This is a genomic window from Luteibacter sp. KNZ12-1A, assembly GCF_056755675.1.
The window spans coordinates 1-55718 of sequence record NZ_JBPGXU010000014.1 but is presented as its reverse complement, the minus strand read 5'-3'; the positions used below and the strand labels follow the sequence as shown (position 1 = coordinate 55718).

Annotated in this window: 54 protein-coding genes, 1 pseudogene and 1 riboswitch; of the genes and pseudogenes, 22 read left to right on the top strand and 33 right to left on the bottom strand. The window is 67.2% G+C overall.

The features are described from left to right. Positions 1-98: 98 nt before the first annotated feature. Positions 99-1913: a DNA helicase RecQ gene (recQ, locus tag ACR9ZJ_RS05425; RefSeq protein WP_481287098.1), complete on the bottom strand. Its 1815-nt coding sequence runs from the start codon at positions 1911-1913 to the stop codon at positions 99-101. A 180-nt stretch (positions 1914-2093) separates the two neighbouring features. On the opposite strand from recQ, the gene ACR9ZJ_RS05420 reads away from it, so the two are divergent. Next, positions 2094-2384: a hypothetical protein gene (locus ACR9ZJ_RS05420; protein WP_481287097.1), complete on the top strand. Its 291-nt coding sequence runs from the start codon at positions 2094-2096 to the stop codon at positions 2382-2384. Between the two features lie 13 nt (positions 2385-2397). Here ACR9ZJ_RS05420 and ACR9ZJ_RS05415 read toward each other — a convergent pair whose 3' ends face one another. Then, entirely contained in the window at positions 2398-2757 is a 360-nt protein-coding gene (locus ACR9ZJ_RS05415; protein ID WP_481279509.1) for an MGMT family protein, read from the bottom strand. A 75-nt stretch (positions 2758-2832) separates the two neighbouring features. Here ACR9ZJ_RS05415 and ACR9ZJ_RS05410 point away from each other — a divergent pair, with 75 nt between their 5' ends. Beyond that, positions 2833-3237, top strand: a complete 405-nt coding sequence (locus ACR9ZJ_RS05410) for a hypothetical protein (RefSeq protein WP_481287096.1) — start codon at positions 2833-2835, stop codon at positions 3235-3237. Between the two features lie 3 nt (positions 3238-3240). Here the strand turns inward: ACR9ZJ_RS05410 and ACR9ZJ_RS05405 are convergent, their stop codons facing one another. Together ACR9ZJ_RS05405 and ACR9ZJ_RS05400 are read right to left on the bottom strand one after the other, a co-directional pair. Further along, on the bottom strand, positions 3241-4365 hold the full coding sequence (locus tag ACR9ZJ_RS05405) for an inorganic phosphate transporter (RefSeq protein ID WP_481287095.1): 1125 nt from the start codon (positions 4363-4365) through the stop codon (positions 3241-3243). A 13-nt stretch (positions 4366-4378) separates the two neighbouring features. Further along, positions 4379-5008 (bottom strand): DUF47 domain-containing protein, encoded by a 630-nt coding sequence (locus ACR9ZJ_RS05400; RefSeq protein ID WP_306849739.1) that lies wholly within the window; start codon positions 5006-5008, stop codon positions 4379-4381. A 126-nt stretch (positions 5009-5134) separates the two neighbouring features. On the opposite strand from ACR9ZJ_RS05400, the gene ACR9ZJ_RS05395 reads away from it, so the two are divergent. The 7 genes from ACR9ZJ_RS05395 to ACR9ZJ_RS05365 all read left to right on the top strand — a co-directional run bounded on the left by ACR9ZJ_RS05395 (position 5135) and on the right by ACR9ZJ_RS05365 (position 13544). After that, positions 5135-6454, top strand: a complete 1320-nt coding sequence (locus ACR9ZJ_RS05395) for a hemolysin family protein (protein ID WP_481279506.1) — start codon at positions 5135-5137, stop codon at positions 6452-6454. Positions 6455-6509: 55 nt separating this feature from the next. Further along, complete coding sequence (locus ACR9ZJ_RS05390; protein WP_426285446.1) at positions 6510-7118, top strand: exopolysaccharide biosynthesis protein; 609 nt, start codon at positions 6510-6512, stop codon at positions 7116-7118. A 78-nt stretch (positions 7119-7196) separates the two neighbouring features. Next, entirely contained in the window at positions 7197-8510 is a 1314-nt protein-coding gene (locus tag ACR9ZJ_RS05385; RefSeq protein ID WP_481287094.1) for an APC family permease, read from the top strand. Between the two features lie 47 nt (positions 8511-8557). Beyond that, complete coding sequence (locus ACR9ZJ_RS05380; RefSeq protein WP_306849734.1) at positions 8558-9109, top strand: (2Fe-2S)-binding protein; 552 nt, start codon at positions 8558-8560, stop codon at positions 9107-9109. Then, positions 9106-11382, top strand: a complete 2277-nt coding sequence (locus ACR9ZJ_RS05375) for a xanthine dehydrogenase family protein molybdopterin-binding subunit (protein ID WP_481287093.1) — start codon at positions 9106-9108, stop codon at positions 11380-11382. The genes ACR9ZJ_RS05380 and ACR9ZJ_RS05375 overlap by 4 nt, the downstream gene beginning before the upstream one ends. A gap of 30 nt (positions 11383-11412) precedes the next feature. After that, positions 11413-12177, top strand: coding sequence for a class I SAM-dependent methyltransferase (locus ACR9ZJ_RS05370; protein WP_481279503.1), 765 nt, complete (start codon positions 11413-11415; stop codon positions 12175-12177). Positions 12178-12260: 83 nt separating this feature from the next. Further along, complete coding sequence (locus ACR9ZJ_RS05365) at positions 12261-13544, top strand: polyhydroxyalkanoate depolymerase (RefSeq protein WP_306849731.1); 1284 nt, start codon at positions 12261-12263, stop codon at positions 13542-13544. A gap of 230 nt (positions 13545-13774) precedes the next feature. On the opposite strand, the gene ACR9ZJ_RS05360 is transcribed toward ACR9ZJ_RS05365, so the two are convergent. Both ACR9ZJ_RS05360 and ACR9ZJ_RS05355 read right to left on the bottom strand, forming a co-directional pair. After that, a complete protein-coding gene (locus tag ACR9ZJ_RS05360) occupies positions 13775-14878 on the bottom strand; it encodes an SLC13 family permease (protein WP_481279502.1) in 1104 nt (367 codons plus the stop codon). A 52-nt stretch (positions 14879-14930) separates the two neighbouring features. After that, complete coding sequence (locus ACR9ZJ_RS05355; RefSeq protein WP_481279501.1) at positions 14931-15704, bottom strand: DUF4097 family beta strand repeat-containing protein; 774 nt, start codon at positions 15702-15704, stop codon at positions 14931-14933. Positions 15705-15869: 165 nt separating this feature from the next. Here ACR9ZJ_RS05355 and ACR9ZJ_RS05350 point away from each other — a divergent pair, with 165 nt between their 5' ends. Further along, positions 15870-16403, top strand: a complete 534-nt coding sequence (locus ACR9ZJ_RS05350; RefSeq protein ID WP_481287092.1) for a hypothetical protein — start codon at positions 15870-15872, stop codon at positions 16401-16403. Positions 16404-16867: 464 nt separating this feature from the next. On the opposite strand, the gene mazG is transcribed toward ACR9ZJ_RS05350, so the two are convergent. The 5 genes from mazG to gspN are packed head-to-tail and all read right to left on the bottom strand — an operon-like array spanning position 16868 to position 20583. Next, positions 16868-17659: a nucleoside triphosphate pyrophosphohydrolase gene (mazG, locus tag ACR9ZJ_RS05345; RefSeq protein ID WP_481279499.1), complete on the bottom strand. Its 792-nt coding sequence runs from the start codon at positions 17657-17659 to the stop codon at positions 16868-16870. Further along, a complete protein-coding gene (gene cysQ, locus ACR9ZJ_RS05340; RefSeq protein WP_481279498.1) occupies positions 17656-18474 on the bottom strand; it encodes a 3'(2'),5'-bisphosphate nucleotidase CysQ in 819 nt (272 codons plus the stop codon). Before cysQ ends, mazG begins: the two co-directional genes overlap by 4 nt. Continuing rightward, positions 18471-19028, bottom strand: coding sequence for an ADP compounds hydrolase NudE (gene nudE / locus ACR9ZJ_RS05335; protein WP_426285456.1), 558 nt, complete (start codon positions 19026-19028; stop codon positions 18471-18473). Before nudE ends, cysQ begins: the two co-directional genes overlap by 4 nt. Beyond that, a complete protein-coding gene (locus tag ACR9ZJ_RS05330) occupies positions 19025-19813 on the bottom strand; it encodes an inositol monophosphatase family protein (protein WP_481279497.1) in 789 nt (262 codons plus the stop codon). The genes nudE and ACR9ZJ_RS05330 overlap by 4 nt, the downstream gene beginning before the upstream one ends. Continuing rightward, positions 19810-20583: a type II secretion system protein N gene (gspN, locus tag ACR9ZJ_RS05325; RefSeq protein ID WP_481287091.1), complete on the bottom strand. Its 774-nt coding sequence runs from the start codon at positions 20581-20583 to the stop codon at positions 19810-19812. Before gspN ends, ACR9ZJ_RS05330 begins: the two co-directional genes overlap by 4 nt. Positions 20584-20639: 56 nt before the next feature. Here gspN and ACR9ZJ_RS05320 point away from each other — a divergent pair, with 56 nt between their 5' ends. Continuing rightward, entirely contained in the window at positions 20640-22010 is a 1371-nt protein-coding gene (locus tag ACR9ZJ_RS05320; RefSeq protein ID WP_481287090.1) for an adenosylmethionine--8-amino-7-oxononanoate transaminase, read from the top strand. Here the strand turns inward: ACR9ZJ_RS05320 and ACR9ZJ_RS05315 are convergent. Beyond that, on the bottom strand, positions 22007-22633 hold the full coding sequence (locus tag ACR9ZJ_RS05315; protein ID WP_481287089.1) for a DsbA family protein: 627 nt from the start codon (positions 22631-22633) through the stop codon (positions 22007-22009). The two genes, ACR9ZJ_RS05320 and ACR9ZJ_RS05315, sit on opposite strands and share 4 nt — an antisense overlap. An 81-nt stretch (positions 22634-22714) precedes the next feature. On the opposite strand from ACR9ZJ_RS05315, the gene ACR9ZJ_RS05310 reads away from it, so the two are divergent. Continuing rightward, positions 22715-23449 (top strand): 16S rRNA (uracil(1498)-N(3))-methyltransferase, encoded by a 735-nt coding sequence (locus tag ACR9ZJ_RS05310; protein WP_481279493.1) that lies wholly within the window; start codon positions 22715-22717, stop codon positions 23447-23449. On the opposite strand, the gene ACR9ZJ_RS05305 is transcribed toward ACR9ZJ_RS05310, so the two are convergent. From ACR9ZJ_RS05305 to glyA, 12 genes are all read right to left on the bottom strand, one after another. After that, the gene (locus tag ACR9ZJ_RS05305; RefSeq protein WP_481287088.1) at positions 23434-24417 is read right to left on the bottom strand and encodes a potassium channel beta subunit family protein; all 984 of its coding nucleotides are present in this window, start codon (positions 24415-24417) and stop codon (positions 23434-23436) included. The genes ACR9ZJ_RS05310 and ACR9ZJ_RS05305 overlap by 16 nt on opposite strands. 9 nt (positions 24418-24426) lie before the next feature. Beyond that, the gene (locus ACR9ZJ_RS05300; RefSeq protein WP_481279491.1) at positions 24427-24927 is read right to left on the bottom strand and encodes a phosphatidylglycerophosphatase A family protein; all 501 of its coding nucleotides are present in this window, start codon (positions 24925-24927) and stop codon (positions 24427-24429) included. After that, positions 24924-25877 carry a thiamine-phosphate kinase gene (thiL, locus tag ACR9ZJ_RS05295; RefSeq protein ID WP_481279490.1) on the bottom strand — a complete coding sequence of 318 codons (954 nt, stop codon included), beginning with the start codon at positions 25875-25877 and terminating at the stop codon, positions 24924-24926. The genes ACR9ZJ_RS05300 and thiL overlap by 4 nt, the downstream gene beginning before the upstream one ends. A 45-nt stretch (positions 25878-25922) precedes the next feature. Continuing rightward, positions 25923-26372, bottom strand: coding sequence for a transcription antitermination factor NusB (nusB, locus tag ACR9ZJ_RS05290; RefSeq protein WP_306849703.1), 450 nt, complete (start codon positions 26370-26372; stop codon positions 25923-25925). Continuing rightward, positions 26369-26836 carry a 6,7-dimethyl-8-ribityllumazine synthase gene (gene ribH / locus ACR9ZJ_RS05285; RefSeq protein ID WP_306849701.1) on the bottom strand — a complete coding sequence of 156 codons (468 nt, stop codon included), beginning with the start codon at positions 26834-26836 and terminating at the stop codon, positions 26369-26371. Before ribH ends, nusB begins: the two co-directional genes overlap by 4 nt. Before the next feature lie 45 nt (positions 26837-26881). Further along, positions 26882-27814: a muramoyltetrapeptide carboxypeptidase gene (gene ldcA, locus ACR9ZJ_RS05280; protein WP_481279489.1), complete on the bottom strand. Its 933-nt coding sequence runs from the start codon at positions 27812-27814 to the stop codon at positions 26882-26884. A 69-nt stretch (positions 27815-27883) separates the two neighbouring features. Further along, a complete protein-coding gene (gene ribBA, locus ACR9ZJ_RS05275) occupies positions 27884-28975 on the bottom strand; it encodes a bifunctional 3,4-dihydroxy-2-butanone-4-phosphate synthase/GTP cyclohydrolase II (protein WP_481279488.1) in 1092 nt (363 codons plus the stop codon). Between the two features lie 13 nt (positions 28976-28988). Next, entirely contained in the window at positions 28989-29630 is a 642-nt protein-coding gene (locus ACR9ZJ_RS05270) for a riboflavin synthase (RefSeq protein WP_481287087.1), read from the bottom strand. 125 nt (positions 29631-29755) lie between these two features. Continuing rightward, positions 29756-29904, bottom strand: a riboswitch (FMN riboswitch). A gap of 345 nt (positions 29905-30249) precedes the next feature. After that, entirely contained in the window at positions 30250-31236 is a 987-nt protein-coding gene (locus ACR9ZJ_RS05265; protein ID WP_481287099.1) for a Gfo/Idh/MocA family protein, read from the bottom strand. Next, positions 31233-32363 (bottom strand): bifunctional diaminohydroxyphosphoribosylaminopyrimidine deaminase/5-amino-6-(5-phosphoribosylamino)uracil reductase RibD, encoded by a 1131-nt coding sequence (gene ribD, locus ACR9ZJ_RS05260; RefSeq protein ID WP_481287086.1) that lies wholly within the window; start codon positions 32361-32363, stop codon positions 31233-31235. The genes ACR9ZJ_RS05265 and ribD overlap by 4 nt, the downstream gene beginning before the upstream one ends. After that, positions 32363-32878, bottom strand: coding sequence for a transcriptional regulator NrdR (nrdR, locus tag ACR9ZJ_RS05255; RefSeq protein WP_306849690.1), 516 nt, complete (start codon positions 32876-32878; stop codon positions 32363-32365). Before nrdR ends, ribD begins: the two co-directional genes overlap by 1 nt. 3 nt (positions 32879-32881) lie before the next feature. Next, positions 32882-34138: a serine hydroxymethyltransferase gene (gene glyA, locus ACR9ZJ_RS05250; protein ID WP_481279485.1), complete on the bottom strand. Its 1257-nt coding sequence runs from the start codon at positions 34136-34138 to the stop codon at positions 32882-32884. Between the two features lie 240 nt (positions 34139-34378). On the opposite strand from glyA, the gene ACR9ZJ_RS05245 reads away from it, so the two are divergent. From ACR9ZJ_RS05245 to ACR9ZJ_RS05220, 6 genes are all read left to right on the top strand, one after another. Beyond that, a complete protein-coding gene (locus tag ACR9ZJ_RS05245) occupies positions 34379-35455 on the top strand; it encodes a hypothetical protein (RefSeq protein ID WP_481287085.1) in 1077 nt (358 codons plus the stop codon). A gap of 154 nt (positions 35456-35609) precedes the next feature. Beyond that, on the top strand, positions 35610-36734 hold the full coding sequence (locus tag ACR9ZJ_RS05240; protein WP_481287084.1) for a hypothetical protein: 1125 nt from the start codon (positions 35610-35612) through the stop codon (positions 36732-36734). Between the two features lie 168 nt (positions 36735-36902). After that, positions 36903-37967, top strand: a complete 1065-nt coding sequence (locus ACR9ZJ_RS05235; RefSeq protein ID WP_481287083.1) for a hypothetical protein — start codon at positions 36903-36905, stop codon at positions 37965-37967. A gap of 155 nt (positions 37968-38122) precedes the next feature. Continuing rightward, positions 38123-39781 (top strand): energy-dependent translational throttle protein EttA, encoded by a 1659-nt coding sequence (gene ettA, locus ACR9ZJ_RS05230; RefSeq protein WP_306849679.1) that lies wholly within the window; start codon positions 38123-38125, stop codon positions 39779-39781. Positions 39782-40001: 220 nt separating this feature from the next. After that, the gene (pyrF, locus tag ACR9ZJ_RS05225) at positions 40002-40814 is read left to right on the top strand and encodes an orotidine-5'-phosphate decarboxylase (RefSeq protein WP_481287082.1); all 813 of its coding nucleotides are present in this window, start codon (positions 40002-40004) and stop codon (positions 40812-40814) included. A 122-nt stretch (positions 40815-40936) separates the two neighbouring features. After that, positions 40937-41320 carry a hypothetical protein gene (locus ACR9ZJ_RS05220; RefSeq protein WP_029213475.1) on the top strand — a complete coding sequence of 128 codons (384 nt, stop codon included), beginning with the start codon at positions 40937-40939 and terminating at the stop codon, positions 41318-41320. A gap of 12 nt (positions 41321-41332) precedes the next feature. Here the strand turns inward: ACR9ZJ_RS05220 and def are convergent, their stop codons facing one another. Beyond that, positions 41333-41869, bottom strand: a complete 537-nt coding sequence (gene def / locus ACR9ZJ_RS05215; protein ID WP_481279480.1) for a peptide deformylase — start codon at positions 41867-41869, stop codon at positions 41333-41335. 195 nt (positions 41870-42064) lie between these two features. Between def and ACR9ZJ_RS05210 the strand changes: the two genes are divergently transcribed. Both ACR9ZJ_RS05210 and ACR9ZJ_RS05205 read left to right on the top strand, forming a co-directional pair. Beyond that, a complete protein-coding gene (locus ACR9ZJ_RS05210; RefSeq protein WP_481279479.1) occupies positions 42065-44140 on the top strand; it encodes a carbon starvation CstA family protein in 2076 nt (691 codons plus the stop codon). 10 nt (positions 44141-44150) lie between these two features. After that, positions 44151-44357 (top strand): YbdD/YjiX family protein, encoded by a 207-nt coding sequence (locus ACR9ZJ_RS05205; RefSeq protein WP_481279478.1) that lies wholly within the window; start codon positions 44151-44153, stop codon positions 44355-44357. Positions 44358-44365: 8 nt separating this feature from the next. On the opposite strand, the gene ACR9ZJ_RS05200 is transcribed toward ACR9ZJ_RS05205, so the two are convergent. Continuing rightward, complete coding sequence (locus ACR9ZJ_RS05200) at positions 44366-45073, bottom strand: FadR/GntR family transcriptional regulator (RefSeq protein WP_481279477.1); 708 nt, start codon at positions 45071-45073, stop codon at positions 44366-44368. Between the two features lie 134 nt (positions 45074-45207). On the opposite strand from ACR9ZJ_RS05200, the gene ACR9ZJ_RS05195 reads away from it, so the two are divergent. Further along, on the top strand, positions 45208-46347 hold the full coding sequence (locus ACR9ZJ_RS05195) for an aldose epimerase family protein (protein ID WP_481279476.1): 1140 nt from the start codon (positions 45208-45210) through the stop codon (positions 46345-46347). A gap of 13 nt (positions 46348-46360) precedes the next feature. Here ACR9ZJ_RS05195 and ACR9ZJ_RS05190 read toward each other — a convergent pair whose 3' ends face one another. The 6 genes from ACR9ZJ_RS05190 to ACR9ZJ_RS05165 all read right to left on the bottom strand — a co-directional run bounded on the left by ACR9ZJ_RS05190 (position 46361) and on the right by ACR9ZJ_RS05165 (position 54223). After that, positions 46361-47263 (bottom strand): DMT family transporter, encoded by a 903-nt coding sequence (locus ACR9ZJ_RS05190; RefSeq protein ID WP_481279475.1) that lies wholly within the window; start codon positions 47261-47263, stop codon positions 46361-46363. Beyond that, positions 47260-48114: a glycosyltransferase family 2 protein gene (locus ACR9ZJ_RS05185; protein WP_481287081.1), complete on the bottom strand. Its 855-nt coding sequence runs from the start codon at positions 48112-48114 to the stop codon at positions 47260-47262. The genes ACR9ZJ_RS05190 and ACR9ZJ_RS05185 overlap by 4 nt, the downstream gene beginning before the upstream one ends. 16 nt (positions 48115-48130) lie before the next feature. Next, the gene (gene purL, locus ACR9ZJ_RS05180; protein ID WP_481287080.1) at positions 48131-51994 is read right to left on the bottom strand and encodes a phosphoribosylformylglycinamidine synthase; all 3864 of its coding nucleotides are present in this window, start codon (positions 51992-51994) and stop codon (positions 48131-48133) included. 89 nt (positions 51995-52083) lie between these two features. Beyond that, positions 52084-52839 carry a DsbC family protein gene (locus tag ACR9ZJ_RS05175; RefSeq protein WP_481279472.1) on the bottom strand — a complete coding sequence of 252 codons (756 nt, stop codon included), beginning with the start codon at positions 52837-52839 and terminating at the stop codon, positions 52084-52086. An 87-nt stretch (positions 52840-52926) separates the two neighbouring features. Continuing rightward, positions 52927-53853: a site-specific tyrosine recombinase XerD gene (xerD, locus tag ACR9ZJ_RS05170; RefSeq protein ID WP_481287079.1), complete on the bottom strand. Its 927-nt coding sequence runs from the start codon at positions 53851-53853 to the stop codon at positions 52927-52929. Between the two features lie 52 nt (positions 53854-53905). Next, on the bottom strand, positions 53906-54223 hold the full coding sequence (locus ACR9ZJ_RS05165; RefSeq protein ID WP_481279470.1) for a hypothetical protein: 318 nt from the start codon (positions 54221-54223) through the stop codon (positions 53906-53908). Between the two features lie 144 nt (positions 54224-54367). Between ACR9ZJ_RS05165 and ACR9ZJ_RS05160 the strand changes: the two genes are divergently transcribed. After that, the gene (locus ACR9ZJ_RS05160) at positions 54368-54856 is read left to right on the top strand and encodes an RDD family protein (RefSeq protein WP_481279469.1); all 489 of its coding nucleotides are present in this window, start codon (positions 54368-54370) and stop codon (positions 54854-54856) included. Here ACR9ZJ_RS05160 and ACR9ZJ_RS05155 read toward each other — a convergent pair. After that, positions 54849-55718, bottom strand: a pseudogene (locus ACR9ZJ_RS05155) (hypothetical protein); the annotation flags it as partial. The gene ACR9ZJ_RS05160 and the pseudogene ACR9ZJ_RS05155 overlap by 8 nt on opposite strands.

The following is a 55718-nucleotide window of genomic DNA, read 5'->3' as shown; positions in this document are numbered from 1 at the left end:
CGGGTGGGAGCGGACCCTGTCGGCGATCCCGCGTAAGCGGGCGGGGTTTCGGAAAGCACCCATCGCCGACTGGGTCGGCTCCCACCTGAAAGCTGCCGTCAACCCGCCGCCGTGAGCACTGCGAGGAAATCCTTGCCGTAGCGCTTGAGCTTGTTCTCGCCCACGCCACTGATCGAGGCCAGTTCCTCTTCGTTTCCCGGCAACGCGCGGAGCATGGCCAGCAACGTGGCATCGTGGAAGATCACGTAGGCCGGAACGCCGTGCTGCCTGGCCAGCTCGGCGCGTACGCGCCGCAGTTCTTCCCAGAGCGGCTGTTCGATCGCCTCGATACCGAGCGAACCGCCCGGCACGCTAGCCGGCGACCGCGTACCGCGGCGTCCCTTCGCCGGCCGCGCGTCCTCGCGCAACCACACCCGGCGCTCGCCTTTCAGCACCGGCCCACTGGTGGACGACAGGCGCAAGGTGCCGAAGCCCTCGGGATCCGCCTCGATCCATCCGGCCGCGAGCAACTGGCGAAACACCGAACGCCATTGCGTGGCATCCATGTCGGCACCGATGCCGAACACGGTGAGTTTGTCGTGGCCGAGTTCGCGCACGCGTTCGCCCGCTTCACCGCGCAGGATGTCGATGAGGTGCCCGGCGCCATAACGCTGTCCACTGCGGTAGATGCACGACATCGCTTTCTGCGCCGCCAGCGTGGCATCCCATGTCTTCGGCGGCACCAGGCAGTTGTCGCAGTTGCCGCAGGGCTCGGGATAGGTTTCGGCGAACGCTTCCAGCAACAGCTGTCGGCGGCAGCGCGTCGCCTCCGCATAGCCGAGCAACGAGTCGAGTTTCAAGCGCTCGATGCGCTTGCGGTCGTCGCCCGCTTCCGATTGCGAGATCATCTGGCTCATGGTGACGACGTCGCCCAGGCCGTAGACCATCCAGGCCTCGGCGGGGAGGCCGTCGCGGCCGGCACGCCCGGTTTCCTGGTAGTAACCCTCCATGCTGCGCGGCAGGTCGAGGTGGGCCACGAAGCGCACGTCGGGCTTGTCGATACCCATGCCGAAGGCGACGGTGGCGACCATCACCACGCCTTCCTCGCGAAGGAAGCGTTGCTGGTGCCGGGTTCGTGTCTCCGTGTCGAGACCGGCGTGGTAGGGCAAGGACTCGACGCCGGCCTCCATCAGCCATGCGGCGGTCTCGTCCACCTTGCGCCGGCTCAGGCAATAGACGATGCCGGCCTCGCCGCGGTGCGCGTCGAGGAAATCGAGCAGTTGCCGGCGTGCGTTCTGCCGCGGCGCCACGCGATAGCGAATGTTCGGACGGTCGAAACTCGAAACGAAGCGGCGCGCGTCGTGCAGGCCCAGCCGCTCGACGATTTCCTCGCGGGTACGCTCGTCGGCGGTCGCGGTGAGGGCGATGCGCGGCACGTCGGGGAATCGTTCGTGGAGGATCGCGAGCCCACGGTACTCGGGCCGGAAATCGTGTCCCCACTGAGAGACGCAATGGGCTTCGTCGATGGCGAACAGCGCGATGGGAATGCGCTCGAGCAGGCCGAGGAAACGCCCCGTGAGCAGGCGTTCGGGTGCCACGTAGAGCATGTCGAGTTCGCCGGCCAGGAGCAGTTCCTCGACCTCGCGCTGGGTCGCCGCGTCGAGGCTGGAATTGAGGTATCGCGCTTTCACGCCCGCTTCGGTCAGGGCATCGACCTGGTCCTGCATCAGGGCGATCAGCGGCGAGACGACGATTCCCGTGCCGTGGCGCATGAGGGCCGGAATCTGGAAGCAAAGCGACTTGCCCCCGCCCGTGGGCATGAGCACGAGCGCATCGCCTCCAGCGGCGACCTCGTCGACGATGGCCTGTTGCTGGCCGCGGAATCCGGGATAGCCGAATACGGAATGGAGAAGATCGAGGGCCTGGGACTGCATCCGTCCATGCTAACAAACCGGCACGACGTGCCGGCATAAGACGACAGCTGAACGGGATGTAGGCCTACACCGATTTGGGACGAAGGGTTGTTTTCTTTCCTTGCGAATCGGCAGGTAATGGGGCCGGGCATGCCGCCCCGCGACTCCATAGCGTTTCACGTCCTCAAGAGGGGGGATGTCATGAAGAAAGCGCTCGTTCCCGCAAGCCTGCTTGCAGGCGCCCTGCTTGTCGCCGCCTTGCCCACGTTCGCCGGGGGAGGCCGCATCGGCTTCCATGGCGCCATCGTCGAACCATCCTGCCCGGCAGGCGAGGGCAAGCTCGATTGTCCGGCGCGTCGCCAGGGCGACGCCATCATCCGCGTGCTCGATGCGCGCCAGGCGCGAGCCGACGCCAGGCTGTCGTTGTTCGACTACGCCCTGCGCCGCGATCCGTCACGGCCATGGCAGCTGGTCGAGGTCACCTACCGCTGATTCCGCGGACGGGTCATCCCCAGATGGCACGATCGAGGTCATGATCCAGGCCGAAGGCGCTCATGGGCACGCGTCCGTCCTTCACGACCACCCCTTCGGCCTTCAACCGCCGGCACTGTTCGCGATAGCTCCGCGTGCCGGCGGGAATCCCGATCTTGCCGTCGGCACGCAACACGCGATGCCATGGCAGATCGGGACGATTGGGCGCATCGCCGAGCACCCGGCCGATCAGACGGGCGCGTCCGGGATACCCGGCGCGAGCCGCGATGGCGCTGTAGCTGGCCACGCGGCCACGGGGAATGGCCGCGACCGCATCGATGATCCGCCGCGCCCGCTCCATGCGGGCCTCCTCATCGTCGAGTACATCGCTCATGGTCGTTTCGTGCATGTCCGGAACCTCCGTTGAGCGTACCATCGGAAGCCCTCGACGACGGACCAGCAGGCAGTCATGCGGCATTTCGAAGCGATTCGCTCCCACCTGGGCGGCATCCACAAGCTCCGCCAGAACGAGCCCTACATCATCAGCTTCGACCTCGAGCTGCCCGACGGGCGGCACCAGGGCATCTACCTCGCCGAACTCGAGGACGCCGACGGCCAGCGTTTCCTGCGCCTGTCGACGCCGATCGGTCCCCTGACCGGCGTGGATGCGCGGCGCTGCCTGCGCTTCAATTGGGAGCAGCGCACCGGATACCTGGCCGAAGCCGATCTCGACGGCTCGCCCTATCTGCACCTGTGCGAGAACCGCCCGTACGACTACCTGGACGAGCGCGAACTGGCCCGGCTGATCGAGGAACTGGGTGCCATCGGCGACCAGCTCGAGCAGGTCGTCAATGGCGAGGCCGACGCGCTGTAGGCCTTAGAACAGCAGGTGGCCCAGCTTGACCAGGCCGTAGCCGAGTCCTGCCGTGATGGGCAGGGTGAGGATCCATGCCCAGACCATGCGCTCGACCACCGACCAGCGGATGGCGTTGAAGCGCTTGGCCGCGCCCACGCCCATGATCGACGCGGAGACGTTGTGGGTGGTCGACACCGGGACGCCGAGCATCGAGGCGGTGAGGATCACCGCCGCGGAGCTGCCTTCGGCGGCGAAACCGTTGATGGGATGCAGCTTCACCATCTTGTGGCCGAGCGTCTTGATGATGCGCCAGCCGCCACCGGCGGTACCCCCAGCCATGGTCAGCGCGCAGACCACCTTCACCCAGACGGGAATCGGGAAGCCGCCGGCCGCGGCCGGGTCGTGCGGGATGCGCAGGAAATGTAAGAACGCGGGCAGGTGGTCGAACTGGCCGGCCGCCGTCGCGCCAGCCAGGGCCAGGGCGATGATGCCCATGCTCTTCTGCGCGTCGTTCATGCCATGGGACAAGCCCATGGCGCTGGCCGAGACGATCTGCGCCTTGCCGAAGAAGCTGTTCACGAAGGGCGTGCGGCCGAAGCGATGCAACCGGCCCTTGCGGCTGGAGAGGAAGCCCAGCAACGCATAGAGGCCCCCCATGATGGCAAATCCGATCACGAAGCCGAGGAAGGGCGAAACGATCATCGGCACGATGACCTTGGGCACCACGCCCTTGCCGAGCCACCAGTGCGCGCCACCCTGCCACCAGATGATCGAATGGAAGTTATCGCCGGCCGCGGCCAGCGCGGCACCGCACAGGCCACCGACCAGGGCGTGGCTGGAACTGGAAGGCAGGCCCAGCCACCAGGTGATCAGGTTCCAGATGGTGGCGCCGAGCAACGCGCTGATCAGCAGGTGCGAACCGACCTCGACCACGCCCGTGTCGATCAGGCCCGAGGCGATCGTCGCCGCCACCGCCGTGCCCCAGAGGGCGCCCGCCAGGTTGGTGACGGCGGCCAGCAGGACCGCCTGGCCTGGCGTGAGTACCTTGGTCGCGACCACGGTGGCGATGGAATTCGCCGTGTCGTGGAAGCCGTTGATATAGGTGAACGCGAGGGCGATCAGGACGACCGCGATGACCATGCTCATGGGCCGCCCGCCGTCAGGAGTTCTTGAGCACGATCGAATACACGACGTTGCCGACGTCCCGGCACTTGTCGACGGCCTTCTCGACCAGTTCGAAGAGGTCCTTGGCGAGGATGGCCCGGAGCGGATCGGAAGCTTCGGCGTAGAGGGTGCGATAGGGGTCGAGCAGCAGGCGGTCGGCCTCGGACTCCAGCGCCTGGAGCTGGTCGCGGAGCTTCTTCACCGGGTCGATCTTCAGGCCGTGGCGGAGCTGGCCGATCATCGCCACCACCACGTCGGCGGATCGCTCCAGCAGCGCCGCACGCTGGCTGAAATCGATGCCCTGCAGGCGCTCGGCGACGATCACGTAGCGTTCGGCGAACTTCTCGATGGTCTTGGGGATCTTGTACAGCGCCGAGTTCAGGGCCTCGATGTCCTCGCGATCCAGGGCGGTGACGAAGGTGTTCACCAGTTCCTCGCCGATCTGGCCGTGCAAGGCCTTCTCGCGGGCCCGCGCGGTGCTGAAGGCGGCCATCACCGGGGTACGGTCGGTCTGGGTGACCAGCTCGTGCATGGCCCGGGCGCTTTCCCGCGCGGCCTCCGCACTGGCTTCGAGCAGCCCATAGAACTTGTCGCCCTTACCGAAGATCGTCTGGAGTGAAAACATGGCGTCGCCTGGGGAACCTTGGGGATTTATGACGCTAATGTTACCGGACTGGGCCTAGCGGTGCCGTGGGCTTTCGCCGACGAACCTCCACGACCCGGCACGGCCCATCTGCTATATAAGCCCCCGATGCTCTCCGAACTCCTGCTGGTCCTCGTCCTGTCCCTCGGCAACGGCTTCTTCGCCCTGTCCGAGATGTCCGTCGTCGCGTCGCGCAAGAGCCGGCTCAAGCAACTGGCCAGGGACAGCCGGCGCGCCCGGGTGGCCCTGCAGCTGGCCGAATCGCCGGAGCGCTTCCTCTCCACGGTCCAGGTCGGCATGACCCTGATCATCCTGGTCACGGGTGCCGTGGCCGGCGACAGCCTGGGCGAGAAGTTCGCCGAACTGCTGCACGGCGGCGGGCCGCTCTGGCTGGAACCGTACGTGCGCGTGGTCGGCTGGCTGCTCGGTTTCCTGCTGATGTCCCTGGTCCAGATCGTCATCGGCGAACTCGTGCCCAAGCGCGCGGCCCTCTCCGCCCCCGAGCGCATCGCCTGCCAGATCGCCATGCCGATGCTGGTGATTTCGCGCATCACCCTGCCGATGGTCTGGCTGCTCAACCATCTGTCCACCGGCATCCTCCGCGTGCTCCGCCTGCACCGGACCAGCGCCAGCGCCGCCACGGAAGAGGAAATCCGCCTGCTCGTGGCGGAAAGCGCCGAGCAAGGCATCCTCGACAGCGACGAGCGCAACATGGTGAACCGCGTGCTGCGCCTGGGTGACCGCACGGTGGACTCGGTGATGACCCCGCGCATGAAGATCGCCTGGCTGGATGTCGCGGCCTCGCGAGAGGACAACCTGGAGGTACTGCGGGAGACGCAGTTCTCGCGCTACCCCGTCTACCGTCGTGACGAAAGCGAAGTGGTCGGCACGGTCGAGGTGAAGTCGCTCATCGGCTCACTCGAACGCGGCCAGGTCGATCTCTTCGCCCGCGTCGCCCGACCGCTGTTCGTACCGGCCACCGCCCGCGCCCTCGACCTGCTCGAAGCCTTCCGCGACGCCGACACCCAGCTCGCGCTGGCGGTGGACGAATACGGCGACATCGAAGGCCTGGTCACCTTGAACGACCTGCTCACCGCCGTGGTCGGCGCCACCGCCCCCGCGGCCGACGACGCCGGGCAGGCGGGGCCCATCGTGCGCCGCGACGATGGTAGCTGGCTGCTCGACGGCTCGCTGCCCGCCGACGACCTGCGCGAACTGCTCCAGCTGGACCGCCTGCCCAACGAGGAAGAACACGACTTCCGCACGGTGGCCGGCATGATCACCACGCAGTTCGGCCACATCCCCCAGGCTGGCGAATCCTTCACCTGGCAGGGCAACCGCTTCGAAGTGGTCGACATGGACGGTGCCCGCATCGACAAGGTGTTGGTCAGCACGGTGGGTGCCGAGGAGCCCGTTGCAGGCGAATGACGAAGGCGCGGTAACGTAAAGCGGCGGTTCAAGCGTCGACCGCGACAGTCGTTGCATGACCCCGACCGAACCGCGCGAAGACAAGACCGCCGCCCTGCTGAGGGCGGCGCTCATGTCCACCCCGGGCGAACGGATCACCATCGAGCAATTGCTCGAGCCACTCAGGCGCCGCGCCTTCGGCTTCCTCCTGCTCTTGCTCGCGATACCGAATTTCATCCCGGTGCCGCTGGGCATCGGCGGCATCATGGGCGTGCTCGTGGTCGCGCTCGGCCTGGAAATGCTGATCGGGCTGGAACATCCGTGGATTCCGGGCTTCCTTCGCCGGCGCACGATGTCGCGCGAGGGCCTGCTGCGTTTCCTCGACCGCATCGCGCCCATGACGCGCCGGCTGGAAAAAATCTGCCAGCCACGCCTGCAACGCCTCACGCAGCGCCCGTTCACCTTCGTCTCCGGCGCCATCATGATCCTCATCGGCATCCTGCTGGCCTTGCCGATTCCGTTCACCAACTACGTATTCGGCGGCATGCTGATCGCCTTCGCCTTCGCGCTGGTGGAACGCGACGGCGTGCTGCTGATCGTGGTCTGGGCCACGACGGTGGCGATCGTGATCGCCTCGGCCACCTTCAGCCGGGCCCTGGCCGATCTTTTCCGCCACATGTTCTAGGCGACGGGCGGCGCGCGGGCTTGCGGGAGCCGTGCCGCGCGGGCGATCCTGCGCGCTTTACCCAGGCGACGACGATCCATGGAAAATCCCGGCTACGCCCGCCGCCTCACCCTCATGGACGCCGCGCTCATCGTCGTGGGCGGGATCATCGGTGGCGGCATCTTCCTCAATCCCGGCATCGTCGCGCAGCGCACCGGCTCCGGCTGGGTGCTGCTGGGACTCTGGGTCGCCGGTGGCCTGCTGACCCTGATCGGCTGCCTCTGCTACGCCGAACTGGGCGCGCGGCGGCCGGAGGCGGGCGGCAGCTATGTGTACCTGCGCGAGGCCTTCGGGCGGCTGGCCGGATTCCTGTTCGGATGGACCATGCTGCTGGTGATCTACAGCGGCAGCAGCGCGGCCGTGGCGACCATCTTCGGCAGCTACGCCACATCCGTGTTCGGCCTTTCGCCCGGCCTGATCAAACCGCTCGCCATCGGCGCGCTCGTCTTCGTCACGGGGCTCAACCTCTTTGGCATCCGCTTCGGCGCCCAGGTACAGAACGTCTTCGCGATACTGAAGCTCACCGCCATCGTCGTGCTGGTGGTCACCGGCGTCGCTTTCGCGGGAGCCGGCACCACCCAGGCGCTGGGGGCGAGCCCGACCCAGGTGACCGGCAGCCTCGCCGGTGCCCTGCTGCCGGTATTGTTCGCCTTCTCCGGCTTCAGCTACCTCAACAACCTCGCCGGCGAAGTCCGCGATCCGCAGCGCACGCTGCCGCGAGCGTTGATCGTGGGCATGCTGGTGGTGATCGCCGCCTACGTGCTGACCAACTACGCCTACCTCGCCGTGCTCGGCCACGACGGGCTCGCGGCCAGCCAGGCACCGGCAGCCGATGTGATGAGCCGCGTGTTCGGCACCGCCGGCGCGAAGCTGATCGCCATCGGCATCGCCATCTCCACGCTCGGTTTCTGCAACATCACCCTCGTCGCCGGCGCCCGCGTCCTCCAGGTGATGGGCCAGGACGGCCTTTTCTTCTCCAGCGTGGCCAGGCTGCACCCGCGCTATCGCACTCCGAACATCGCGCTGATGATGCTTTCGGCGTGGGCCATCGTGCTCGTCTGGATCGCCAACTACGGGCAGCTGCTGGATTTCGCCGCGTTCGGCGACTGGGCCGCCTACGCGGTCACCATCGCCACGCTGTTCTGGTACCGGCGGCATGCCCAGGGCCGGCCCGCGTTCGCCACGCCCGCCTATCCCTTGCTACCGCTGGTCTTCCTCGCCACCGTGATCGGCGTGGTCGTGGCGTACGCCTGGGACAAGCCACTCAGTGCCGGCGTGGTCTGCCTCGTGGTGCTGTCGGGACTGCCCGTCTACGCGGTGTGGCGACGGCTGTTCAGTAAAGTCGCTCGCTGAACCATGGCACGGATGCCACAATGACCCGGTTCAGTTGAGGAAAGCCGATGGCACAGCAAGGTCCGACGTCTCCCGTACCCGTTCCGCCCAAGCAGGACGCCCGTCAGCCGGCGCCCAAGCCGGTACGTGAAGGCATCGACCTCATCGTCAACGACAAGCGCTACCGGCACACGGGCGACAAGACCATGCCCCTGCTCTGGTACCTGCGCGACGTGCTGCGCCTGACCGGCGCGAAGTATGGCTGCGACCAGGGCGATTGCGGCTTCTGCACGGTCATCGTCGACGGCAAGGCCGTGGCCTCCTGCCAGACGAAGATGGAAAAGATGTCCGGCAAGCGGGTGACCACGGTCGAGGGCCTGTCCGCCGCGGACGGCACGCTGCACCCCGTGCAGCAGGCCTGGATCGACGAGGACGCCATCATGTGCGGGTTCTGCCAGCCCGGCCAGATCATGGCCGCGGTGGACCTGCTCTCGCGGCAGAAGAATCCCTCCGACGCGGATATAGACAAGATCGGCAACCTCTGCCGTTGCGGCAGCTATGGGCGCATCCGCAAGGCGATCAAGCGCGCCGCCGGCGCGATGAAGGACCCGAAGGCATGAGTGGCGAGGTCCGACTTTCCCGCCGCCGGTTCCTCAAGTACGCCGCCGGCACTGCCGGGGCGCTGGTCATCGGCGTCGGCACCGCGGAGGCCCTGGATCGCCCGCCGCCGCTCGGCCTGCTCGGCGACGCCTGGGCCCAGGTCGGCCCTTACCTGCGCATCGCCGCCGACGGCCGCATCTACATCGGCGTGCGCGATCCCGACAACGGCGAAGGCACGGCCACGTCGCTGGCGCGGATCATCGCCGAGGAACTCGACGCCGACTGGTCGCGCGTGATCGTGGAGCCGCTCGGCCTCGGCGTCACCCAGGGCAACGGCGAACCGAAATTCACCTACGGCCGCCAGCGCAGCGGCGACGCCACCAGCATTCCCGCCGCCTGGGCCGACCTGCGCCAGGCCGGCGCGCTCGGTCGCTGGCTACTCCTGCAGGCGGCCGCGCGCCGCCTAGGCGTCCCGGCGGAACAGCTTCGTGGCGAAAGCGGCATGGTCGTCGCCGCCGACGGACGGCGGATTTCCTATGCCGACCTGGCCTCGGCCGCGGCCGGCATCGACGCGCCGTCGACACCCCCGCCGGTGAAGCAGGCCGAGCGTTACCACCTGATCGGCCAACCCGCCGGGGACATCGACGCGCGCGCCGTCGTCACCGGCACGCTGCGCTATGCCTTCGATGAAAGCATCGGCGATCCCGTGATCGTCGTGCTGGCGCGGTGCCCCTACCCCGGCGGCTCGCTCGACACGGCCGATCGCGACGCGGCGAAGAAGGTCGAGGGCGTCTTCGACGTCATCGAGATCACGCCCGAGCAAGGCCAGCAGCCCGGCCTCGCCGCGCAGGCACCCGCCCTGGCGGTGCTCGCGCGCGACACCTGGTCGGCCTTGTCCGGTCGCGCCGCGTTGAAGGCGACCTGGAAACCCGGAGGCACCACCGAACAGTCGAGCACCACGCTCGAGCAGAAGGCGCTCGACCTGTTCGGGGACGATGCCGCCGCGCCGACCACCGTGCGCAACGACGGCGATATCGCCGCCGCGCGCAAGAAGGCCGCGCGCGCGCTCGAAGCCACGTATTTCCAGCCCTGGGTCGCGCACGCCACGGCGGAAACCCCCAATTGCGTCGTCCGCCTCGACCCGGACACCAGCGTGACGGTGATCGCCGCCACGCAGTCGCCACGCCAGGCGTACACGGTCGTGCAACGCATGACCGGGTTCCGTCCCGAGCAGATCGACATCCAGGTGCCGCGTGGCGGTGGCGGTTTCGGCCGCCGGCTGGAGCAGGACTACATCGCCGAGGCGATGGCGGTCGCCCTGGCCAAGAAACCCGACGAGATCCGCAACCGGCCGGTCAAGCTGCTCTGGACCCGCGACGACGACCTGGCGCGCGACTATTACCGTCCGCTGGCGGTGCACCGCCTCAACGCGTCGCTGGATCGCAAGAAGAACATCGTCGGCTGGCACCAGCGCATGGCGAGCCCGTCCGCGCTGGCGGGACGGGCCACGCCGGACAATCGGCTCTGGCAATCGGAACTGGTCGCCGACGCCCTGCCCGCGGGACTCGTTCCCAATTTCCGCAGTGACTGGTACCCGCTGGAATCGACGCTGGCCCGCGGCGAGTGGCGGGGCTCGCCGCACGTCACGCCGACCTTCGCCAGTGAAAGCTTCATCGACGAACTCGCGCACGCGGTGAAGGCCAATCCGCTCGACTTCCGTCTCGCCCTGCTCGGCGAGGCGCGCCAGTTGCCGTACAACGGCCGTGGCGGCCCCATCGACACCGCGCGCATGGCGAACGTGCTGAAGCTCGCCGCCGACAAGCTCGACTGGAGCCGTTGGCTGCGCAGCGAGAATGGCCTCGGCATCGCCTGCGCCTATGTCTTCGGCGCCTACGTGGCCCACGCCATCGAAGTGGCGCCGACCACCGATGGCATCGACATCCACCGCGTGGTCTGCGTCGCCGACGTCGGCCGCGCGATCAATCCCCTCGGCCTGGAAGCCCAGTTGCAGGGGGCCACGCTGGATGCGCTGTCCACCGCTCTCAACCTCGCCATCACGGTGAAGGACGGTAAGGTGCAGCAGACCGGCTTCCGCGACTACCCGATCGCCGCGACGCAACCGATGCCCTACGAGGTGGAGACGGTGATCGTGCCGTCCACCGCCGATCCGGCCGGTGCCAGCGTGATCGGCGTACCCTCGGCGGCGCCGGCTCTCGCGAACGCCGTCTTCCGCGCCACCGCCGTGCGGGTACGCCGATTGCCCCTGCTGCGCGAACTGGCGCGACTGCGCTAGTCCTTGTCTTCCACCGCCCCGAGGTACCGCATGACCATCGCATCGTTTACCTCGGGCCCTCCGGCCCAGCGGACCGACGCCGACCTGATCGGCAGCAACAAGCGCTTCTACGACGCCTTGTGGACGGACGCGAAGCTGTTCTCGCCGGAGCAGTTCAATACCTGGCCCCTGGTCGCCGAACTGGCCGCGCAGACCGCGCGACGGCTCGAAGTGGCGCCGGGCCTGCGTCCCCGCCTGCCACTGGCGGACACCCAGTTCGTCGACCTCAGCCGGCCGGCGCTGGCGGAGCTCGGCCGGCACGGCGCGCGCGTGGCCAACGCCATGATCGGCGCCCTGCCCTTCCGCGACGCCAGCTTCGACTTCGTCTGCGCCTTCGACATCCTCGAGCACGTGGTGGACGACGAAGGGGCCCTGGGCGAACTGGCCCGCGTGGCCGAACCGGGCGCCCGCCTGCTGATCTCGGTGCCCCTGCACCCGGACGCATGGACCGCCTTCGACGACTTCGTGGGCCACTACCGCCGCTACGAGCCCGAGGCGATCCGGGCCTTGCTGGACCGGCATGGATTCACCATCGAACGCAGCGCCGTCTACGGCATGCAGCCGAAATCGTCGAAGCTGCTCGACCTCGGGCAGTGGTTCCTGACCCACCAGCGCGCCCGCGCCATGTGGTGGTACAACCGGGTGTTCATGCCGCTGGGCGTGCGTTTCCAGAAGCCGCTGGCCTTCACGACCGGCTTCGAACCAGGGCCCGGAGTCGACGAAGTCCTGCTGGTCTGCCGCAAGGCAGCCACTTAAATCGAGTAAAAACAGGGGCTTTACACATGGCGCGGCGCAACTGGTTATGATGCGCCACCTTTCCCGCCCCGGACGCAAGCTGCATGCTCTATCTCATGCACGAATGGCAACGCTCGATGCTCAGCCCGCTCTCCTACTGGGCCGAGGCGGGCGCGAAGATGTTCGGCGACATCGCCAGCCCGTTCGCCCGGGTGCCGGGCGCGGAACGCGCCGCCGCCGGTTACGAACTCATGTACCGGCTGGGCAAGGCCTACGAAAAGCCTGAATTCGATATCCACAGCGTGCACGCCCACGGCCACGACGTCGCCATCGTCGAACAGGTCGCCATGGCCAAGCCGTTCTGTACCCTCAAGCGGTTCAAGCGCTTCTCCGACGACCAGGCCACCGTCGACAAGATGAAGAACGACCCGGCCGTGCTGGTCGTCGCGCCGCTGTCCGGACATCACTCCACGCTGCTGCGAGACACCGTCCGCACGCTGCTGCGCGATCACAAGGTGTACATCACCGACTGGGTCGACGCGCGCATGATCCCGCTCGACCAGGGCTCGTTCTCGCTGGCCGACTACGTGTCGTACATCGAGGAATTCATCCGCCACGTCGGCGTGCATCGCGCGCACGTGGTCTCGGTCTGCCAGCCCACGGTGCCGGTGCTCGCGGCGGTATCGCTGATGGCCGCCCGTGGCGAGGCCACGCCGGCCACGCTCACCCTCATGGGCGGTCCGATCGACACGCGCAAGAGCCCCACCAGCGTCGACAACCTGGCCACCACGCGTCCGCTGTCGTGGTTCCGCAACCAGCTGATCCACAAGGTGCCCTATCAGTACCCGGGCGCGGGCCGCGAAGTCTATCCGGGCTTCCTGCAGCACGCGGGATTCATCGCGATGAATCCGAGCCGTCACGTGATGTCGCACTGGGACTTCTACGAGAACCTGCGCAAGGGCGATCTCGACGACGCCGACCAGCACCGCAAGTTCTACGACGAATACAACGCCGTGCTCGACATGCCGGCCGAGTACTACCTCGACACGATCGAGACGGTGTTCCAGGAACACCGCCTGCCCAAGGGCACCTGGGAAGTGCACGGCGAGCTGGTGCAACCGGCGAAGATCAAGGACACCGCACTGCTCACCATCGAAGGCGAGCTCGACGACATCTCCGGCCTTGGCCAGACCGAAGCGGCGCACGGCCTGTGCAAGGGCATCGCGAAGAAGCGCCGCAAGCACATCACGATCGAGGGCGCCGGCCACTACGGCATCTTCAGCGGCCGCCGCTGGCGCGACGTGGTCTATCCGGATGTCCGCGATTTCATCAAGGCCTTCGACCGCGGCAACAGCAACACCGGCGCCCAAGGCACCCGCAAAGCCTGATAACCAGCCCTGGTGGGTGCCCAGGCCTGGTGGGGTGCCCAGGCCTGGTGGGGTGCCCAGCCGTGGTGGGGTGCCCAGCCCCGGTGGGATGACCAGCCCTTGTGGGAGCCGACCTTGTCGGCGATCCCGCGGCAGCGGGCCAGGTTGCGGCAAGCACCCATCGCCGACAGGGTCGGCTCCCACCAAGGTCGGCTCCACCAGAGGCGGCCCCACCAGGCGAAAGCTTGCCGCTAGAGCAGGGCCCAGCCCAATAGTCCGATCACCACGAAGAACGGCACGGACCACACGTGGAAGCTCGCCCACGCCTTGCGCTCGCCGAGCAGCCGCAGCGCGATCAGGTTCGCCAGCGAGCCCAGGACGAAACCGAATCCGCCCACGTTCACGCCGAAGGCGATCGTGCGCCAGTCGTGCGAATACTCCGCCAGGAGGATCGCCGCGGGCACGTTGCTGACCACCTGTGAAGCGAGCGCGCCGGTGAGGTACAGGTGTGGCGCGTGCTCCAGGCCCAAACCCGCCACGAACGAACGGACCCCGTCGAGCCCCGCCAGCATGCGCAGGTCGATGAACATGAGCACGAAGGTCAGCAACAGCCCCCAGTCGATGCTGGCGACGACACGCCGGCGCAACGCGAGGAAGACCACCACGACGCCGAGCAACCCCCAGCCCACATATTGCAGGTCGGCCAGTACGATGAAGGGCACGTAGAGCAACGCCGCCACGCCGAGCATCATGCGATCGACGGGCTCCCCACCACGCTCATGCACTTCCAGGGGCATGGCGGGAAACGCAAGCGCCGTCAGTGCGAGCAACAAGGCCAGGGCGATCGCGACCAGCGGCAGCATCTCCCAGACGAAGCCACCGAATCCGTTGTTCCATTGCTGCCAGAGGAACAGGTTCTGCGGATTGCCGATCGGCGTGAGCATCGAGCCCGCATTCACCGCCAGGGCTTCGAACACCACCAGGCGCGTCGCCGGCATGCGTGCGATCCGGCACATGCTCAGGGTCAAGGGCACCATCACGAAGAGCGACACGTCGTTGGTCAGGATCATCGACAGCACGGCCGTGGCCGCGACGAGGCCGAGCGCCGCCACGCGCCGCGTCGAGGTGCGATCGATCAGCCAGCGTCCCGCCATGTCGAGGGCGCCGCTGGATTCCACGCCCTTGGTAAGGATCAACAGGCCCGTGAGCGCGGCTATGGTGGGCCAGTCGACCAGGGAGGGCCAGGCGGCGACGCGTGAAGGCCGTGCGATCGCGAGGGCGATCGACACGGCCAGCAATACGAGGAAGAAGACATCGCGGCGCAGCGCGCGCAACGAAGGAGGTAGCCACATCATGAAGGAAGGATCCCGCCGCCGAGGACGGGATCATATCGGCTTCCGGCGTGGGTCAGCGATTCTTGTCCGGAACGTCGACGCGGCCGGTGACACCATGGTGGTCGACATCGCCGCTGCCTTGCGTGCGAACCCGGAGGTCGCCACGAACGCCGTCGACGTTGAGGTCGCCCGAACCGATGGTCCCGACTTCCACGTTGCCGCCGATGTCACTGAGCTTCGCGTCGCCCGAGCCGACCGTGCCGATGCGGACGCCACCGTTCACGTGCTTCGCCTCGAAATCGCCGGAGCCCACCGTGTCGACTTCCACGGGGCCGGTGCCGTCGAGCTTCACCTCGCCGGAGCCCACCGTGGTCCGTACCGACCCCTTGATGTCGCTCGCTTCCAGTTCACCCGAGCCCGACGAACTGTCCAGTGACGCGACGCCGCGCACCTTCGCTTCGCCCGAGCCCACGTTGACCATGACCGGGATGGTCGACGGCACGCTGGCCTCGACCTTCAGGTCGCTGTAGTGACTGCCGAAACCGGACCAGCCACTGTTGCGGTTGTTCTTCAGTTCGACCAGGAGCGTGTCGCCGTCGCGTTCCTGCGTGACGACGAGGTTGTCGACGGTTTCCTGATCGGAGGCGCAGGCCTTGCCGCGCACCGTTCCCTTGCCTGCGGGCGCGCCGCCGGAAAGGTGCAGTTCGTAGGCATGGACGGAGAAGCGGACGGCGCGGACGCCGGAAAGATCGAGATCGAGGTTGCGATCCGCGTGGAACTTGCACTGGTCGTCGGCCATGGCGATGGCCGGTACCAGCAATAGCGAGGCGAGAAGCAGGTGACGCATGGAAATCCCCTCCGGTGGATGCGGTGTGCCGGTGATGGATGCCAGCCACGCGCAAAAGGTTGTAACCGCGATTTCACACGAATCTGAGCGGTTGGCAACAAGCCCGTCAACCGCCGGCGAGGCGGCACGTTTTCCCCCGTGCAAGTCCAACCGGGAGATCACCCTATGCAACGCAAGACCCTTCTCGCCAGTGCCGCTTCCCTTCTCCTTGCCGGTTCGGCCGCCTTCGCGTTCGCGCAGGATGCCACCCCCAAGACGCCGCCCGCCCCGGCGGCCCACGCCAGCCAGCCAGCCGGCCCCCAGCAGGGCCCGAAGTGGGACCGCGATGGCGACCGCGGCCATGGTCGCGGCGAGCATGGCGGCTGGGGCCGTCACGGTGGCGGCATGGCCCGCTCCGGCGTCATCGGCGACCTTCGCGCGCTCGAACGCCTGTACATCGTGTCCGGCCGCAGCAAGGAACTGCCGGCGCTCTACAACGATGTGCTGGCCAAGTCGCAGAACCCGATGGTCCGCGATTACGTGTACCGCCACCTGGCACGTGCGCAGATGCAGCCGCAGAATCCGGACGCCGCCATCGCCACGATGCGCAAGAGCCTCGACGAGAACCTCGCGCAGGACCAGAAGCGTCACCAGGAGATGGAGCAGTTCAAGGCGCGCATGGCGCAGCGAATGGCCGATAAGTCGGCTGCTTCGAAGTGAAGTGAGGGAAACGGGGCCGCAAGGCCCCGTTTTCTTTGGGGCATCTGTTGCGCCTCTGTGGGGCCTCTGCCGGGCCGCCCCATTGTGGGAGCCGCTTCAGCGGCGATGGATGCTTGCCTCACCCTGGCCCGCTGCCGCGGGATCGCCGACAAAGTCGGCTCCCACAAAGGATGCTTGCTTCAGCCTGGCCCGCTGCCGCGGGATCGCCGACAAGGTCGGCTCCCACCAGGGCTGGTTATCCTTGGCAGGACGAGTCCCGTCGTTTTGTGGGAGCCGCTTCAGCGGCGATGGGTGCTTGCCGCACCCTGGCCCGCTGCCGCGGGATCGCCAACAAGGTTGGCTCCCACAAAGGCTGCTTGCCTCACCCTGACGCGCTTGCGGCGGAATCGCCGATACATCGGCTCCCATAGGGTTGGCCATGCCACGACTACCTGGGTGGAGCCGACCTTGTCGGCGATTTGCGATCAGCCTGCCTCGCGCTTCACCCGGCGCCAGAGCATCTCCTGCTCCTGCAGCGAATAGGACGCCAGCTCGCGCCCTTCCATCGCGGCAAGCGCCTCCATCGCGCGGAAGCGCCGCTCGAACTTCGCGTTCGCACCACGCAACGCGCGCGACACGTCGACCTTCGCATGCCGCGCGAGGTTCGCTGCCACGAACAGAACGTCGCCGATTTCATCGGCCAGGCGTTCCTCGTCGGCGCCGTTCTCGAATTCGTGGCGGACTTCCTCGATCTCTTCCTCGATCTTGTCGAGCACCGGCCGATGGTCCGGCCAGTCGAAGCCGACGTTCGCCGCGCGCTTCTGCAACTTCACCGCGCGCTGCCATTCCGGCAACCCACGTGAAATACCGGCAAGCGCGCTGGTGTCGTCGGCGCCCTTGGCCGCGCGTTCCTCCGCCTTCAGGCGATCCCAGTCGCGCGAGCGCGCAAGGTCGCTGGCATGCGTCACGTCGCCGAAGACATGGGGATGACGACGCAGCATCTTGTCGCAGATCGCCTCGACGACATCGCCGAAGGCGAAATGCCCCGCTTCTTCCGCCATGCGTGCATGGAACACGACCTGCAGCAGGAGATCGCCCAGTTCGTCACGCAGGTCGTGCATGTCCCCACGGTCGATCGCATCGGCGACCTCGTAGGCTTCCTCGATCGTGTACGGCGCGATCGTGGCGAAGTTCTGCTTCACGTCCCAGGGACAGCCGTTCTCCGGATCGCGCAGGCGCGCCATGATGGCGATGAGGTCGTCCACCGGGCGCGTCACGCGGCATCCTCCGGATCGACCAGCCGCGCCGCCCAATCGACCGAGGTATCGCCACAGGCGATGAATTCGGGATTGATGAGCGAATCGCGCGTGTTGTAGCGAAAGGGGCGGCCCGCCAGGTCGAGCACGGCGCCACCGGCTTCCTCGAGCACGCATTGCGCCGCGGCGGTGTCCCATTCGGACGTGGCACCCAGGCGCAGGTAGATGTCCGCGTCACCCCGCGCGATCACGCAGAACTTGAGCGAGGAACCGAGCACGAAGGTCTCGTGATCGCCGAGGCGATGGAGCAGCGCGAGGCTGCGGCCACCTCCGTGCGAGCGGCTGCCGGTGACCCTCAGCAGGCCGTCGGCGCGGCGCGTGTATATGCGTTCACGCGGCCCGTCGATCGTGGACTGCCGCCAGGCACCCTCGCCGCGGGCGGCGGCGTACAGATCGCCCGTCACCGGGACGAGCACCACGCCGAGCACGCTGCGATGGTCCTCGATGAGCGCGATGTTCACCGTGAACTCGCCATTGCGCTTCACGAATTCGCGCGTGCCATCGAGCGGGTCGACCAGCCAGTAGCGCCGCCAGGTACGCCGCTCGGCCCAGGGCGCGGCGAGCGCCTCCTCGGAAATCACCGGCACACCGGGAGCCAGCCGATGCAGGCCTTCCGCGATGATGCGCTGGGCGGCGAGGTCGGCGGCGGTCACGGGTGAGTCGTCGTCCTTGCTGATCACTTCGAAATCCTGCGCATACACCGCGAGGATCGCCTCGGCGGCCTGTCGCGCGATGGCGCAGACCGGATCGAGCCATGCTGCCGGCGATACGCTCATGCGGGACGGTACCGTCCGGCCAGGTATTCGCGGGCCATGAACAGCGCGGCGATCGAGCGGCCTTCGGTCACATCGTCACGTGCGAGCAGCTCGTGCAGCTTGTCCATCCGCCAGGGCACCACTTCCAGTTCCTCGGGCTCGTCGCCTTGCAGGCGCTCGGGGTAGAGGTCTTCCGCGAGGACGACGTGCGCGAGGTGGGTCATGTACGAGGGCGACAACGACAGCGTGCCGAGGATCTTCAGCTTGCGCGCGCCGTAGCCGACTTCTTCCTTCAGTTCGCGATTCGCGCCCTGCTCCGTCGTCTCGTCGCCATCCAGGCGGCCCTTCGGCACGCCCAGTTCGTAGCGGTCCACGCCAACGCCGTATTCACGCACGAGCAGTACCGTTTCCGGGTCGCGCATCGCGACGATCAGCACGGCGCCGAAACCGCTGCCCTTCAGGCGCTGGTACGTCCGCCTTTCACCATTGGAGAACTCGAGGTCGACCTCTTCCGCGCGGCGGAGGGGACTGTCGGGCGCATCGCGCGTCGCGAGGATCGTCGGGCGTTTGTTCATCGGGCGATTGTAGCGCCGGTGAATCGCGCCAGTGCCTCGGCGTGGATGGCCGGCGTGCCTGCCAGGACGCTGCGCGTGTCCAGGCCGGGCGCGGCGCCATCCAGGTCGGTGAATACGCCGCCGGCCTCGCGGACGATCACCGCCAGGGCGGCGATGTCGAGGATGTTCAGGTCGGATTCGATCACCAGGTCGAGGCCACCACGGGCAAGCAGGTGGTAATGACAGAAATCGCCATAGCCACGGATGCGATTGCTGTCGCGGATCATCGCGCCCAGCGCGTCCCATCGGGCATCCATCGTGAGGGTCTTCACGTTGCCGGTGGAGATCGATGCCTCGCGCATCGTCGCCGTCGACGCCACGCGCACGGGATCTCCGTCGAGGAAGGCGCCACGTCCGCGCACGGCCCACATGCGCTCGCCGTATACGGGGGCGGAGGAGACACCCAACACCAGTTCGCCACGATGCATCAGGGCGATCTGCGTGGAGAAGAACGGCGTGCGACGGACGAAGCTCTTCGTTCCGTCCAGGGGATCCACCAGCCACAGGTATTCCCGCGAGGTGTCGTCCGCCCCGTATTCCTCGCCATAGATACCGGCTTCCGGCAGGGCTTTCGCGAGGATCGCGCGGATCGCCATTTCCGCTTCGCGGTCCGCGACGGTGACCGGCGTGTCGTCGCCCTTCACGATCACGTCCACGCCGGCGCGCCAGTAATGCTGGATGATCTCGGCGGCCGCTCCGGCGGCGTCGCGCGCGGCGGCAAGCGCCTTGTCGAGGATGTCTGTCATGGTGTGATCGAGGGCGCCAGCCCCGCCTTGCGTTGGAGGTTGACGGAACCGTCGCGGCCCACCGGGCCGAAACGTGCGATGAGATGCGACAACGCGCTGTCGGCGATGCGGGGAACCAGCTTGCCTTCCATGCGCCAGCCCAGCGGCGAAGCGGCCAGCGCCGCGTTCACCGCCAGCGAGCCCGCGCCGTCGTCGGCGAGCGCGGCGCGCAGCACCCCGCCCTGGCTCGATGCCCGCAGCGCGATATCGCCGAGGACGACATAGCCCTCGGGTGTGCGCACGGCGGCCTTACGCCAGGTGATGTCGGCATCGAGGGCCACCGGCCAGTTGCCTTGGAGTTCGGCGCGTGGAATACGCCCTTCCACCACCCCCGCCGGCACCAGTCCGGGCGGCAGGGCCGGTCCGGCCAAGGCGCCGGCATCCATCCGGAAATCGACCCCGCTCCAGGTCGCGTTGTCGCGGCCGGTGCTCTCCAGATGGCCGTCGAAACGCCCCGCGCCGCCGTCAAGGTGGATATCCAGGTGCGTGCGTCCGAGGATCGCGTCTCGCCCGAGACGCCAGGTGGCGACGCCGAGTTCGCGGCCGTCGGCCATCGCCACGCGCCCCGCGCGGCCATTCCACAGCGTGCCCGAGAGTTCGTCGAGCACCACGCCGTGGACCCGCCGCGCCGCGAACGGCACGGCGATGCTCGCCGGCAGGAACCAGTATGAAAGCCCCGCGGCGACGGCCAGCAAGGCGACGAGCAGGGCCGTCCAACGCAACCACTTCAAACCATCACCTCACCTCTCGACTTGAGGACCGGGGGGCACGGGGCGATGATGGGCGGATGACCGACGCCCTTTTCGCTTCCCCGGCCGCCGACGCGCTCGTCGCCCGCGACCTTTCCGTCCTCTGGCACCCGTGCACCCAAATGCACGACCACGAAACCCTGCCCATGGTACCCGTGGTGCGCGGCGAAGGGGCGTGGCTGGTCGGCGCGGACGGCAAGCGCTACCTCGACGCCGTCAGTTCCTGGTGGACGAACCTGTTCGGCCACGCGGAGCCACGTATCGCCGGGGCGCTGAAAGACCAGCTCGACCGCCTGGAGCACGTCATCTTCGCCGGCTTCACCCACGAACCCGCGCTGGAACTGGCCGAGGAACTGGTGCGGATCACGCCGGCGGGGCTGGAGCGCGTCTTCCTCGCCGACAACGGGTCCGCCGCCATCGAGGTGGCGCTGAAGATGAGCTTCCACTACTGGCTCAATCGCGGCCACGGCGAGAAGACGCGTTTCATCGCGCTCACCGGCAGCTATCACGGCGAGACCCTGGGCGCGCTTTCCGTCAGCGACGTGGCGCTTTATCGCAAGACCTATGCCCCCCTGCTGCTGACGCCCGAACTCGCGCCCTCGCCGGACACCTACGAGGGCGAACCCGGCGAGACGGCGAAGGACATCGCCATGCGCCGCCTGGGCGAGATGCGCGCCTTGCTCGAACGCCACGCACGCGAAACCTGTGCCGTCATCGTGGAACCGCTGGTGCAATGCGCCGGCGGCATGCGCATGTACGACGCGTCGTATCTCACGCGCCTGCGCGCGCTGTGCGACGAATTCGACGTGCACTTCATTGCCGACGAGATCGCCGTCGGCTTCGGCCGGACGGGAACCCTGTTCGCCTGCGAGCAGGCCGGTGTCTCGCCGGACTTCATGTGCCTGTCGAAGGGGCTTACCGGAGGCTTCCTTCCGCTTTCCGCGGTGGTCACCACCAACGACGTCTACCAGGCCTTCTATGCCGAGTACGCCGCCGGCAAGGCCTTCCTGCACTCGCACAGCTACACCGGCAACCCGCTCGCCTGCCGCGCGGCCACCGCCACGCTGAAGATCTTCCGCGACGATCCCGTGCTCGAGCGCAATCGCGTCCTGGCCGCGCACATGGCGTCGCGTATCGCGCCACTGGTGGATCACCCGCACGTGGCCGACGTACGCCAGACCGGCATGATCGCCGCGATCGAGCTGGTCGCCGACAAGGCATCGCGCAAACCTTTCGCCGCGGTGGAACGCCGGGGCCTGCGCGTGTATCGCCACGGCCTGGAGCACGGCGCGCTGCTGCGACCGCTGGGCAACGTCGTGTATTTCATGCCGCCCTACGTGGTCAGCGAGGCGGAGATCGACTTCATGGTCGACACCGCGATCGCGGGCATCGCGAAAGCGGTGGCCTAGACGCGCGACAAGCCCACCGGCAAATGGCCCAGGCGGTCCATCTCGCCGTCCGCGAACAGGTCCGGATGGGTGAGGTAGTCCATCGCGAAACCATGGGCGTCCGCGCCCCAGAACAATTCATCGCCGATGGCGAGCGTGGGTACGCCGAACACCTGCTGCCGCATCGCCTGTTCGAAATTGGCCTGCAGCCGGGTCTTCACCTCGGGAGCGGCCAGCGCGGCGCGTACATCGGCTATCCCGAGCGACGACGCCAGCGGCTCCAGTGCCTCGGCCGTATCCGCCGGACGCCCGTGCGCCCATATCCATTCGAAGATGGCGCCCACCGCCTCCACGCTGGTCCCCGCCGCGATGCACAGGCGCAGGGCCGGCAGCGGATTGAACGGATGCGTGGGCGGGAACCGCAGCGGGATGCCCGCCTGGCGCGCACGCCATTGCGCATAGCGGTAGGTGAATTCGCGCTTGCGCGGAATCTCGGCCGGGCCACGCTGGCCCATTTCCTTGAGCAGCGCACCGAACAGGATCGGCCGCAGGGCCACCTCGCGCCGCTCCGCGAGTTCGCGGATCGACTGCCATTGCAGCCAGGAGAACATCGAGACGAAATCGAAGTACCAAGCGATCGGCATGGGCGGCTCCCGGAAAACCCCATGGACGATAGCGGGCCGTGGGGCTGGCTACAATGCACGTTCCGTGACACGAGACACATCATGCGCACCATACGCATCCACGTCGACCTTGCCCTGGCCGCCGGCCAGGAGATCACCCTGCCCGCCCAGGCGGGAGAGCACGTGGCCCGCGTATTGCGGCTGGACGTGGGGGCGCCCGTGGTGTTGTTCTCAGGCGGCGACGGCATGGAGTACGACGCCACCCTCGTCGGCGTGGGCAAGCGTGAGGTCGTCGCGGCCGTCGGCAGCGGGCGCGCTGTCGCCAACGAATCCCCGCTCGCACTCACCCTCGCCCAGGGTGTCGCCCGTGGCGAGAAAATGGACCTCATCGTGCAGAAAGCGACCGAGCTCGGCATCGCCCGCATCGTGCCGATCCTCACCGAACGATCGGAGGTGAAGCTCGATCCGGCACGCGCGGAAAAACGCCTCGTCCATTGGCGCGCGGTGGCCGCCAGCGCGTGCGAACAATCGGGCCGCGCCCGAGTTCCCACGATCGATCCGGCACTGCCCTTGTCGGCGTGGCTGGCATCGCTCGACGGCGATGCATCCCCACGGCTTGCGTTGCTTCCGGAAGGAAGCAAACGCCCCGGCGAACTCGGCCTGCGCGAGTCAGCCATCCTCGCGATCGGGCCGGAAGGCGGCTTCGGCGAACGCGACCGTGCCGCCCTCGCGTCGTCGGGTTTCCTCGGCTTGAAACTCGGCCCGCGCATCCTCCGCACGGAGACCGCCGGCCTGGCGGCGATCGCCGCCCTGCAAGCCCTCTACGGCGACATCTGAGCGAGCAATGCCGCTTCGACGCGGCGCATGACGCTCTCGTCGAGCAGCGGCAGCGCGTCGAGGGCCTTGAGGTTTTCTTCCAGTTGCGCGGTCTTGCTCGCGCCGAGAATCACCGTCGAGACGTTCGGATTCTTCAGGCACCAGGCCAGCGCGAAGCGTGCGAGGGGAAGGTCGAGGTCGGCCGCGATCGGCGCGAGCGCGCGCACGGTCTTCAGGCGCGCGCCGTCGTCTTCCAGCAAGGCCTCGCGCAACCAGGCGTAATCGGGATGGCCCAGCCGCGAATCGTCCGGCACGCCGTCGTTGTACTTGCCCGTGAGCAGGCCCGAGGCCAGCGGCGACCAGACCGTGGTGCCCATGCCGTAGCGCTCGTATAGCGGGGCGTATTCCCGCTCGAACCGCTCGCGGTGCAACAGGTTGTACTGAGGCTGTTCCATCGACGGCGCGATGAGGTTCCGCTCGCGCGCCACGCGGTGCGCTTCCTCGATCAAGGCGGCCGGCCATTCGCTGGTACCCCAATACATCACCTTGCCCTGGCGGACCAGGGTATCCATCGCCAGCACCGTTTCTTCCACCGGCGTGTCGGGATCGGCACGGTGGCAGAAGTACATGTCGAGGTAATCGACGCGCAGGCGCTCGAGGGCTTGGTGGCAGGCGTCGAACACGTGCTTGCGCGATAGCCCGCGCTGGGTCGGCTTGGGTTGCTCGCTCGCGCCGAAGTACACCTTGCTCGACACGGTGTACGCATCGCGCGGCAGGCGCAGGTCGGCGATGACGTCGCCCATCAGGCGCTCGGCTTCACCGGCGTTGTACGTTTCCGCGTTGTCGAAGAAGTTGACGCCATGGTCGTAGGCGAGCGCGATGAGTTCGCGTGCCTGCGAGCGGCCCACCTGCCGGCCGAAGGTGACCCAGGCACCGTAGGAAAGTGCGGAGACCTTGAGGCCGGTCGAACCGAGGCGACGGTATTCCATGGCGAATTCCTAACGGATGAAGTGGAGGATCGCGAACAATACGATGGCGGCGACGATACCCGCGATCACGTCATCGAGCATGACGCCGAGCCCCCCTTTCACACGCCGGTCGAACCAGGCGATCGGCCACGGCTTCCACACGTCGAATACGCGGAACAGGATGAAGCCCGCCGCCACCGCCCACCATGGCGCGAGCAGCGCGGGCAGCAAGGCGATCCACTGGCCGACGAATTCGTCCCAGACCAGGCTGCGATGATCGGCCACGCCGAGGAGGCGGCCGGCGACATCGCAAGCCCATACGCCGATGCCGAATGCCACCGCGACGACGGCGATCCAGGCGGATAACGGCAGGTCGCGCAGCAGCAACCACGGAAGGATCGCCGCCAGCGAACCGAAGGTCCCCTGCGCCTTCGGTGTCAGGCCCGAGCCGAAACCGCAGGCGATCCACCCTGCCGGCGAAGCGAGCAGGCGGCGGCGATCGGCGGGGTCGAGGGTGTATTTCGTGCTCACGTGGCGAAATGGTTCCAGCCGGTGCGCGATGGTTCATGCACGCCGCCGCGCTCGTCGAGCACGCGCACGCCGCTGCCTTCCACGACGCGGCCCACGCGCGTGGCGCCGCAGCCGAGGCGCGCCATCGTGCTCGACAGCTCGCCCGCCCGGTCGGCCGGCACGGTGAAGCAGAGTTCGTAATCGTCGCCACCGCCGAGCGCGAAATCCAGTGCGTCGGCTTCCGCGAAGTGAGTGAGCAACGCCGACGAGCGCGGCAACAACGGGGCCTCGATGTCGATACCCACGCCGCTGGCCGTACAGATATGGCCCAGGTCGGCGACGAGTCCATCCGAGATATCGATGCAGGCGGTGGCGATGCCACGCAGCGCCTGCCCGGCCGAGACACGTGGCGTCGGCCGGTTGAGCCGGTCGACCAGGACGGCATAGGGCGAGGCGTCGGCCTCGGCAAGGCAGCGCAGGCCCGCGGCCGCATCGCCCAGCGTGCCGGTGACCATGACCACGTCGCCCACGCGCGCGCCCGAGCGAAGCAAGGCTTCGCCCGGCGTCGTGAACCCATGCACGGCGACCGTCACGGTCAGGGGACCGCGTGTGGTGTCGCCGCCGATGAGGGCAAGCCGGTACGGCGTGGCCAGTTCGGCGAAGCCGCTGGCCAGGCCGTCGAAGAAGGCCTCGTCGCCACCGGGCGTCGTAAGCGCCAGCAAGGCCCACGCCGGGGTGGCGCCCATGGCGGCGAGGTCGGAAAGATTCACCGCCAACGCCTTCCAGCCAATGTCGGCCGGCGACGTACCGGGCGGGAAATGCACCCCTTCGACGAGGGTGTCGACGGCGATGGCCAGCTCGCGGCCGGCCGGCACCGCGACGATGGCGGCATCGTCACCGATGCCTTCGATCACGTCGTCGCGATGGACTTCCGTATGCCGGCGGATGCGTTCGATCAGGTCGAATTCCATGCGTTTCCCTTGGAAAGAAAGCGCGCGGGAATCGCGGCGCCTGGATCAGGATCGCTTTTCGGCGGTACGCCAATGCGTCGCGAGTTTGTCTAGCACGCCGTTCACATAGCTGTGGCCGTGATCGGCACCGAAACGCTTGGTGGCTTCCACCGCCTCGTTGATGACGACGCGGTAGGGGACGTCCGGACGGTACTTCAGCTCGTACGCCCCCATGCGCAAGGCCGCGCGTTCGATCGGATCGATCTGCGCGACCTCCCGGTCGACGAAGGGCTTGATGCCGTCGTCGAGCTCCTTAACGTGCTGCTCGACGCCGCGCAGGATGTCCTCGAAGTATTCGAGATCGGCTACTTCCATGTCCTGCTCGTGGCGGAACTGCTCGATGACACTGGCCATCTTGCTGCCGCCGACCTGCCAGGCATAGAGCGCCTGGAGGGCACGGCGACGGGCACGCGAGCGCGCGGCCAGGTCGATGCCATGCGGAGGGTTGCTGCTCATTTCCCGAGCTTCGTGTAGAGGTTGACCATCTCGATGGCGACCATGGCCGCATCGGCGCCCTTGTTTCCCGCCTTGGTGCCGGCCCGTTCGATGGCCTGCTCGATGCTGTCGGTGGTCAACACGCCAAAGCACACGGGTACGCCCGAGGCGTAGGCGGCCTGGCCGAGGCCCTTGGCCGCTTCTCCGGCGACGTAGTCGAAGTGCGGCGTGGATCCCCGGATCACCGCACCCAGGCCGAGCACGGCGGCGTAGTTGCCCGAGCCGGCGACCTTGTAGGCGGCCTGCGCGATTTCCCATGCGCCGGGGACGCGGATCAGGTCGATGGCGTCGTCTTTCACGCCGTGGCGGACCAGCGTGTCACGCGCGCCCTGGACGAGCGGTTCCACGACGAACGCATTGAAGCGGCCGGCCACGATGGCGAAACGGCCCTTGGGAGTGGCGAAATCGCCTTCGATGATCTTCATGCAAGGTATTCCTGTGGCGAATAGGCCGCCGCGCGACCGGACATTTTACGGGGTTTTCGGCCTGGGGTGGCCGTCGAAATCGAGCGTGGCGCGTCCAGCGGCGACGGCGAGGCGGCCGGGCGCCCCGAACGGCAACGTGAGCTTGGCGGGTCCGTGACCGAATGGCAGCCCGCGAACCACGGGGATGGCGGCCACCTCGGCGATGCGTTCCAGCGCCACGTCGAGGTCGTAGCCGTTGTCGTATTCGGAAACGCGGTAGCTGGTGAAATCGCCCACCAGCAAGGCCTTCTGCGTACCCAGCACGCCGGCATGGAGCAGGTGGTAAAGCATGCGCTCCACCCGGTACGGAGGCTCGGCCACGTCCTCGACGAAGAGCAGGCCGCCCTCGATCGCCGGGAAGTAAGGGGAGCCGACCAGGCCGGCGAGCATGGCCAGGTTGCCACCCCACAGCGTGCCGCTGGCGGTCACGTCCTCGGTGGACGGGGCGACCCACTCGGCATGGACCTCGTCGCTGGCCAGCGTGTGCCAGAAATGGTCCCAGGTGAGGGTATCGAGTTCGCTCGCGCCGAAATCCGCCCCGAGCATGGGCCCGCCGAAGGTGACGACGCCGCCTCTCGCATACAGGGCGCATTGCAGGGCGGTGAAATCGCTGTGCCCGACCAGGGCGACGGGCGCACCGCGCAGCCGGGCGCCGATGCCCTCGTAATCGAGCATCGGCAAGAGCGGATGGGCTCCGTAACCGCCACGGATCGCCAGGGCGATGTCCGGCAGCGGGCGGGAGGGGTCCGCCAAGGCGTTCAGGTCGGCCGCGCGCTGGGCATCGGTGCCGGCGAAACGCAGGTCGCGCCGCGCCAGGACTTCCTTGCCCGTGACCCGGTGGCCCGCCGCTTCGAGGCGGGCGACGCCGCGCCGCATGGCCTCTGGGTTGTGTGGATAGCCGGAGGGGGCGATCAGGCGGATGTCATAGCTGGGCGGCATGCGGGGCGTCGTCGGGGAAAGGGCTAGCAATAAGCTGTGAGGCGTCGTTTCGCAACCCGAGGCCTCGCATCAGCCCGCTTGCTCGACGACTTCCAGGCCGAAACCCGCGATGCCGACGAACTTGCGCGGCGTGCCCATCACGCGCAGGCGGGTTACCCCGAGTTCGGCGAGGATCTGCGCGCCCAGGCCCAGTTGGCGCCATTCCTGGTCGTCCTTCGGCGGCGGCATCGGCGCATGGTCGCGCTTGAGCCGCGCCAGCAACGCCCCGGGGGTATCCTCGCCGGAAAGTACGAGCAACACGCCGCGCCGCTCCGCGTCGATGCGGCGCAGCGCATCGGTCACGGTCTGGCCGAGATCGTCACGCTTCAGGTGCAGCACGTCGGACAATGTGTTCCGCACGTGCACCCGCGTCAGTACCGGCTCGCCGTCGGCCACGTCGCCGCGGACCAGGGCGAAATGCAATCCATGGCGGATCTGGTCGCGGAAGGCGACCAGGCGGAACGCGCCGAACTCCGTCTCCACGTCTTCCTCATGGACACGCTCGACCGTCTTCTCCGTCTCCAGGCGATAACGGATCAGGTCGGCGATGGTGCCGATCTTCAGGCCGTGCTTCGCGGCGAACACCTCGAGTTCGGGACGGCGGGCCATCGAGCCGTCGTCGTGCAGGATCTCGATCAAGACCGAGGAAGGTTCGAGGCCCGCCAGTGCCGCCAGGTCGCATCCGGCTTCGGTGTGTCCTGCGCGGGTCAGCACGCCGCCCGGCTGCGCGGTCAGCGGAAAGATGTGACCGGGCATGGTGATGTCGGCGGGCTTCGCCTCCTTCGCCACGGCCACCTGGATGGTGTGCGCGCGATCGTGCGCCGAGATGCCGGTGGTGACACCCTCGGCCGCCTCGATCGAGACGGTGAAGTTGGTGTGGTATGGCGAACTGTTGTCGCTGACCATCGGCTTGAGGCCGAGCTGGCGCGTGCGTTGTTCGGTGAGGGTGAGGCAGAGCAGGCCGCGGGCTTCGCGAACCATGAAGTTGACGTCTTCCGGCCGCACCTTCTCGGCGGCCATCACGATGTCGCCTTCGTTCTCGCGATCCTCGTCGTCGAGGATCACGACCATGCGGCCGTTGCGCAGGTCCTCGAGGATCTCAGGGATGGTGTTGAATGACATGTCGCGGTATTCCTCAGGCGAAGCCGTGCTGCTTCAGGAAGGCCTCGTCGAGGCGCGGGCCGTCGCCGCTGGAAAGCAGGCGTTCGACATACCGGGCGACCACGTCCACCTCGATGTTCACGGCATCGCCGGGACGGCGCGCCGAGAATGCCGTATGTGCCACCGTATGGGGGATAAGGTTGACCCCGAACCGGTTTCCGGTGACTTCGTTCACGGTGAGGCTCGTGCCGTCGATGCACACCGAGCCCTTGTGGGCGATGTAGCGCGCCAGGTCGGCGGGAACCTCGAACGTCCAGCGCTGCGATCGCCCGTCGGGCAGCACCGACACCACCTTGCCCGTGCCATCGACATGGCCGGAGACGAGGTGGCCACCGAGACGGTCGGCCAGGCGGAGCGCCTTCTCCAGGTTCACCGGATCGCCGGCCTTGTGCTTGCCGAGCGTCGTGTGGGAAAGGGTTTCGTTGGAGACATCGGCGGCGAAACCGGACGCGTCGAAGTCGATCACGGTGAGGCAGACACCGGAAACGGCGATGCTGTCGCCGAGGGCGACGTCGGCCATGTCGAGCCCGGATGCATCGACGGTGAGGCGGACGTCACCGCCACGCGGCTCCAGCCGCGCGATACGGCCGACGGCCTGGATAATGCCCGTGAACATGTTCAGTGGCCTCCCTGAAAGGAGGCGATGGGGCGAAGCTGGGTTTTCATGAAACGTTTCCCGCGGTGGTGAGCGAAAAACGCCCCAAGGCGCATGGCGACACGCACCCGGCGAGGAGCGCACGACGCCGTCTTCTTTCATCCGGACTGTGACCGTCGGCTCCGGCATCGGACCGGATCTGCTGACCTCCCGGTGGACCGGGAGCGCTCGCGGGCTCGTTTCCTCGCGGAAACCTACCGCCGGTGGGGAGTTTCGCCCCGCCCTGAAGACGCTATGGAAGCCGGTGTCCCGAGGGACCCCAACCGGCGCAGGATAACATGGGGCCACCCAGGCCAATGACAACTCGATAGCGGCGACTCCGCTCTTGTGGGAGCCGCTTCAGCGACGATGGGTGCTTGCCCCACCCTGGCCCGCTGCCGCGGGATCGCCGGCAAAGCCGGCTCCCACAGGGTCCGCTCCTGCCCGATCCACTCGAACTCGATAGCGGCGACTCCGCTCCTGTGGGAGCCGCTTCAGCGGCGATGGGTGCTTGCCTCGGTCTGGCCCGCTGCCGCGGGATCGCCGGCAAAGCCGGCTCCCACAAGCCGACTCCCACACAGGGGCGGCTCTCGCGCAGGAATCAGCCGCGGAGCACCTGGTCCATCACCCAACTGGTGCGCGCACCCGTGCGAGCCGTCGAGGGACAGGTGCCCCGCCCTGTCAGCTCCGCCACGATGCTCTCGATCAGCGGTTGCTGGATGTGTTCGGGGTTGGCGACGCGGATGTCATCGACACGCCCACCGGATTCGAGCCGGATCGGGTCGTCGCCGAAGGTGGCGAAGATGAGCCGGCCACGGTCACCGACGATCTCCACGCGATCCTCGCGCCGGTCCGCACCGAAATTCCACAGGCCGGTACCGAGCACGCCGCTGCCGAAACGGAACGCCATCGCCACGGTGTCCTCGGCCGGATAGACGTCCATCTGGTTGGAGGCCAAGCCTCGTGCGTCGACGATGGGACCGAGCAGGAAATCGAGGATATCCAGCGTATGGCAACCGATATCGACGAAGATGCCGCCGCCGGAGATCTCCGGACGTAGCCGCCACGGCAGGTTGGCCCGATCGCGGTAGCGCGGATCGAGCGGCTGGTGGAGCAAGACCTGGACGATGCGCGGCGTACCGATGGCACCCTCGCCAAGCAGGCGGGCGATGGTGCGGAAGCGCGGAAGCATGCGACGGTAGTACGCCACGAACACCGGCACGCCGGCGGCTTCGCCCGCCGCGACGATGTCCTCGCACTCCGCGTGGTCGACAGCCATCGGCTTCTCGACGTACACCGGCTTGCCGGCCGCGATCGCCATCAAGGCGTATTCGCGGTGGCTGGAAGGCGGAGTGGCGACATAGATCGCATCGACCTCCGCATCCGCGATCAGGCCGCGCGCGTCGTCGTACCACCTCGGCACGCCATGCCGTTCCGCGTAATCACGCGCCTTGACGGCGTCGCGACGCATGACCGCCACCAGCGACGAGTTCGGTACCTTCGAAAAGGCGGGACCGCTTTTCACCTCGGTGACGGCGCCGCAACCGACGATACCCCAGCGAACGTGCGTCAACGGCGGCACGGCTATCGGCCCACCTCGGCGGACCCTCGCTGGACGGTGGGGCGCAACCGAAGACGGGTATCGTCGCCGACCTGGCGGCGGTCGATGGTGTCGAGCTTCCAGCGCGACGCCATGTCGTCCAGTGGAGGCAAGGTCAGCATCGGCCGTGCCGTATGGCCCAGCAGGACGGGCGCGATGTAAACCAGCAGTTCATCGGCAAGCCCGGCCGCAAGCAACGCGCCGCATAGAACCGGCCCGGCTTCCACGTGCACTTCGTTGGCATCGCGCTGGGCGAGCCCATGGAGCGCGGCGCGCAGGTCGAGGCCGCCGCCATCGTCCTCGCGAATGACGGCACGCTGGACGCTGGCAAGGTGCGCGGGCACGGAGGCATTCTCCGCGTGGAGCAGCACCGTCGGTGCCGCGTCGTCGAGTACATGGGCGCCCGCCGGCGTGCGCAGGCGCGTGTCGAGGATCGCACGCAGTGGCGGCACGAAACGCTCGTCGCCGGGCAGGCGCACGGTGAGGTGGGGGTCGTCGGCGATCACCGTGCCGCTGGCGGAGAGGATCGCCGAGGCACGGGCACGCCAGCGCTGCACATCGGCTCGCGCGGCCTCGCCCGTGATCCATTTCGACGAACCGTCGGCGAGCGCGGTGCGACCGTCGAGGCTCATCGCCAATTTGACGCGCACCCAGGGCCGCCCGCGCTGGATGCGACTGAAGAAGCCGATGTTGAGCTCGTGCGCCGCGTCGCGCATGAGGCCTACCTGCACGCCGATCCCGGCGGCGCGGAGCTTCTCGATGCCGGCGCCAGCGACCTTGTCGAAGGGATCCTCGTGCGCGATCACCACGCGGCCGACGCCCGCGGCGATCAAGGCATCGGCGCACGGTGGCGTGCGGCCGAAGTGCGCGCAAGGTTCAAGGGTGACGTAGGCGGTGGCGCCGCGCGCGGCTTCACCCGCTTCGCGCAACGCGAACACTTCCGCGTGCGGCTCGCCGGCCCGCTGGTGCCATCCGGTACCGAGCACCGTCTCGCCGCGCGCGATCACGCAGCCGACCCGAGGATTGGGCTGGGTGGTATGCAGGCCGCGTTCGGCCAGACGCAGGGCATGGGCCATGTGGACATGGTCCATGGCCGGGAAGAACGGCCGCGACATCAGGGCTTGCGCCCTCGCCGCGCCGCATCCAGCAGCGGCAGTTGCAGGCCTTCGAGCGACGGCAGGTCACGCTCCAGCTTCTCGATCTCCTCGCGGAAGGCGTGGACGTCTTCGAAACGCCGGTAGACCGAGGCGAAACGTACGTAGGCCACCTGGTCGAGCTTCTTCAGCTCACGCATCACCAGTTCACCGACCTGGCGCGAGGGGACTTCGCGTTCGCCCATGCGGCGCAGGTCGTTGATCACCGCGCGCATCGCGGTATCGACCGCGTCGCTGGCGACCGGGCGCTTCTGCAAGGCGCGCTCGAAGCTGACCCGCAGCTTATGCTCGTCGAAAGGCTCGCGCCGGTCGCCGGACTTCACGATGGCCGGCAATTTCAGTTCGGCCGTCTCGAAGGTGTTGAAGCGCTCGCCGCACTGCGGGCATTCGCGACGGCGGCGTACCGTGCTCCCGTCTTCGGTGAGACGGGAGTCGATGACGCGCGTGTCTTCATGCTGGCAGAACGGACAGTGCATCGATCAGCCGTAAACCGGGAACCTGGCGCACTGCGCGGTGACCTTGTCGCGTACCGAGGCGATCACGGCGGCGTCCGCGGGTGCGTCGAGCACGTCGCAGATCCACTGGGTCAACTCGATGGCATCGGCTTCCTTGTAACCGCGGGTGGTGATCGCGGGCGTGCCCACGCGCAGCCCCGAGGTGACGAAGGGCGAACGCGGATCGTTCGGCACCGCGTTCTTGTTCACCGTGATGTGCGCCTTGCCGAGCGCGGCCTCCGCGTCCTTGCCGGTGACGTCGCGGCCGATCAGGTCGATCAGCATGAGATGGTTTTCCGTGCCGCCGGAAACGATCTTGTAGCCACGCTCCATGAAGGTCTTCGCCATCGCCTTGGCGTTCTTGACCACCTGGGCCTGGTATTCCTTGAAGGCGGGTTCCAGCGCTTCCTTGAAGGCCACGGCCTTGGCCGCGATGACGTGCATCAGCGGTCCGCCCTGGATGCCCGGGAAGACGATGGACTGCAGTTTCTTTTCCAGCTCCTCGCCAAGCCCCTTGGCGACGATGATGCCGCCGCGCGGACCGCGCAGGGTCTTGTGCGTGGTGGACGTGACCACGTGCGCATGGTCGATGGGGTTCGGGTAATGCCCCGTGGCCACGAGACCGGCGACGTGCGCCATGTCCACGAACAGGTACGCGCCCACCTTGTCGGCGATGGCGCGGAAGCGCGCCCAGTCGAGCACCTGCGAATACGCGGAGAAGCCGGCGACGATCATCTTCGGCTTGTGCTCGACGGCGAGTTTCTCGATCTCGTCGTAGTCCACCAGCCCGGTGTCCGCATCGATGCCGTACTGCACGGCATGGAAGATCTTGCCCGAGAAGTTCACCTTGGCGCCGTGGGTGAGGTGGCCGCCGTGGGCGAGGCTCATGCCCAGGATGGTGTCGCCCGGCTGGAGCAGGGCGAAGTACACCGCCTGGTTGGCCTGCGAACCGGAGTGCGGCTGGACATTCGCGTAGTCGGCGCCGAACAGCTTCTTGAGGCGGTCGATCGCCAGCTTCTCGGCGATGTCGACGTATTCGCAGCCACCGTAGTAACGCTTGCCGGGATAGCCTTCCGCGTACTTGTTGGTCAGCGAGGAGCCCTGGGCTTCCATCACGCGCGGGCTGGCGTAGTTCTCCGAGGCGATCAACTCGACGTGATCTTCCTGGCGACGGGTCTCGTCGGCGATGGCCTTGGCGAGTTCGTCGTCATAGCCGGCGATCGTTGCATCCTTCGGGAACATCTCGACCTCATGGGAACGGGTGGGGAAAGAAGACCGAAAGTGTAGCGTTAGCGGCAGTTTGCGGCCACCACCCGCCTGAATCGGGGTATTTAGCGGCAAGGGACGGCACATACGCGGGCGTATGCCGCTCGATGGCGTAGGCGGTACCCGCGCCCGCTTTCTTCTGCGTAGCGGATCACAGCCGGCGAACGTAGGCTACCCCCGGGCTCGCACGCCCATCCCCAAACTGAAAGGAATCCCATGAGAACCATGGATAGCGGCCGGCTGCGCCGGCTTTGCCTTGGGCTGGCTCTTGCCAGCCTTTCCCCGCTGGCGGTCTCCGCGGCGACTCGTGACCCGGCGCCCGACGTGCCGGGCCGCTTCGACACGGCGGTGGCCGCAGGCCTCCCTGCCGTCGTCTCGACCGGCGCGCGCGACCCGGCACAGACCATGGCCACGACACCCGCGAACGACGAACTCGTTGTGCGCCGCCGGGTCGAGAGCCGCTCCACCTACTCCGACGCCCGCCCCGTGGAACTCTATGATGTTCAATTCCGTGGTCGCGACGCCGTGGCGCTGCGCCACGGAACAAACCTGCACATCACGTCGATCGATGACCGGATGCTGCGCTCCACCGCGTTCAGGACCGGTGCGGAACATCCGACCGAGGATGTCTTGCCAGTGAATGACGGGTCGCCACAGGGACCGATCGACGAGGAACCCACGCATGAGAGCGGAGAGTATCTCGCGGACGACCCCACGGATGAAAAGGAATCCCAGGACCTGCACGTATTCGCTTTCGTGCACGACGACGTGCGCCTCAACGACGACGACATTTTTGCGCGATTCTTCGGTTGGTGGATCAAGCGCATGGAGTTCGACGTGCTGGAGGATCGGCGCGTCCACGTTCATCTTCGCCGGAACATTCCGGGGGTGACCCAGCCCTCGTACGGTCACAAGGGCGCGCTGTCCCAGTGGATAGATGTGGCACGTGAATACCTCCATCCCGAACTCGCACCACCCTCGACCATCATGCGCAGCCGCGAGATCCTCCTGGTGAATGGAAAATCGGTCGAGCCCGGCGCCGCCGGCATCGCGAATGGGCAGCCGGGCTCGTACGCCATGGCTAGCACCACAGGCAGCATCGCCGTGCCCGCCCACGAAATCGGCCACATGCTGAATGCCTCGCATGGAAACGCGGAGCGGCGATTCACCGGCCCCTTCTCCACCTGCGACACCATCATGTACCCGGTAGATCCCACCGTGCTGTGCAAGGCCTACAGCCTGCCTAACGTCGACCGTATACGCCGCCTGATGGACTACCGCCCTCCCCGCTGAGCGGCGTAAAGGCGCACCGAAGATTCCACGTTCGGCACCTACGAGTTCGCGTGGGCGGGGACTGCAAGCGACAACCGGTGCATCGCGAATACTGGGCGGCCTCGCGCGCATCCATCACGACCGCGACATCTCCACCCGGACCCAAGGACGAACCATGCCCAACCACGACCGCAAGACACACTCCCGCGTGATCCTGAGTACCTCGATGGCGCTTGCCTGCTGCGCGGCGTTCAGCGCGCAAGCCGCGCGTCACGAACCGATATCGCCGGCGGAAAGCACCAATGCAACCGCCGTCGCGAGGTTCGACGCGGCGATCGCACAAGGTCTACCCGCGCGGTTGCGGTTGACCGGGTCGAAGTCAGGTCAGGCCCGCGGCGACGACGACCTGCGCATCGAAGGCAGGCTCGAAGGCGATGTCGTCTTCGCCGACGGGACGCATGGCGTCACATATGACGGCATGTGGCGTGGCGCCAGGGCCGTCGTGACCCGATCGCGCGGCCATCTCGACATCACATCGCTCACCCGCTCGGGCATCGACGTCACGGGCTATACCGAGGGGAGCGACGAGGTCGAGCATGAAACCCTGGCGGGCGATCCGCGTGGCCGGTCCGCGCGAGCGGCCGTGGAAGCCTCTCCGTCCGCACCCACCAACATCCCCGACACCCCCGCCGCTCCCGACACCGCGGAAGAATTGAAGCCCAATCGCCTCACCTTCCACCTGATCCTTCACGACGACACCCGCGGCACGTACTCGCATCACATCCATGCAGGTTACGTCGCCTGGTGGCTCGCCGATTTCCAGCGCAGGATCGCGCCCGGAAGAGTGGTCGACGTTCTCTACAGCCGGGACATCGCCGGCGTCACGGACGTCCGCTACGGCTACCTCGGTACGCTCCACGACTGGTCCGACGCCATGGAACGCTACGCCAGCGAACGAGGCATCCCGCGCACCTACCGCCACAAGTTCCTGCTCGTCACCAAAGGCATGGTCGAACCCGATCGCTACGGGCGCTCGTGGCAGAAAGGGTTCGATGGCATGGCGTCGCTCGACGGGAGGTACCCGGAAGTCGCCCACCAGCTCGGACACCTGCTGGGAGCGAAGCACGAACGCGCCGAGGTGCGCTACCAGGGTTGGTGGTGCGAGACGAACATGTATGCGCCCAGTCTTGTCCTGCGCTCGAATTGCTACGTGTACTCGCGCGCGAACATGAGCCTGATCGACGACTACGTCAGGACGGGCGAAGGGTTCATCAAGCACAGCCGATGGTCGGAGGATTGATGCTCGCGTTCATCCATTGAAGGGATCGGCGCACGGACTACCCGGCTAGCCGGATAAACCTGTCCCGATACACCGTCCCGGATACACGCCAGCGCCTCATCGCGCTGGTTTGGGACGCATCATCGGACGGACAAAATGAGGATCACCAATCAAGCCAGGGAAAGCCACATGAAACATCCGATGACCATGCTGCGTACTACCGTCGCGGTTCTCGGCGCGAGTTGCGCCATGTCGCCGTCGATCGCCACGGACGGGCCGGACGACGAGATCTCCGTCGTCGCGCGGTTCGACCGGGCCCTTGCCGCGGGGTTGCCGCAGACGATCCTCCTTCCCCGGGACAACGAACACGATATCGAGGAAAGCGAGGCCGGGTCACTGACGTTGCTTTCGCGGATGGCCGTGGACATCCGGATGCCCAACGGCGACACCATCGACATGTTCGACGCGCGCATCGACGGTGCCCGGGCGGTCGTCTCCCGCCGCGCCGACCACGTGGACGTGACGATGCTGCGTGACGACAATCTCGACACACGGGGCTTCACCCTTGGAACGGACGAGACCGAGCATGTGATCCGCGCGGGAGCGGACCCCATCGAATACTCCGGCCAACCGGACCCCATCGCCCAAGGGTCGAGCGGCACGGGTACGGTACATGTCGTGTTTCCGGAGCGGGCGGCGAAAGACGCTCCGCTCACGATCAATATCTTCGTGCACGACGATACCGGCATCGTCGACGGGCACGACCTGTACCGCGACTACCTGTCCTGGTGGCTCGCGGAACTCAGGGAGAAGATCGTGCCCGACCAGGCTATCAAGGTCGACGTCGTCGGCCGGATACCGGGGGTGACCGACATGAAATATGGGGGCAACGCCTCCATCACGCGCTGGACGAGCGTAGTGGCCGAACTGGTGGAGAAACAGGGCTACCGGCGTACCCACAAGGACAAGTACCTGCTGTTCACCAAGAACGAGATATCGCCCGGCCTTTCGGGCGTCGCGCTCCGGAACAAGAGTGAGGCCATCGCATCGAAGGCCGGGGGCTACACCATCATCGCGCACGAACTTGGCCACACGCTCGGGGCGCTGCACGAAGACGCGGAAATTCGTTATGGCGGCTGGTGGTGCGAGACGAACATGTATGGAAACCACTCACCGTTCCGCTCGCACTGCTACGTGTACTCGGACAAGAACCGGGCACGAATCCGCGACTACATCGCCCACGGCGCGTTGTAACGGGGCCAGGGGGAGGGGAAACCCCTCCCCCACCCGTTTTCGCGACCCGGACGAAGGCCGGGCGGAACGGGGCATGGGCCGGCCGGACGCGGTACAATTGGGGTTTGCCCACCCGGCATCCAGCCGGGGGCGCGGCTGTGCCTTACGGAGCGTCCATGCAATACATCTACACCATGAACGGGGTGAGCAAGATCGTCCCCCCGAAGCGCCAGATCATCAAGGACATCTCGCTGTCGTTCTTCCCGGGCGCCAAGATCGGCCTGCTGGGCATCAACGGCGCGGGCAAGTCCACGGTCCTGCGGATCATGGCCGGCGTCGACACCGATTTCCAGGGTGAGGCACGCGCCAATCCGGGCACCAAGATCGGCTACCTCGCCCAGGAACCGGATCTCGATCCGAACAAGACCGTTCGCGAAGCGGTCGAGGAAGGCGTCTCGGAAGTCCTCGACGCCCAGAAGCGCCTCGAGGAGGTCTACGCGGCCTACGCCGAGGAAGGCGCCGATTTCGACAAGCTGGCCAAGGAGCAGGAGGCCCTGGAGGGCATCCTGGCCGCCAACGACGCCCATGCCCTCGAGCGCCAGCTCGAAGTCGCGGCCGATGCGCTGCGACTGCCGCCGTGGGACGCGAAGATCGGTCCCCTGTCCGGCGGCGAAAAGCGCCGCGTGGCGCTGTGCCGCCTGCTGCTGTCCAAGCCGGACATGCTCCTGCTCGACGAGCCGACCAACCATCTGGATGCGGAATCGGTCGACTGGCTGGAAACCTTCCTGCACGACTACCCGGGCACCGTGGTGGCCGTCACCCATGACCGCTACTTCCTCGACAACGCCGCGGAATGGATCCTCGAACTCGATCGCGGTCGCGGCATTCCCTGGAAGGGCAACTACACCGAGTGGCTGGAGCAGAAAGACCAGCGTCTCGCGCAGGAAGCCAACCAGGAAAAATCGCGCCAGAAGGCGATCAAGAAGGAACTGGAGTGGGTGCGCTCGGCGGCGAAGGGTCGCCAATCGAAGGGCAAGGCCCGTCTCAACCGCTTCGAGGAACTGAACTCGGTCGAGTACCAGCGCCGCAACGAGACCAACGAGATCTTCATTCCGCCTGGCGAGCGCCTGGGCCAGGAAGTGATCGAGTTCAAGAACGTCACGAAGTCGTTCGGCGACCGCGTACTGATCGAGGACCTCTCGTTCAAGATCCCACCGGGCGCCATCGTCGGCGTGATCGGCCCGAACGGCGCCGGCAAGTCGACCATGATGAAGATGATCATGGGCAAGGAAACGCCGGACAGCGGCGAGGTGAAGCTGGGCCACACGGTCAAGCTCGCCTACGTCGACCAGTCGCGCGATGCTCTCGATCCGAAGAACAACGTGTGGCAGGAGGTTTCTGGCGGCTCGGACATCCTCACCATCGGCAACTTCGAGATCCAGTCGCGCGCCTATATCGGCCGCTTCAACTTCAAGGGCACCGACCAGCAGAAGATCGTCGGCCAGTTGTCTGGCGGTGAGCGTGGCCGCCTGCACATGGCCAAGACCCTGCTCCAGGGTGGCAACGTGCTGCTGCTGGACGAACCCTCCAACGATCTCGACGTCGAGACGCTGCGCGCGCTGGAAGACGCCCTGCTCGAATTCCCGGGCTGCGCGGTGGTCATCTCGCATGACCGTTGGTTCCTCGACCGCATCGCCACGCACATCATCTCGTTCGAAGGCGATTCGCACGTCGAGTTCTTCCCGGGCAATTACAACGAGTACGAAGCCGACAAGAAGCGCCGCATGGGCGACGATGCCGGTCCCAAGCGCGTGAAGTACAAGAAGCTGGTCTGATACGAGGCCGATCGCGGCCAAGGCCGCTTCCCACCCGGGAGCGGCTTCCCACCCGGGAGCGACTTCTCACTTGGAACCTGGGAGCGGCTTCTTACCGGAAGCTGCTTCTCACCCGGGGCTGAGTTCCACCCGAAGGTAGGCAAAGCCGCCACCTACGGGTGGGAAGCGGCCTCGGCCGCGATCCAGTTCGACCCGGTCCAACCCAAAAGCGGTGCCGCCCATGAACTTCTCCAACGCCCTGAAGGACGCCTGGCGTCGCAACGATTCCCTGGTCTGTGTCGGCCTCGACCCCGAGCCGGGCCGCCTGCCCGCCGGGCTCTCGGGTAACGAAGGCATCTTCACCTTCTGCCGCGACATCGTCGACGCCACCGCCGGCCTGGTCTGCGCCTATAAGCCGCAGATCGCCCACTTCGCCGCGCAACGCGCGGAAGGCGTCCTGGAACGGCTGATCGCCTACATCCACGACACGTATCCGGGCATCCCGGTGATCCTCGACGCCAAGCGTGGCGATATCGGTTCGACGGCGAAGCACTACGCGGCGGAGGCCTTCGACCGCTACGATGCCGACGCGGTCACACTGAACCCTTATCTCGGCCACGACTCCATCGCCCCGTTCCTGGAACGCGCCGACAAGGGCGTGATCCTGCTTTGCCGCACATCCAATCCGGGCGGCAAGGATTTCCAGGCACTCGACTGTGGCGGCGAGCCGCTCTACATCCGCGTGGCCGAGACCATCGCCCGCGACTGGAACGGAAACGGCAACTGCGCGCTGGTCACCGGGGCAACCTGGCCGGAAGAGCTTGGCCGGGTCCGCCGGGTGGTGGGCGACATGCCCCTGCTGGTGCCGGGCATCGGGGCACAGGGGGGCGACATCGAAGCGGTGATGACCAACGGCAGGACAGCCGATGGAACGGGCCTGATGATTTCCTCCTCGCGCGCCATCCTCTACGCTAGTGCCGGTCCCGACTTTGCCGACCTAGCACATCGAGCGGCCGATGAAATGAGAAAATCGGTCAACTTGTTCCGTATTTAAGTAGCAAAACCAAAAGCAGTCGCAAATTGTACGATTTAGCAACTGCAAAAGGCTTACGCTGCCGCTCCGCGCTATCGAACAATACCGGGCTAGAAGCGCCACAGCGTTCCACCGGAGTTGTCATGCCACCTATCAACCGAGGTTTTTCCCAACGCCTGCATGTCGCGCTGGACATGGCCGGCGTGAAGAAAGGCCGCGGCCGCATCACCCAGCTTGCCGACCTTTTCGACGTCAGCCGGGAAACGGCTCGCAAATGGCTCAGCGACCTGGGCTTGCCCGAACTGGAGCGCCAGATCGACATGGCGACGCGGTTCGGCGTCAATTTCGAATGGCTGGCCACCGGCCGCGGTTCGCCAAACGGCGCCACCGGCGTGCGCGAAAGTCCCGCCCTTTACCGCGCGGATTCTCGCGAGCAACTGCGACTGGTGGGGCTCGTCAGCCGCCTGCCGAAGGAGCGCCGCAAGGCCCTGCTGGTCATCATCGAAGCACTGGCGGACGCCGAGTAACTCCGGAAATTCTCAGTCGTCCCCGATGTCCATGCCGGGAAACAGCACATCGGTGAAGCCGAACTTCGTAAAATCCGTGATGCGCGAGGGATACAGGCGACCGATAAGGTGATCGCATTCATGCTGCACCACGCGGGCGTGGAACCCCTCGGCGGTACGGTCGATGGGCGAGCCCTTCGGGTCGATGCCCTGGTAGCGGATCAACGAGTAGCGGTTCACGGCACCACGCAGTCCCGGCACGGACAGGCAACCCTCCCAGGCCTCCTCCATATCCTGGGAGAGAGGCGTGATCACCGGATTGAGCAGGATGGTCTGCGGCACCGGTGGCGCATCGGGGTAGCGCTCGCTGCTGTCGAACCCGAAGATCACCAGTTGCAGGTCGACCCCGACCTGGGGCGCGGCCAGGCCTACGCCACCCGCGTCGTACATGGTGTCGAACATGTCCTGGATGAGGGCCTCGAGTTCGGCCGAGCCGATCATCCCGGAAGGAACGGGCGGCGCGATACGCAACAGGCGCTCGTCACCCATCTTGAGGATCTCGCGAATCATGGGTTTTTCCCTGGGGAGTGGGGATACCCGCAGCATGGCGCCGGAACGCGCCCGGCTCAAGCCTTTTGGTCCGGCGCGGCACGCACCGGGCCTCCTTGACCATTCGACCAATGGCTAATACGCCAAATGCCTTGCGGAGATTGACCCCCAAGGCATGCAGGACGACCCTTGTCGCATCCGCAAGGGGAGCACGACATGCAAAGCGCCATTCCCAAACCCAGTCCCGCGGGCAAGATCCTGTGGACCGCCATCGCCATCGTCGGCGCCTGGTGCCTCGGTGTCGTCGCCCTGCGGCGCGGCGAGCCCATCAACGCCATATGGCTGGTCACCGCGTCGGTGGCCGTCTTTCTCATCGGCTACCGGTTCTATAGCCGGCTGATCGCCACCCGGCTGCTCCAGCTCGACCCCACGCGCGCCACGCCCGCCGTCCTGCGTAATGACGGCCTCGACTACGTGCCGACCGACAAGTGGGTGGTATTCGGGCACCATTTCGCCGCCATCGCCGGCGCGGGTCCCCTGGTCGGCCCCGTGCTCGCCGCGCAGATGGGCTACCTGCCCGGCACGCTGTGGATCCTGGTCGGCGTCGTCTTCGCCGGCGCCGTGCAGGATTTCATGATCCTCGGCCTCTCGCTGCGACGCGACGGCCGCTCGCTGGGCCACATGCTGCGCGAAGAACTGGGCGAAGTCCCGGGCGTCATCGCCATGGTCGGCGTACTCGTGCTGATGATGATCGTGCTGGCCGTGCTGGCGCTGGTCGTGGTCAAGGCGCTGACGCACAGCCCCTGGGGTACCTTCACCGTCGCCGCGACGATCCCCATCGCGCTTCTGATGGGCCTGTACCTGCGCTACATCAGGCCGGGCCGCATCCTGGAGGTTTCCATCATCGGCCTGGTCCTGCTGCTGGCGTCGATCTGGTACGGCAAGACCGTCGCCGACACGCCGGCCCTGTCCGCCCTGTTCGATTTCGACGCGAAAGGCTTGGCGTGGCTGTTGATCGGCTACGGCTTCTTCGCCTCGGTACTGCCGGTATGGCTGCTGCTCGCGCCACGCGACTACCTGTCCACCTTCCTCAAGATCGGCACGATCGTGCTGCTCGCCCTGGCCATCTTCCTCGCGGCGCCGACACTGCAGATGCCGGCCGTCACGAAGTTCATCGACGGCACGGGCCCGGTCTTCTCGGGCAATCTCTTCCCGTTCCTGTTCATCACCATCGCCTGCGGCGCGGTGTCGGGCTGGCATTCCATCATCGCCTCCGGCACCACGCCGAAGCTGCTGGCCAACGAGGGCGAGGCACGCATCGTCGGCTATGGCGGCATGCTGATGGAGGCCTTCGTCGCCATCATGGCGCTCATCGCGGCGGCCTCGCTGCATCCGGGCGTGTACTTCGCCATGAACTCCCCCGGCGCCCTGGTCGGCACCACGGCCGAGCAGGCCGCGCAGACGATCAGCACCTGGGGTTTCCTGGTCACGCCGGCCGAATTGACCGAGACGGCGAAGAACATCGGTGAGAGCACCATCCTCGGGCGCGCGGGCGGCGCACCGACGCTCGCGGTGGGCATGGCGCAGCTGCTCCACGGAATCATGCCCGGCGAGGGCATGATGGCCCTGTGGTACCACTACGCCATCCTGTTCGAGGCCCTGTTCATCCTCACGACGGTCGATGCCGGCACACGCGTGGGTCGCTTCATGATCCAGGAACTGGCCGGCATGGCCTGGGCACCGCTCAAGCGGACCGAATCCTGGCTCGGCAACGTCGTCGCCACGGTGATCTGCGTCGGCCTCTGGGGATACTTCCTGTACCAGGGCGCGGTCGATCCGCTGGGCGGCATCAACACGCTATGGCCCTTGTTCGGCATCGCCAACCAGATGCTCGCGGCGATCGCACTGATGCTCGCCACCGTGGTCACCGTGAAACTCAAGCGCGAGCGTTTCGTGCTGATACCCGCCGTGCCCGCCGCGTGGCTGGTGACCTGCACGTTGACCGCCGGTTGGCAGAAGATCTTCGACGCCAAGATCAGCTTCACCGCGGCGGCGCAGAAGTACGCCGATGCGATGGCCAGCGGCAAGCTGCTCGCGCCGGCCAAGTCGATGGACGAAATGCAGCGGATCGTCACCAACAACCGCGTGGACATGGCACTCACCGCCCTGTTCATGCTTCTGGTCCTGACCATGCTGTTCTTCTCGCTCCGCGCCATCGCCCGCGCCTGGCGCGCCAACCACCCGACCGCGCACGAGGAACCCTACGTCGCGCTGTCCAGCGTGGCTCCCTGAGGACGACGCCATGAACCCCGATGCACGAACGGCACCTCGCTCGCTGTGGAAGTGGGCGGTCCAGACCGCCCGCCTCTGCTGCGGCGTGCCCGACTACGACGTGTACGTGAAACACCTGCGCGAGCACCACCCGGAGCGCGCCGTGCCCAGCTACGGCGAGTTCTTCCGGGAGCGGCAGGAAGCGAGGTACCGCGGCACGGGCGGCCGCTGCTGCTGAGGTCCCCGCTACCCGCGGCGACGCTTGCGCATGTTCGCCCGCGAATCCGCGATCATCGAGTGCATGGCCGCCGCGGCTTCGTTCGGACGGCGGCGGCGGATGGCTTCGTACACCGCCCGGTGCTGCGGCAGCGAGTATTTGAAGTTCTTCGCGTTACGCGCGGACATCACGAAGAACGTGGCCAGGGCGGTTTCGATCACGGCGAACAGCGAGCTCAACAACTCGTTGTTCGTCGCCGCGAGCACCGCCTCGTGGAAGCGCAGGTCGGCCTCGGCCCAGGCATCCAGGTCTTCCGCCCCGTCCATGGCTTCGAGGGCCTCGGCGATCGTCTCCAGTTGCGCCGGGTCGCGCCGTCGCGCCGCCGCCATCGCCGCCGCTGGCTCGATGATCCCGCGCATTTCCACCAGTTTCTCGACGAAGTCATCGGTCGGCATGGCCGCGCAACGCCAGGCGAGGACGTCGGCATCGAGGTGGTTCCAATGACGCGGGTCGCGCACGCGCATGCCGGTCTTCTGGCGCGTCTCGATCAGCCCCTTGGACCCCAGCACCTTCAGTGCCTCCCGTAGCACCGTACGGCTGACCTCCATCTGCCCGGCCAGTTGCGACTCGCCGGGCAAGGCGTCCCCCGGTCGCAGCACGCCGCCCACGATCGAGCTGCCGATATCCTCGATCACCTGCGCGTGCAGGTTCCGCGCGCTTGCCGCCTTCAATGCCATGGGCCCTTCCCGATGTGCTACCCGGCGCACATCGTAGCCGCACCCACCGGCGAGGCGATGACGCGGCGCAGCTTGTCATTTGTCGGACAAATGTGGTTTGGTCGCCTGACTTTACCGAAGGGAGTGGACTTGCGATGAAGTTCGTAACGAGCCTGGCCACCGCGATCCTGCTGGCCACCACCACCGCCGCGACGGCCGGCGAAGCAACGAAGGCATCGTTCGGCAGCACGCCGGACGGCACGGACGTGACGCTGGTCACACTCACCAACGGCCACGGCATGACGGCGAAGATCCTCTCGCTGGGCGCCGCGCTCTACGCCCTGGAAGTGCCCGACCGCAACGGCAAGCCCGGCGACATCGTGCTCGGTTACCCGGACATCAAGGGAACCTTCGCCAAGCCGCAGTACTTCGGCGATACCGTGGGCCGCTATGCCAATCGCATCGCCAAGGGGCGCTTCACCCTGGATGGCAAGCAGTACACGGTGCCGGTCAACGATGGCCCGAACTCGCTGCATGGCGGCAAGCTCGGCTTCGACAAGGTCGTCTGGACCGTCGACAAGGTGGAGTCCGGCGCCCGACCCAGCGTCACCCTCACCTATGTCAGCCCCGACGGCGACCAGGGCTATCCCGGCAAGCTCACCACCACCGCGACGTACTCGATCGACGACAAGAACGAACTCACCATCGAGTACACGGCGACGACCGACGCGCCGACCATCGTCAACGTCACCAACCATGCCTACTGGAACCTCGCCGGTGAAGGTTCGGGGAGTGTGATGGACCAGAAGCTGATGATCGCCGCCGACGCCTACCTGCCGACCGACGCAACCGCCATTCCCACGGGCGAAATACGCAACGTGGCCGGCAGCGACTTCGATTTCCGCAAGGCCAAGCCGATCGGCCGCGACATCCGCGACGCGAAGGAACAACAGCTGGTGTTCGGCCGCGGGTACGACCACAACTGGGTGGTTTCGCGCAAAGAGGCCGCGCAACCGCGCGAAGTGGCGCGGGTCAGCGATCCGAAGAGTGGACGCGTGCTTTCCCTGTGGTCGGCGCAACCGGGCCTGCAGTTCTACTCGGGCAACTTCCTCGACGCGACCACCTCGGGCAAGTCCGGCGGCGTCTATCGCCAGGGCGATGCGTTCGCGCTGGAGCCCCAGCTCTACCCCGACACACCGAACCGCCCGGAGTTCGGCTCGGCGCGGCTGGAGCCGGGCCAGACCTACCGGAACCTGATGATCTACAAGTTCTCGGTGGACAAGGCCACGAAGTGACCCCGCAGCCTGCTCACACTTCGTGATGCAACGCTTCCGCCGGCTTCTTCCGGCGGAAGCGCGGCGCGAGCTCCACCATGTACATCGCCGCCAGCACGAGCCCACCACCGCCGAGCATGCGCACGGTGAGCGCGTCGACCCCCAACAGCACCGCGAAGCCGGCAGCGAACACCGGCTCGGTCGTCATCACGATCGCGGCCCTCGTCGCCGGCATGTGTGCCTGGGCCCAGGTCTGCACGAGCATCGCCAGCGCGCCGGCGACCAGGGCCATGTAGAGCACGGCGATCCACGCCTTGGCGTCCGGTGGCATGGCCGGTCCGCCATGCGGCAAGGTGATCGCCAGGCAGACGGTGGCGATACCGGCCATCTGGATCGCGGACATGCCGAACGCATCGCCCGGCTTCGACCAGTGGCCCAGCCCGACGATGTGCAAGGCGTACAGCGCCGCCGAGGCCAGCGTGAGCAATACGCCCGTATCCACCTCGAAGCCGTTCAACGCCAGCACTCCCAGGCCCACGGTCGCAAGCGCCACGGCGAGCCAGGTGCTCCATGGCATGCGCTGGCGGAACAGCAGCAAGGCGAGGATCGGCGTGATCACCACGTACATGCCGGTGACGAAGCCACTCACGCTGGGCGAGGTGCGTGCCAGTCCTTCGGTCTGCAACCATTGCGCGACGCCATAGAGCAGGCCGAGGCCGAAGCCACGCAGGCGCTGTTTGCGGTCGAGCCGTCTCAGTGGCACCGCGAAAAGCAGCAACATCGTCACCGCGGCGATGACGAATCGCACCGCGAGGAAATCGACCACGGACATCCGGCCGACCACGTCCTTGATCAGGACGAAGGTGGAACCCCAGATCGCCGTGACCGCAAGCAGGCCGAGGGTGGCGAGACCACCGCCACGCGCCGTCCCACTCATCGGCGCTTCCGCAGGAGCTGGCCGGGAATCTTCAGGAGGAAATGGGCACGAATGCCCAGCCATACGACGGCGCGCACCAGTGGGTTGCGCGCGGCGGGGTCGTGGCGGCGGAACCACAGGTACATGCTGCGATGCTTGTGCCGGCTGACGAAGACGGGCCGGTGCCGGCTGGAACCGCCCTTGCCGTGCAACACGCGAACGTCGCCGGCGAGCAGCACCTTGTAACCGGCATCGCGGGCGCGGCGACAGAGGTCCATGTCCTCGCAGTGCAGGAAGAAGGCCTCGTCGAATCCATGGAGACGCTCGAAGACCTCGCGCGGGATGAGGATGATCGCTCCCGAAACGATCTCGACCTCTTCGGCCCCGTCCGGGATCGGCCCCGCGATATCGATGCCCGTGTCGCCTCCGCGGCCCAGCTTCGTGGCGAGCGACCGGCGCAGCAGGGGATCGCGCCGCCGCGAGGCCGGATCGGGCCGGCCTTCGCTATCGCATACGACCGCGCCGACGATGCCCGTGTGGACGTCGACATGCGCCGCCATGCGGGCGATCGTATCCGGCTCGACGAGGCAATCCGGGTTGAGCACGAGCAGGTGGTCGCCACGTGCCTGCGCGACACCGCGATTCACGGCCGGCCCGAAACCGAGGTTGGTCCGGTTGTAGATCACCCGCACGCGATCGTCGCCGGCGTAGGCACGATCGAGTGATTCAGGCACGCCGTCGGTGGAGCCGTTGTCGACGACGATGACCTCGACCGGCACGTCGCTGGCGAGCGCGTGCTCGACGCACTCGCGCGTGAACGGGCCGCTATCGGCCAGGACGATGACGATGCTGGTGAGGCGGGGACTGTTCACCGGTCGATCCCCGTCCTCAGCCCACCCATACCCGGGCATTGCGGAACATCCGCATCCACGGTGAATCCTCGCCCCACTGCTCCGGATGCCAGCTGAGCTGGGCGCTGCGGAATACGCGCTCGGGGTGCGGCATCATGATGGTGATGCGGCCGTCGCCGGCGGTGAACGCGGCCAGGCCGCCCGGCGAGCCATTCGGATTGAGCGGATAGCTTTCGGTCGGCTTGCCGCGGTTGTCGACGAAGCGCGCGGCGGCATGGCTCTTGGACGGGCTGCACACATTGGGGAAGTGCACACGGCCTTCGCCGTGCGCCACCGCGACGGGAAGGCGCGACCCGGCCATGCCACGGAAGAAGATGCTGCCCGAGTCGAGGATCTCCAGCGTGGCGACGCGCGCCTCGTACTGCTCCGACTGGTTGCGCAGGAACTGCGGCCAGTGCTTCGCGTCGGGGATGATGTCCTTGAGGCCGGACATCATCTGGCAGCCGTTGCAGACGCCGAGGGCGAACCGGGAGCCGTCTTCGAAGAAGCGGGCGAACTGTTCGCGCAACGCATCGTTGTAGAGGATCGAGGTGGCCCAGCCACGGCCAGCGCCCAGCACATCGCCGTAGGAGAATCCGCCGCAGGCGGCGAGGCCGACGAAGTCCTTGAGATGGTGACGGCCATTGGCGAGGTCGGTCATATGGACGTCCACGGCGTCGAAACCGGCGCGACTGAACGCCGCCGCCATTTCCACCTGGCCATTGACGCCCTGCTCGCGCAGGATCGCCACGCGCGGGCGCACGCCGGTCACGATGTACGGCGCGGCGATGTCGTCGGCGGGATCGAACGTCAGCTTCGGCGTGATGCCCGGATCGGCATCGTCGAGCCGCCACTCGCTTTCCTGGTCCGCACTGTGCGGGTTGTCGCGCAGGCGCTGCATGGCGTGGCTGGTTTCGTTCCAGGCACGGAAGAGCTCGGTCCAGTTCCACTTGAACGCCGGCTCGCCGTTGAGGTGCAGCTTGATGCCGAGCTTGTCCTTGGGCCGGCCCACGTTGTGGGTCATGCCGGCGAGGTTGTGCTTGACCAGCAACTGTTCGAAGGCCTCGCGGTTGGCGACGGCGACCTGCACCACGGCACCGAGCTCCTCGTTGAACAGGGCGCGCAACGTGGCGTCGGCCCAGCCGTCGAGTCGCAGTTCGAGGCCGCAATGGCCGGCGAAGGCCATTTCGAGCAACGTCACGATGGCACCACCATCCGAGCGGTCGTGGTAAGCCAGCAGCAGGCCGGCCTGGTTGGCTTCCTGTATCAGCTCGAACATCGCGCGCAGACGCTTGGGATCGTCCAGGTCGGGCGGTACGCCGCCGCCGCGATTGAACACCTGGGTGAGGGCCGAACCACCGAGGCGGTCGCGGCCCGCGCCGAGGTCGATCAACCAGAGGTCGGTGTCGCCGCGATCGAGCTTCAGCTGCGGCGTGAGCGTGCGCCGCACGTCGTCGACGCGGGCGAAGCCGGTGATCACCAGCGAGACGGGCGAGACGGTTTTCTGTGCCTTGCCATTCTCATCCGTCCACACGGTCTGCATGGAGAGGGAATCCTTGCCCACCGGAATGGCGATGTCGAGCGACGGACACAATTCCATGCCGACGGCCTTCACGGCGTCGAACAAGGCGGCATCCTCGCCCGGATGGTTCACGGCGGCCATCCAGTTCGCGGACAGCCGCACCTCGTCGAGCTTGATCGAGGCGGCGGCGAGGTTGGTGATCGCCTCGCCCACGGCCATGCGCGCGGCATCGGCACTGGAGAGCAACGCCACGGGCGCGCGCTCGGCCATGGCCATGGCTTCGCCGGTATAGCCTTCGAAGTCGGTCATGGTCACCGCGACGTCGGCGACCGGCACCTGCCACGGGCCGACCATCGGGTCGCGTGCGTTCAGGCCACCCACGGTGCGGTCGCCGATGGTGATCAGGAAACTCTTGCTGCCCACGGCCGGCAGCCGCAGGACGCGCATCAGCGCCTCGTCCATGCCGATGCCGGTCAGGTCGGCGACGAGGTCGACGCGCGGCTTCACGCGTACCGCGTCGCGGTGCATGCGCGGCGGCTTGCCGAACAGGACATCCATGCGCAGGTCGATCACGTCGATGTCGCGGCGCGTGTCGCGCACGATGAGGCGCGGTTCTTCCGTCGCTTCGCCGACGACGGCGAACGGGCAGCGTTCGCGGGCGCAGAAGGCCTCGAACAGTTCGATGTCCTCGGCGCCGATGGCGAGCACGTAACGTTCCTGCGACTCGTTGCTCCACACCTGCATCGGCGACAGCGTGGGATCGTCGCAAGGCAGCTTCGACAGGTCGATGACACCGCCGACGCCGGCATCATTGAGGATTTCCGGGATGGCGTTGGACACGCCACCCGCGCCCACGTCATGGATGCTCACGATGGGGTTGCGCTCGCCGCGCGCCCAGCAGGCGTCGATCACCTGCTGGCAACGGCGCTCCATCTCGGCGTTGTCGCGCTGCACGGAAGCGAAATCGAGTTCGGCGCTGGAGGTTCCGGACGCCACCGACGATGCGGCGCCGCCACCGAGGCCGATGAGCATGGCCGGACCGCCGAGCACGATCACCTTGTCGCCCGGACGGACCTTGCGCTTCTGCACGTGGTCGGGACGGATCGCGGCGAGGCCGCCGGCGATCATGATCGGCTTGTCGTATCCGCGGCGCACGCCCTTCTCGCCGGTTTCCTGCTCGAAGGTACGGAAATAACCGCCGAGGGCGGGCCGGCCGAATTCGTTGTTGAACGCGGCGGCGCCGAGCGGGCCGTCACGCATGATCTCGAACGCCGAGGCCATGCGCGGCGGCAGCGGACGTTCCTTTTCCCATGGACGCGGCAGCCCTGGAATACGCAGGTGCGACACCGAGAAGCCGGTGAGGCCGGCCTTCGGCTTGCCGCCGCGGCCGGTCGCGCCCTCGTCGCGGATCTCGCCGCCGGCACCGGTGGCGGCGCCCGGCCACGGCGCGATGGCCGTGGGATGGTTATGCGTCTCGACCTTGATGGCGTACGGGGCGGCCTCGGCCACGGTACGGAACACGCCGTCCTCCGGGCTGACGAACAGGCGATGGCCCTCGTAGCCTTCGATCACGGCGGCGTTGTCGTGGTACGCGGACAACGTATGCGCCGGGGACTTCTGGTGCGTGTTCTTGATCATGCCGAACAGCGACGATTCCTGCGTCGCGCCGTCCAGCGTCCAGGTGGCGTTGAACACCTTGTGCCGGCAGTGCTCCGAATTCGCCTGGGCGAACATCATCAACTCGGCGTCGGTGGGCGCGCGGCCCATCTCGGCGTAGCGTTCCGCGAGGTAGTCGATCTCGTCGTCCGCGAGCGCCAGGCCCAGCTCCTTGTTGGCGGCGGACAGCGCGGCACGGGCGTCGCCGCCCAGTTCCACGCGACCGAGCGGGCCCGGCTCGCCGGCGAGGAACAGGCCCGAGGCCTGGCTCAGCCGGTCCAGCGGCGATTGCACCATCGGATCGCAGAACGCGGCCATCACGGCGGCATAGGCCGGCGTGCCGGCCTCGGGCATGCCGCTGACCCGCCAGGCGGTGCCGCGCTCCACGCGGCGCACGTCGAACCCCGCGCCGTGGAGGATGTCGGTGGCCTTGCTGGACCAGGGCGAAATCGTGCCCAGCCGCGGCACCACCCAGAAGGTGGCGTCGTCGGGCGTGGTGTTCTTCGCCTCCAGGACCGCGAGCAGGCGCGAGCGCGCCTCGCCTTCCGGCGGCACGTCGGCATCGACGAAGTACGTGAACCAGGCGGCCTGCACCCGCGTCCCGTGATGCAGGGCATCCAGGTGGGCGTTCAGTCGTTCGAGGCGAAAAGGCGAGAGGGCGCTCTGCCCGTCGAGTGCGATCATGCGGGGGGAATAGGCGCAGCAGGAAAACGCCTATTCTACATGATGTTGCGCGGCAACATTGGGGGTGCCCCGGGGCCGGGGCACCGGGGTCAGCCCCCGCGGCGCCCGGCGCTGCCCGGCGGGGCGCTGAGCGCCTGCAGCAACTGGGACGGGGTGACGTAGCCGCCGACCACGTCGCCGTTCTCGGTGACGATGGTGGGGGTGCCGTTCACACCCAGGCGCTCGCCGAGTTCGAACTCGTCCTTCACCGGATTGGCGCAGCTGGCCGCCTTCGGCGTGGCGCCCTTCATCGCCTCGTTGAAGGCGTTCTTGCGATCGGCGCTGCACCACACCGACACCGCCTTGGTATACGAGGGCGTGTCGTTGCCGGCGGTGGTCTTGACGCCTTCCCGCGGCCAGAACACGTACTCGACAGCGATGCCCTGCTTGTTGAATTCATCGATATGGGCGTGAAGCTGGCGGCAGAAACCGCAATCCACGTCAGTGAACACCGTGACCGTGTGCTTCGGGTTCGCCGGCGCGTACACCAGCCGCTGCGAAGCCGGCAGCTTGGCCAGTTCGGCCTTGCGCAGGGCCGCCCAGCTGGCCGCGCTGAGATCGGTCTTGGCCTTCAGGTCGACGAGGTTGCCGTTGATCATGTAGCGGCCGTCGGCGGTCACGTAGACCATGCGGCCAGAGGCGATCACCTGGTAGAAGCCTGGCATCGGCGCCGGGGCGATGCTGTCGACCTTGATACCCGGGCCGAGGGCTTCGACCGCGTCGCGGGCGGCCTTTTCGTCATCGGCCGCGCAAGCCGTCATGGCGAATGCGCCGGCCAGGAGCGCCGGCAGGATTTTCTTCAACATCGGTTACGACTCCATCGGTGACCGGGGGAAACGCGGGAACGCCTTGGAACACGTTCCGCGCATTCGGTTCCCCGATTGTGGCACGGCTCAGCCGCGCGGGTGGTGTTGGGCGTGAAGCCGCTTCAGACCTTCCTTCGCCACCAGGGTGTATATCTGCGTGGTGCTGAGCGCGCTGTGACCCAGCAGCATCTGCAAGGCACGCAGGTCGGCGCCGTGGTTCAGCAGATGCGTGGCGAACGAATGGCGCAGCACGTGCGGCGAGACCCGCTTCGCCGGTATGCCCACCTGCATGGCGTAACGCTTCACCAGCGTCCAGAACATCTGCCGGCTCATCGCGTCGCCCCGCCGGGAAAGGAACAACGCCGCCGGTTGCCCGTGGCCCTTCGCCAGCACCGGCCGGGCCTCGCGCAGATAGGTTTCCACGTGGGCCAGCGCCTCTTCGCCCACGGGGACGAGACGGTCCTTGCCACCCTTGCCGGTGACGCGAAGCACACCCTGGCGCGGGTTCAGGCCCGACAACGGCAAGTCCACCAGTTCCGATACGCGCAAGCCCGAGGAGTACATCAATTCGAGCATCGCGCGGTCACGCAAGCCAAGGGGCGTGGCGAGGTCGGGAGCGACGATCAGCGCCTCGATCTCACGCTCCGCGAGGGCCTTGGGCAGGCTGCGCGGCATCCGCGGACGTTGCATCAGCAGCGTCGGATCCTCGCGCTTGCCTTCGTCGCGTGCGAGCTGTGCGTAGAAACGGCGGAACGCCGACTGGCGCCGGGCCATGCTGCGCACGGAAACCGGTTGGCTGCCGTGGTACGCGGACAGGTCCTCGCGCCCCGCGCTCGCCAGTGAGCGACCCCGCGTACCGAGCCATCGCGCCAGTTGTCGAAGGTCGCGCCGATAGGCGTCCAACGTGCGATCGGCCAGACCGTCTTCCGCCCACACGCGTTCGATGAAGCGCTCGATCAGGCGCGCGTCATCGGCGGCGAGTTCGGCGGAAGCGGGGCTATCGACGAGGGACATGCGGGCACATCGGCAAGAGATACCCGCATGGTCTCACGGCCGGCTCGCCGGGCTAAAGCCTCTGGAGACTGGACTGGTATCCCGCGATCACATAGCCGAGCTGGTGCTCGACGGCTTCTTTCAGCAGCGCGCGATCGGCGTCCGTCAACTTCGACTTGCGTGCCGCCAGGGCGAGTTTCTGCATCGCCTCGACCAAGCCATCGGCCTGGCCCTGGAAGACGCCCGCATCGACAGTGACGATACCCGCCAGGTGCCGGTCGGCTCCATCGCGTAGCCACTGGAATTCGGTGGGACTGACCTGTCCATCGCCATCGAAGTGGCGAAGGTGGGCGTCGAGTTCGGAAAACGACGACTGAAGCTTGAGGCTCATGGCAATACTCCCTATCGCGGTAGAAGCGCTGGTGGACTCCCCTGTCCGATGTGAACGTTACGACTCCGCGGCGTTAAGCTCGCGTGAACCCTTCCGAATTTGCCCTTTGTTGCGACAATGGGCGCCTGACAGCCCGGGGACACCATGACCGATGCATCGATAGCGCCCGCATGGCGCCGTTTCACCGCCATCGTCTACGACGCGCTCGCCGTCGTGGCCATCGTGATGGTGGTTGGCCTCCTGGCCCAGTTCGCGACGGGTGGGCACCTCGTCGATGACACGGGCCACCTGCTGGCATGGTGGTACCAGCCCTTGCAGGGCCTCGTCGTCGGCGCCTACTTCCTCGCATCGTGGATGCGTGGCGGGCAGACGCTCGGCATGCGCCCGTGGCGGATTCGCGTGACGGACAACCAAGGCCAACCCGTGAACGGAAAGCGCGGTCTGGTGCGCCTCGTGGTGGCCGCCTTGCCATTGGCGCTGCTGACGATCTACCCGCTGGTCCCGCTGAAGGCGGCCCTTCTGGCGCCGCTCGCGGGCTGGGCCATCCTGCTGCTTCCCACCTTCTTCGATCGCCGTCGGCGCGCGATCCACGACATGGTCGCGGGCACGGAAATCCGGAACCTGCCTACTTGAACTGATCGGCGGCGGGGACCCACGAACCGGAGCTGGGTGACGGGGCGGGCACGTTGATCTTGATGGAAGGCTCGCACCCCGGCGGCAACGGTCCCCCCGTGATACGCGCGGTGGTGCAGAGCGCGGTGTTGTCCAATGCCACCGGAGCCGCGGCCACGGTGGCGCTATTGGCGGGGGGCAGGTTCTCGGCCAGCGGCTTCGCCGGCGCCATGGTCTGGTTCTTCACCAGTTCGTCGGGATTGGCCGGTTTCGGCGGCGGGTCGCCACCGCAGCCCAGGGTAAACAACGACAGTGCCTTCATCGTGCCGCCCGCGTTGCCAGGACCGGCGACGCAATTGATCCGGATGCCGCGCGGCAACGAGATCGTCGGGCGCACCGTCGCCGCCTCGACGCCCTGCCGAATCGCCGTGTCGACCGAGGATTCGCCCTTGGGCGTCCACGCCCCCTCGAAGCGCGTCGCCTTGTAATCGATGTGCACGCGGGCGCCGGACTGGGGCTCGAGCTTTCCACGTGGCTTGAGTTCCACGTACGCACCGACCTGGCCGGTCTTGTCACCTTGTCCGCCGACGACACCATCGTCGCGCTGGGACGTGCCGTTGGCGCCGGTGAGCCGCGTCCCCTCGTCCATGCCCTGCGCGGCACCGGGCTTGCCGCTGTCAGCGGTGGCACCCGGCGTGTTCGAGCCGGATTCGCCGGCCGTGGTCTGGCCGGGAACGAAAGCTTGTGCGGGCGCGTTGTCTCCCTTCGTGGCAGTCCGTTCGCTGGCCGCCTTTCCTTCTTCAGCCTGTGTCTTGGCGGTGGACTCGCCCGCTGCGCTATCGCCGGGCGCCTGCCCCGGAGGCGCCGACGCGGTGTCCACGCC

Excerpts from the sequence above, each read along its gene's own strand:
- ACR9ZJ_RS05360 (WP_481279502.1), bottom strand. The coding sequence starts at position 14,878 with ATGATGTGGCTACCTCCTTCGTTGCGCGCGCTGCGCCGCGATGTCTTC.
- ACR9ZJ_RS05195 (WP_481279476.1), top strand. The coding sequence starts at position 45,208 with ATGAAGTTCGTAACGAGCCTGGCCACCGCGATCCTGCTGGCCACCACC.
- ldcA (WP_481279489.1), bottom strand. The coding sequence starts at position 27,814 with ATGCCGCCCAGCTATGACATCCGCCTGATCGCCCCCTCCGGCTATCCA.
- ACR9ZJ_RS05330 (WP_481279497.1), bottom strand. The coding sequence starts at position 19,813 with ATGACAGACATCCTCGACAAGGCGCTTGCCGCCGCGCGCGACGCCGCC.
- ACR9ZJ_RS05365 (WP_306849731.1), top strand. The coding sequence starts at position 12,261 with ATGCTCTATCTCATGCACGAATGGCAACGCTCGATGCTCAGCCCGCTC.
- ACR9ZJ_RS05175 (WP_481279472.1), bottom strand. The coding sequence starts at position 52,839 with ATGTTGAAGAAAATCCTGCCGGCGCTCCTGGCCGGCGCATTCGCCATG.
- glyA (WP_481279485.1), bottom strand. The coding sequence starts at position 34,138 with ATGTTCCCGAAGGATGCAACGATCGCCGGCTATGACGACGAACTCGCC.
- cysQ (WP_481279498.1), bottom strand. The coding sequence starts at position 18,474 with ATGAGCGTATCGCCGGCAGCATGGCTCGATCCGGTCTGCGCCATCGCG.
- ACR9ZJ_RS05315 (WP_481287089.1), bottom strand. The coding sequence starts at position 22,633 with ATGCCGATCGCTTGGTACTTCGATTTCGTCTCGATGTTCTCCTGGCTG.
- nusB (WP_306849703.1), bottom strand. The coding sequence starts at position 26,372 with ATGAGCAGCAACCCTCCGCATGGCATCGACCTGGCCGCGCGCTCGCGT.
- ribD (WP_481287086.1), bottom strand. The coding sequence starts at position 32,363 with ATGTCGCGGCCGTTCTTCCCGGCCATGGACCATGTCCACATGGCCCAT.
- ACR9ZJ_RS05410 (WP_481287096.1), top strand. The coding sequence starts at position 2,833 with ATGCGGCATTTCGAAGCGATTCGCTCCCACCTGGGCGGCATCCACAAG.
- ACR9ZJ_RS05240 (WP_481287084.1), top strand. The coding sequence starts at position 35,610 with ATGCCCAACCACGACCGCAAGACACACTCCCGCGTGATCCTGAGTACC.
- ACR9ZJ_RS05405 (WP_481287095.1), bottom strand. The coding sequence starts at position 4,365 with ATGAGCATGGTCATCGCGGTCGTCCTGATCGCCCTCGCGTTCACCTAT.
- ACR9ZJ_RS05400 (WP_306849739.1), bottom strand. The coding sequence starts at position 5,008 with ATGTTTTCACTCCAGACGATCTTCGGTAAGGGCGACAAGTTCTATGGG.
- ACR9ZJ_RS05320 (WP_481287090.1), top strand. The coding sequence starts at position 20,640 with ATGACCGACGCCCTTTTCGCTTCCCCGGCCGCCGACGCGCTCGTCGCC.
- ACR9ZJ_RS05200 (WP_481279477.1), bottom strand. The coding sequence starts at position 45,073 with ATGGCATTGAAGGCGGCAAGCGCGCGGAACCTGCACGCGCAGGTGATC.
- ACR9ZJ_RS05235 (WP_481287083.1), top strand. The coding sequence starts at position 36,903 with ATGAAACATCCGATGACCATGCTGCGTACTACCGTCGCGGTTCTCGGC.
- nudE (WP_426285456.1), bottom strand. The coding sequence starts at position 19,028 with ATGAACAAACGCCCGACGATCCTCGCGACGCGCGATGCGCCCGACAGT.
- ACR9ZJ_RS05210 (WP_481279479.1), top strand. The coding sequence starts at position 42,065 with ATGCAAAGCGCCATTCCCAAACCCAGTCCCGCGGGCAAGATCCTGTGG.
- ribBA (WP_481279488.1), bottom strand. The coding sequence starts at position 28,975 with ATGTCATTCAACACCATCCCTGAGATCCTCGAGGACCTGCGCAACGGC.
- ACR9ZJ_RS05420 (WP_481287097.1), top strand. The coding sequence starts at position 2,094 with ATGAAGAAAGCGCTCGTTCCCGCAAGCCTGCTTGCAGGCGCCCTGCTT.
- nrdR (WP_306849690.1), bottom strand. The coding sequence starts at position 32,878 with ATGCACTGTCCGTTCTGCCAGCATGAAGACACGCGCGTCATCGACTCC.
- ACR9ZJ_RS05355 (WP_481279501.1), bottom strand. The coding sequence starts at position 15,704 with ATGCGTCACCTGCTTCTCGCCTCGCTATTGCTGGTACCGGCCATCGCC.
- pyrF (WP_481287082.1), top strand. The coding sequence starts at position 40,002 with ATGAACTTCTCCAACGCCCTGAAGGACGCCTGGCGTCGCAACGATTCC.
- ACR9ZJ_RS05305 (WP_481287088.1), bottom strand. The coding sequence starts at position 24,417 with ATGGAATACCGTCGCCTCGGTTCGACCGGCCTCAAGGTCTCCGCACTT.
- ACR9ZJ_RS05415 (WP_481279509.1), bottom strand. The coding sequence starts at position 2,757 with ATGAGCGATGTACTCGACGATGAGGAGGCCCGCATGGAGCGGGCGCGG.
- ACR9ZJ_RS05395 (WP_481279506.1), top strand. The coding sequence starts at position 5,135 with ATGCTCTCCGAACTCCTGCTGGTCCTCGTCCTGTCCCTCGGCAACGGC.
- ACR9ZJ_RS05350 (WP_481287092.1), top strand. The coding sequence starts at position 15,870 with ATGCAACGCAAGACCCTTCTCGCCAGTGCCGCTTCCCTTCTCCTTGCC.
- ACR9ZJ_RS05390 (WP_426285446.1), top strand. The coding sequence starts at position 6,510 with ATGACCCCGACCGAACCGCGCGAAGACAAGACCGCCGCCCTGCTGAGG.
- ettA (WP_306849679.1), top strand. The coding sequence starts at position 38,123 with ATGCAATACATCTACACCATGAACGGGGTGAGCAAGATCGTCCCCCCG.
- ACR9ZJ_RS05165 (WP_481279470.1), bottom strand. The coding sequence starts at position 54,223 with ATGAGCCTCAAGCTTCAGTCGTCGTTTTCCGAACTCGACGCCCACCTT.
- purL (WP_481287080.1), bottom strand. The coding sequence starts at position 51,994 with ATGATCGCACTCGACGGGCAGAGCGCCCTCTCGCCTTTTCGCCTCGAA.
- ACR9ZJ_RS05385 (WP_481287094.1), top strand. The coding sequence starts at position 7,197 with ATGGAAAATCCCGGCTACGCCCGCCGCCTCACCCTCATGGACGCCGCG.
- ACR9ZJ_RS05380 (WP_306849734.1), top strand. The coding sequence starts at position 8,558 with ATGGCACAGCAAGGTCCGACGTCTCCCGTACCCGTTCCGCCCAAGCAG.
- thiL (WP_481279490.1), bottom strand. The coding sequence starts at position 25,877 with ATGGAATTCGACCTGATCGAACGCATCCGCCGGCATACGGAAGTCCAT.
- ribH (WP_306849701.1), bottom strand. The coding sequence starts at position 26,836 with ATGAAGATCATCGAAGGCGATTTCGCCACTCCCAAGGGCCGTTTCGCC.
- ACR9ZJ_RS05270 (WP_481287087.1), bottom strand. The coding sequence starts at position 29,630 with ATGTTCACGGGCATTATCCAGGCCGTCGGCCGTATCGCGCGGCTGGAG.
- ACR9ZJ_RS05245 (WP_481287085.1), top strand. The coding sequence starts at position 34,379 with ATGAGAACCATGGATAGCGGCCGGCTGCGCCGGCTTTGCCTTGGGCTG.
- ACR9ZJ_RS05375 (WP_481287093.1), top strand. The coding sequence starts at position 9,106 with ATGAGTGGCGAGGTCCGACTTTCCCGCCGCCGGTTCCTCAAGTACGCC.
- recQ (WP_481287098.1), bottom strand. The coding sequence starts at position 1,913 with ATGCAGTCCCAGGCCCTCGATCTTCTCCATTCCGTATTCGGCTATCCC.
- ACR9ZJ_RS05190 (WP_481279475.1), bottom strand. The coding sequence starts at position 47,263 with ATGAGTGGGACGGCGCGTGGCGGTGGTCTCGCCACCCTCGGCCTGCTT.
- ACR9ZJ_RS05205 (WP_481279478.1), top strand. The coding sequence starts at position 44,151 with ATGAACCCCGATGCACGAACGGCACCTCGCTCGCTGTGGAAGTGGGCG.
- ACR9ZJ_RS05310 (WP_481279493.1), top strand. The coding sequence starts at position 22,715 with ATGCGCACCATACGCATCCACGTCGACCTTGCCCTGGCCGCCGGCCAG.
- xerD (WP_481287079.1), bottom strand. The coding sequence starts at position 53,853 with ATGTCCCTCGTCGATAGCCCCGCTTCCGCCGAACTCGCCGCCGATGAC.
- ACR9ZJ_RS05370 (WP_481279503.1), top strand. The coding sequence starts at position 11,413 with ATGACCATCGCATCGTTTACCTCGGGCCCTCCGGCCCAGCGGACCGAC.
- ACR9ZJ_RS05160 (WP_481279469.1), top strand. The coding sequence starts at position 54,368 with ATGACCGATGCATCGATAGCGCCCGCATGGCGCCGTTTCACCGCCATC.
- def (WP_481279480.1), bottom strand. The coding sequence starts at position 41,869 with ATGATTCGCGAGATCCTCAAGATGGGTGACGAGCGCCTGTTGCGTATC.
- ACR9ZJ_RS05220 (WP_029213475.1), top strand. The coding sequence starts at position 40,937 with ATGCCACCTATCAACCGAGGTTTTTCCCAACGCCTGCATGTCGCGCTG.